The 57,671-nt window shown below is 42.2% G+C and carries 47 protein-coding genes and 1 tRNA gene (2 of these 48 running past the window's edge); 29 read left to right on the forward strand and 19 right to left on the reverse strand.

What is annotated here, in order from left to right:
• The 5 genes in view from pbfA to PY091_RS11705 are tightly spaced (at most 19 nt apart) and all read right to left on the reverse strand, a layout consistent with a single transcriptional unit that may run on beyond the window.
• Positions 1-1,195, reverse strand: partial view of a (R)-1-hydroxy-2-aminoethylphosphonate ammonia-lyase gene (pbfA, locus tag PY091_RS11685; RefSeq protein WP_275649836.1) — the 5' portion only. It extends 176 nt beyond the left edge of the window; 1,195 of the gene's 1,371 nt are visible here — the first part of the coding sequence; it begins with the start codon at positions 1,193-1,195; its stop codon lies off the left edge, out of view.
• Entirely contained in the window at positions 1,173-2,447 is a 1,275-nt protein-coding gene (locus tag PY091_RS11690; protein WP_275649837.1) for an MBL fold metallo-hydrolase, read from the reverse strand. Before PY091_RS11690 ends, pbfA begins: the two co-directional genes overlap by 23 nt.
• Before the next feature lie 2 nt (positions 2,448-2,449).
• Positions 2,450-4,120: an alkaline phosphatase family protein gene (locus tag PY091_RS11695; RefSeq protein ID WP_275649838.1), complete on the reverse strand. Its 1,671-nt coding sequence runs from the start codon at positions 4,118-4,120 to the stop codon at positions 2,450-2,452.
• 9 nt (positions 4,121-4,129) lie between these two features.
• The gene (locus PY091_RS11700; protein WP_275649839.1) at positions 4,130-5,584 is read right to left on the reverse strand and encodes a SusD/RagB family nutrient-binding outer membrane lipoprotein; all 1,455 of its coding nucleotides are present in this window, start codon (positions 5,582-5,584) and stop codon (positions 4,130-4,132) included.
• Between the two features lie 19 nt (positions 5,585-5,603).
• Positions 5,604-8,891, reverse strand: a complete 3,288-nt coding sequence (locus PY091_RS11705) for a SusC/RagA family TonB-linked outer membrane protein (protein WP_275649840.1) — start codon at positions 8,889-8,891, stop codon at positions 5,604-5,606.
• 282 nt (positions 8,892-9,173) lie between these two features.
• Between PY091_RS11705 and PY091_RS11710 the strand changes: the two genes are divergently transcribed.
• Entirely contained in the window at positions 9,174-9,740 is a 567-nt protein-coding gene (locus PY091_RS11710; protein WP_275649841.1) for a helix-turn-helix domain-containing protein, read from the forward strand.
• Here PY091_RS11710 and PY091_RS11715 read toward each other — a convergent pair whose 3' ends face one another.
• From PY091_RS11715 to PY091_RS11725, 3 genes are read right to left on the reverse strand one after another with little or no spacing between them, the layout of a single operon-like run.
• Positions 9,741-10,415, reverse strand: a complete 675-nt coding sequence (locus PY091_RS11715; protein ID WP_275649842.1) for a phosphonatase-like hydrolase — start codon at positions 10,413-10,415, stop codon at positions 9,741-9,743.
• Positions 10,412-11,584, reverse strand: coding sequence for a TIGR03364 family FAD-dependent oxidoreductase (locus PY091_RS11720; protein ID WP_275649843.1), 1,173 nt, complete (start codon positions 11,582-11,584; stop codon positions 10,412-10,414). The genes PY091_RS11715 and PY091_RS11720 overlap by 4 nt, the downstream gene beginning before the upstream one ends.
• Positions 11,574-12,782, reverse strand: coding sequence for a DUF5690 family protein (locus PY091_RS11725; protein ID WP_275649915.1), 1,209 nt, complete (start codon positions 12,780-12,782; stop codon positions 11,574-11,576). The genes PY091_RS11720 and PY091_RS11725 overlap by 11 nt, the downstream gene beginning before the upstream one ends.
• Positions 12,783-13,236: 454 nt before the next feature.
• Between PY091_RS11725 and PY091_RS11730 the strand changes: the two genes are divergently transcribed.
• Positions 13,237-14,886: a solute:sodium symporter family transporter gene (locus tag PY091_RS11730; protein ID WP_275649844.1), complete on the forward strand. Its 1,650-nt coding sequence runs from the start codon at positions 13,237-13,239 to the stop codon at positions 14,884-14,886.
• A gap of 53 nt (positions 14,887-14,939) precedes the next feature.
• On the opposite strand, the gene PY091_RS11735 is transcribed toward PY091_RS11730, so the two are convergent.
• Both PY091_RS11735 and PY091_RS11740 read right to left on the reverse strand, forming a co-directional pair.
• Complete coding sequence (locus PY091_RS11735; protein WP_275649845.1) at positions 14,940-15,632, reverse strand: LytR/AlgR family response regulator transcription factor; 693 nt, start codon at positions 15,630-15,632, stop codon at positions 14,940-14,942.
• Between the two features lie 3 nt (positions 15,633-15,635).
• Complete coding sequence (locus tag PY091_RS11740; RefSeq protein WP_275649846.1) at positions 15,636-16,634, reverse strand: sensor histidine kinase; 999 nt, start codon at positions 16,632-16,634, stop codon at positions 15,636-15,638.
• Between the two features lie 256 nt (positions 16,635-16,890).
• On the opposite strand from PY091_RS11740, the gene PY091_RS11745 reads away from it, so the two are divergent.
• Both PY091_RS11745 and PY091_RS11750 read left to right on the forward strand, forming a co-directional pair.
• A complete protein-coding gene (locus PY091_RS11745) occupies positions 16,891-17,451 on the forward strand; it encodes a YceI family protein (RefSeq protein ID WP_275649847.1) in 561 nt (186 codons plus the stop codon).
• Between the two features lie 35 nt (positions 17,452-17,486).
• On the forward strand, positions 17,487-17,996 hold the full coding sequence (locus PY091_RS11750) for a PepSY domain-containing protein (RefSeq protein ID WP_275649848.1): 510 nt from the start codon (positions 17,487-17,489) through the stop codon (positions 17,994-17,996).
• 57 nt (positions 17,997-18,053) lie between these two features.
• On the opposite strand, the gene PY091_RS11755 is transcribed toward PY091_RS11750, so the two are convergent.
• Both PY091_RS11755 and rseP read right to left on the reverse strand, forming a co-directional pair.
• Positions 18,054-18,127: transfer RNA gene (locus tag PY091_RS11755), tRNA-Asn, on the reverse strand.
• Positions 18,128-18,196: 69 nt separating this feature from the next.
• Positions 18,197-19,549 carry an RIP metalloprotease RseP gene (gene rseP, locus PY091_RS11760; protein WP_275649849.1) on the reverse strand — a complete coding sequence of 451 codons (1,353 nt, stop codon included), beginning with the start codon at positions 19,547-19,549 and terminating at the stop codon, positions 18,197-18,199.
• Between the two features lie 152 nt (positions 19,550-19,701).
• Between rseP and PY091_RS11765 the strand changes: the two genes are divergently transcribed.
• The 7 genes from PY091_RS11765 to PY091_RS11795 all read left to right on the forward strand — a co-directional run bounded on the left by PY091_RS11765 (position 19,702) and on the right by PY091_RS11795 (position 26,180).
• Positions 19,702-20,376: an SCO family protein gene (locus PY091_RS11765; RefSeq protein ID WP_275649850.1), complete on the forward strand. Its 675-nt coding sequence runs from the start codon at positions 19,702-19,704 to the stop codon at positions 20,374-20,376.
• A gap of 89 nt (positions 20,377-20,465) precedes the next feature.
• Positions 20,466-20,708 (forward strand): FeoA family protein, encoded by a 243-nt coding sequence (locus PY091_RS11770; RefSeq protein ID WP_275649851.1) that lies wholly within the window; start codon positions 20,466-20,468, stop codon positions 20,706-20,708.
• Positions 20,705-22,921 (forward strand): ferrous iron transport protein B, encoded by a 2,217-nt coding sequence (feoB, locus tag PY091_RS11775; RefSeq protein ID WP_275649852.1) that lies wholly within the window; start codon positions 20,705-20,707, stop codon positions 22,919-22,921. Before PY091_RS11770 ends, feoB begins: the two co-directional genes overlap by 4 nt.
• Positions 22,922-23,282: 361 nt before the next feature.
• Positions 23,283-23,807 (forward strand): RNA polymerase sigma factor, encoded by a 525-nt coding sequence (locus PY091_RS11780; RefSeq protein ID WP_275649853.1) that lies wholly within the window; start codon positions 23,283-23,285, stop codon positions 23,805-23,807.
• A gap of 2 nt (positions 23,808-23,809) precedes the next feature.
• Complete coding sequence (locus tag PY091_RS11785) at positions 23,810-24,595, forward strand: HEAT repeat domain-containing protein (protein WP_275649854.1); 786 nt, start codon at positions 23,810-23,812, stop codon at positions 24,593-24,595.
• 19 nt (positions 24,596-24,614) lie between these two features.
• The gene (locus PY091_RS11790) at positions 24,615-25,367 is read left to right on the forward strand and encodes a DUF4097 family beta strand repeat-containing protein (protein ID WP_275649855.1); all 753 of its coding nucleotides are present in this window, start codon (positions 24,615-24,617) and stop codon (positions 25,365-25,367) included.
• Between the two features lie 102 nt (positions 25,368-25,469).
• A complete protein-coding gene (locus PY091_RS11795) occupies positions 25,470-26,180 on the forward strand; it encodes a DUF4097 family beta strand repeat-containing protein (protein WP_275649856.1) in 711 nt (236 codons plus the stop codon).
• Here the strand turns inward: PY091_RS11795 and PY091_RS11800 are convergent.
• Genes PY091_RS11800 through PY091_RS11810 form a run of 3 tightly spaced genes read right to left on the reverse strand, consistent with a single transcriptional unit; the run spans position 26,177 to position 27,434 of the window.
• Complete coding sequence (locus PY091_RS11800) at positions 26,177-26,569, reverse strand: DUF423 domain-containing protein (RefSeq protein WP_275649857.1); 393 nt, start codon at positions 26,567-26,569, stop codon at positions 26,177-26,179. The two genes, PY091_RS11795 and PY091_RS11800, sit on opposite strands and share 4 nt — an antisense overlap.
• A gap of 14 nt (positions 26,570-26,583) precedes the next feature.
• Positions 26,584-26,994, reverse strand: a complete 411-nt coding sequence (locus tag PY091_RS11805) for a DUF2141 domain-containing protein (RefSeq protein WP_275649858.1) — start codon at positions 26,992-26,994, stop codon at positions 26,584-26,586.
• Positions 26,991-27,434: a hypothetical protein gene (locus tag PY091_RS11810; protein WP_275649859.1), complete on the reverse strand. Its 444-nt coding sequence runs from the start codon at positions 27,432-27,434 to the stop codon at positions 26,991-26,993. Before PY091_RS11810 ends, PY091_RS11805 begins: the two co-directional genes overlap by 4 nt.
• A 125-nt stretch (positions 27,435-27,559) precedes the next feature.
• On the opposite strand from PY091_RS11810, the gene PY091_RS11815 reads away from it, so the two are divergent.
• From PY091_RS11815 to PY091_RS11850, 8 genes are all read left to right on the forward strand, one after another.
• Positions 27,560-28,279 (forward strand): DUF6090 family protein, encoded by a 720-nt coding sequence (locus PY091_RS11815; protein WP_275649860.1) that lies wholly within the window; start codon positions 27,560-27,562, stop codon positions 28,277-28,279.
• Positions 28,280-28,328: 49 nt separating this feature from the next.
• Positions 28,329-29,084: an SDR family NAD(P)-dependent oxidoreductase gene (locus tag PY091_RS11820; RefSeq protein WP_275649861.1), complete on the forward strand. Its 756-nt coding sequence runs from the start codon at positions 28,329-28,331 to the stop codon at positions 29,082-29,084.
• A gap of 6 nt (positions 29,085-29,090) precedes the next feature.
• The gene (locus PY091_RS11825) at positions 29,091-29,567 is read left to right on the forward strand and encodes a hypothetical protein (protein WP_275649862.1); all 477 of its coding nucleotides are present in this window, start codon (positions 29,091-29,093) and stop codon (positions 29,565-29,567) included.
• Positions 29,568-29,702: 135 nt separating this feature from the next.
• The gene (locus tag PY091_RS11830) at positions 29,703-32,819 is read left to right on the forward strand and encodes a VPS10 domain-containing protein (protein ID WP_275649863.1); all 3,117 of its coding nucleotides are present in this window, start codon (positions 29,703-29,705) and stop codon (positions 32,817-32,819) included.
• A 72-nt stretch (positions 32,820-32,891) separates the two neighbouring features.
• Positions 32,892-34,634: a glycoside hydrolase family 13 protein gene (locus PY091_RS11835; protein ID WP_275649864.1), complete on the forward strand. Its 1,743-nt coding sequence runs from the start codon at positions 32,892-32,894 to the stop codon at positions 34,632-34,634.
• Positions 34,635-34,718: 84 nt separating this feature from the next.
• Positions 34,719-35,120 (forward strand): hypothetical protein, encoded by a 402-nt coding sequence (locus PY091_RS11840; RefSeq protein WP_275649865.1) that lies wholly within the window; start codon positions 34,719-34,721, stop codon positions 35,118-35,120.
• A gap of 76 nt (positions 35,121-35,196) precedes the next feature.
• Complete coding sequence (locus tag PY091_RS11845) at positions 35,197-39,546, forward strand: CusA/CzcA family heavy metal efflux RND transporter (protein WP_275649866.1); 4,350 nt, start codon at positions 35,197-35,199, stop codon at positions 39,544-39,546.
• A gap of 2 nt (positions 39,547-39,548) precedes the next feature.
• Positions 39,549-40,673 (forward strand): efflux RND transporter periplasmic adaptor subunit, encoded by a 1,125-nt coding sequence (locus PY091_RS11850; RefSeq protein WP_275649867.1) that lies wholly within the window; start codon positions 39,549-39,551, stop codon positions 40,671-40,673.
• Between the two features lie 6 nt (positions 40,674-40,679).
• Here the strand turns inward: PY091_RS11850 and PY091_RS11855 are convergent, their stop codons facing one another.
• Together PY091_RS11855 and PY091_RS11860 are read right to left on the reverse strand one after the other, a co-directional pair.
• Entirely contained in the window at positions 40,680-41,501 is an 822-nt protein-coding gene (locus tag PY091_RS11855) for a ZIP family metal transporter (RefSeq protein WP_275649868.1), read from the reverse strand.
• Positions 41,501-42,157 carry a metal-dependent transcriptional regulator gene (locus PY091_RS11860; protein WP_275649869.1) on the reverse strand — a complete coding sequence of 219 codons (657 nt, stop codon included), beginning with the start codon at positions 42,155-42,157 and terminating at the stop codon, positions 41,501-41,503. The genes PY091_RS11855 and PY091_RS11860 overlap by 1 nt, the downstream gene beginning before the upstream one ends.
• Before the next feature lie 78 nt (positions 42,158-42,235).
• On the opposite strand from PY091_RS11860, the gene PY091_RS11865 reads away from it, so the two are divergent.
• From PY091_RS11865 to PY091_RS11875, 3 genes are read left to right on the forward strand one after another with little or no spacing between them, the layout of a single operon-like run.
• Complete coding sequence (locus PY091_RS11865; protein ID WP_275649870.1) at positions 42,236-44,506, forward strand: TonB-dependent receptor; 2,271 nt, start codon at positions 42,236-42,238, stop codon at positions 44,504-44,506.
• A 52-nt stretch (positions 44,507-44,558) separates the two neighbouring features.
• Positions 44,559-45,044 (forward strand): hypothetical protein, encoded by a 486-nt coding sequence (locus tag PY091_RS11870; RefSeq protein WP_275649871.1) that lies wholly within the window; start codon positions 44,559-44,561, stop codon positions 45,042-45,044.
• A gap of 42 nt (positions 45,045-45,086) precedes the next feature.
• Entirely contained in the window at positions 45,087-46,229 is a 1,143-nt protein-coding gene (locus tag PY091_RS11875; RefSeq protein WP_275649872.1) for a lycopene cyclase family protein, read from the forward strand.
• Here the strand turns inward: PY091_RS11875 and PY091_RS11880 are convergent.
• Complete coding sequence (locus PY091_RS11880; protein WP_275649873.1) at positions 46,226-47,209, reverse strand: polyprenyl synthetase family protein; 984 nt, start codon at positions 47,207-47,209, stop codon at positions 46,226-46,228. The two genes, PY091_RS11875 and PY091_RS11880, sit on opposite strands and share 4 nt — an antisense overlap.
• A 173-nt stretch (positions 47,210-47,382) precedes the next feature.
• Here PY091_RS11880 and PY091_RS11885 point away from each other — a divergent pair, with 173 nt between their 5' ends.
• The 6 genes from PY091_RS11885 to PY091_RS11910 all read left to right on the forward strand — a co-directional run bounded on the left by PY091_RS11885 (position 47,383) and on the right by PY091_RS11910 (position 55,230).
• A complete protein-coding gene (locus PY091_RS11885; RefSeq protein ID WP_275649874.1) occupies positions 47,383-47,931 on the forward strand; it encodes an RNA polymerase sigma factor in 549 nt (182 codons plus the stop codon).
• Entirely contained in the window at positions 47,921-48,355 is a 435-nt protein-coding gene (locus PY091_RS11890; RefSeq protein WP_275649875.1) for a hypothetical protein, read from the forward strand. The genes PY091_RS11885 and PY091_RS11890 overlap by 11 nt, the downstream gene beginning before the upstream one ends.
• 244 nt (positions 48,356-48,599) lie before the next feature.
• Positions 48,600-49,172 (forward strand): TetR/AcrR family transcriptional regulator, encoded by a 573-nt coding sequence (locus tag PY091_RS11895; protein ID WP_417957145.1) that lies wholly within the window; start codon positions 48,600-48,602, stop codon positions 49,170-49,172.
• The gene (locus tag PY091_RS11900) at positions 49,173-50,504 is read left to right on the forward strand and encodes a TolC family protein (RefSeq protein WP_275649877.1); all 1,332 of its coding nucleotides are present in this window, start codon (positions 49,173-49,175) and stop codon (positions 50,502-50,504) included.
• 23 nt (positions 50,505-50,527) lie between these two features.
• Complete coding sequence (locus tag PY091_RS11905; RefSeq protein ID WP_275649878.1) at positions 50,528-51,697, forward strand: efflux RND transporter periplasmic adaptor subunit; 1,170 nt, start codon at positions 50,528-50,530, stop codon at positions 51,695-51,697.
• Positions 51,698-51,717: 20 nt separating this feature from the next.
• The gene (locus tag PY091_RS11910; RefSeq protein ID WP_275649879.1) at positions 51,718-55,230 is read left to right on the forward strand and encodes an efflux RND transporter permease subunit; all 3,513 of its coding nucleotides are present in this window, start codon (positions 51,718-51,720) and stop codon (positions 55,228-55,230) included.
• Between the two features lie 74 nt (positions 55,231-55,304).
• Here PY091_RS11910 and PY091_RS11915 read toward each other — a convergent pair whose 3' ends face one another.
• Positions 55,305-55,655: a toxin-antitoxin system YwqK family antitoxin gene (locus PY091_RS11915; RefSeq protein ID WP_275649880.1), complete on the reverse strand. Its 351-nt coding sequence runs from the start codon at positions 55,653-55,655 to the stop codon at positions 55,305-55,307.
• 362 nt (positions 55,656-56,017) lie between these two features.
• Between PY091_RS11915 and aspS the strand changes: the two genes are divergently transcribed.
• A protein-coding gene (gene aspS, locus PY091_RS11920) for an aspartate--tRNA ligase (RefSeq protein ID WP_275649881.1) crosses the window boundary here: on the forward strand, positions 56,018-57,671 show its 5' portion. The gene runs 95 nt beyond the window's last position; 1,654 of the gene's 1,749 nt are visible here — the first part of the coding sequence; the start codon lies at positions 56,018-56,020; the stop codon falls past the right edge of the window.

Here is a 57,671-nt window from a genome sequence, read left to right on the forward strand (position 1 = left end):
CTTTTTTCTTAGTAGACCTATCGGTTACCAATTCGATTCCCCACAGAAGTCCAACACCACGCACATCACCGATCAAGGAATATTTTCGATGCATTTTTCGAAGGGCCCTCCTCATAAACTCTTCATCATCCTTTACCTTTTGCAGTATGTTCTCTTCTTCGATTACTTCCAAAAGGGTCAATCCTGCCATGGAACCCAACGGACTTTTCTCGTGGGTGTAATGACCTAGGGAAATGTCTCCGAATGTATTGTACTCCTCTCTGGTCACAATGGCAGCCTGAGGAACAATGCCACCGCCTAGTCCTTTGCCCAAACACAGAATATCTGGTTCAATATCAAACAGTTCGTACGCAAACATTTTCCCAGTACGTCCAAATGCGATGGGGATCTCATCCAAAATCAATAGAACTCCATGTTTGCTGCACAGCTCCCTTGCTCCCTTCCAGAATTTTTTTGATGGGACCTGTACATCGGTATTGCGAATGGTCTCTGCCAAAAACGCCCCGATTTGATGGTCTTTTTCCAAAACGTATTCCAAATATTCGAGTGCTTTGTCCTCATTGCCCTCAAAAATTCCTCGGTAGGTTATTGGGGGTGGTATCCTTTCAATCCCGGGCATCATAGGCCCCATATATTCTTGAAAAACAGATTCCCCTCCCACACTAATGGCATCCAGATTAGCGCCATGGAACGAATCCCAAAAAGAGACCACTTTGTGTTTTCCTGTTACGGCACGGGCTAATTTTAACGCAATTCCTATGGCTGAACTGCCATTTGGAGTGAGCAAAATTCGGTTAAGCCCCTTAGGGGTGTAGGAAGTTAATTTTTCCGCGAATTGAATGGCTGTTTCGTTCGCATATCTTCGGGTGGAAAAAGTCAAGCCCTGAAGCTGTTCGGTTAATTTGCCCACCATTTTTGGATGGGAAAATCCGATTTGGTGCACATTGTTCCCGTGAAAATCCAGGTATTTTTTCCCAGAAACACTTTCAATGTAAGAGCCTTCACAATTTTGGAGCACGTCCAAACAAGGCGTTGACATGGATTGGTGCATAAAGTATTTTGCATCCTTTTCCAGTAACACCCTTGTTTCTTCGCCTACTTCGTTCCGCAACCATTCCCGCCGTGCAGGAGTCAGGTTGATATCGCCTTCCACAACAGATTCTGAGTTGTGCTTATCGCGCTTTATATGGTCCATGTTCAGTTAATATTTCCCGTTCTTCGGATGCATCGTTCAATACATAAACTTTGTATGTGTCTCCATTGTCGTACACCCGAACAACAATATGTCCATTCTGACTTTTATATTGGTCCAACCTGCCACCGATCACGTCCTTGGTGCCTTGCAGCATAATGGTTGAAAAAATATCCCGGTCACCGGGGTATAATTGTTTTGATAATATTCTGCGGAGGACTTCTTCTCCGGGATGGTCCGCCGTCCAGTTTTGTTGGATCCAAACTCGGGGTCTTATGGTCCGGACATAAAATGGATTTTGAGAATCCCTGTTCCCATGATGATTGAGTGTTGCCACATCCACAGCTCCGACCACCGGTGCCACATGTGATTCCAATGCGTTGATGTCGGTTTGACCCAGGCCGTCGATTCCGGCAATGTCTCCTCCTGTGTAATAATTGAACTTGCCAAAATCGATTCGAATGGCATTGCTCAATGGGTTTTCCCCATGGAACTCACCTTTCTTAAAAAGAGAATGGAAAGAATCGTCAAAGCCCGTCCAAATATTTCCGTTCGAGGCAATATTTTGCACCAAAAATTCAGGGAAGTCCTTTGGATGATGACGCAATACAATTTGATTTGCACTTCCAACCTTCAAGGCTTCGTTTTTCAGTCCTACCTTTTCAGATTGATAATCGATAAACTTCCAATACTCTTTCAAAGTAGGAATCAATCCATATTTGTCATTGGAAAACCGTTCTTGTGATTGCACTTTCCCATCTTTTAAGTCCAATGGAAAGTCGAACCCACGATCGATTAATTTTTTAATGGGAATCAAAGTGCCAACTTCCATAATCCCGGTCAGTTGATACCCTCCCGGTGCTATTTTTCGCAAAGAATCAACTTCACCAAAATGATCGTCGTGGTAATGGGTAATCAGTGCATAATCCAACCTTCTCTCCTGTTTTTTGGGCAAAAATTGATCTATATAATCCACTATCCATTCCGGTGCTGTTTTGGACCTGTTCGGAACCAGCTTTGCATTTCTGCTCGATGTGGTTCGTTCATGGGTCTCTGACATGTCCCCTGCATCCACCAACATGGTTGTACCATCGGGAAATACCATAAAAGCGGCATCGCCCCTACCGGTATTGATATGGTGAATATCCAAATAGCCAAGTTGCCATGGAGGTAATTGTTCGGTTTGCCCATTGGAAATGGAGGCCATCAAAATACTGATGAGCAGTAGACCAATTTTATTGAGGTTGAAATGCATTCTTATTTTTCTCTATATAAATGATTTGCAGGAATGATTTGTTTTGGGGTATTCGGTCCTTTGTATTTCACATCCAAATGATAGCCGCCTCCCCCGTTAAAAAACTCCACGCGAACCAAATGTTTTCCTTGGTTCAAATCCAACGAACCACTGCGCTCCATTACGCCATGGTCACCATCATTGTCCACGATTTGGGTTCCATTTACATAGAGCTTACTACCATCATCACTATTGGTAAAAAAGGTATAACTACCTTCTTCCAATATATCCAAGTAACTTTCGAAAACCACTGCTATCTGCTCTTGAGGCATATCTTCAGCAAGTGATTGCTTGTGTGAAAACTCGGTAACAAAACCTTTATGCGATGGACTCAAATTTGAAAAATCCGGTAATTTGACAATCCCTGCGATTTCATAAACCTGAAACTTTACCGCATCCTCATTTGATTCAGGCACAATCCTAAAATTTCCTTCTGCAATGGTGCTCACCAATCGCCCTTCATTAAATATCCCAGCTTTGATGATGGTGGTCTGTTTTAAATAGAAGGTGTCCTTGTATGCTTGGCTATTTTCCAAAGAGGGTACTTTGTCTCCTATGGTGTATCGAACTTCTCCTACATTATTTGGGTTTTGAATCACAACAGCTACGGAGTCTGCTTTAAAAACTCCCCCGGACGGCTCAAAATAGCCTGCATCCGGAAGAATTTTGGGTTGGGTTATTTGCTTTTTACGCTTATAGATAAGTTTTGGGGCCTCATTTCCTATAAAAGCTCCTTTTACAGGTCGACCAATCCAAGCTTGCGGCGTTTTCAATCCCATAGCATAGGCGACAGTTGGTGCATTATCGTATTGATAAACGGTTTCTTCCATTTTATATCCTTTTTTGATACCGGCACCGTACAGAATGAATGGGATCTCCATTTCTGCCAAACTTTCCCCTCCATGACCAAAGCCCAATCCGCCATGGTCGGCAGATACTATGAACATGGTTTTCTCAAAGATTCCAGCTTGTTTGGTCGCATCTAAGATTGCTGCAATAAGGGAGTCTGCCTTTTCTACCGATTTGTAATAATCTGGGCTGCCGTGGCCCAAAGCATGACCTGCATGATCCACATGGTCCAGGTGCACAAAAGTGAACTTTGGGGTATGTGCTTTGATGTAGTCCACCGCAGCTTGGGTGGTTTTGTCCTCATGGTCCCCATCAATATCAAAATCAACGTCCGATTTCTCGAACAAACGACCGAAACCATCCCAATCGTAAATGGCACCTACATGGGACTCGGGTTGTTGATCTTTGAACAAGGTAAATATGGTTGGAAAAGTTCCATTTTCTGTTTGAACAACGGGTGGCAATTGATGGTTGAATTTTTCCCAACCATTCGAAGTCACACCATGTTGTTCGGTATCGGCCCCCATGATCATACTGGCCCAGTTTGGACTGGAACTGGATGGGAGCACTGATCTTGCATGCATGGTCGCCGCTCCATTCTGGATCATTGAATCCATTGTTGGGGTGCTGGCATTTTGAATCCCATTGGGACTCATGCCATCTATCCCGATGACAACAATATGTTCAATTCCCTTTGGAGTTGCATCCGTATCAGAAGAACAAGACCACAGGAACAAAGTTCCCATGGTCATGATCATTGCTATATCAAACTTCTTAAAACACATTGGCAAACCTTAGTTTTCCCACCAAACCTTGGTAGTTATTTGGTCACCACCGATTCTGGTAGCAGCTTCGGTATAGTTTGTATTGTTCAAGGATTCCTCGTTACTTGGATACTCGAACCTACTTGGGTACACATCGTAGAAGGCGTCTGGCCCCGGTGCAATTGTAGCTGGGAACCCGGTTCTTTTATATTCGATGAAGCCTTGGTAGTCGGTATAGAACAAGTTGATGTACTTCTGGGTCATAATGGTTTCCAACGAATTGTCGAAAGCTACGGCCGCACTGCTCAAATAATCTGCTGGAAGATCTACACCCCAATATTCGAAATTTGCGGTTATCCCTTCTTCGTAAAATGATTGGGCATCACCGGATATCCATCCTCTTTGTGCAGCTTCGGCCAATATAAATTGTACTTCGGAGTACAGCATCAACCTTGCTTGGTTGGTATTCGGCTGAAAGTAGAAGTAATCGATATTGAATTTAGAAAGGAATGCATCCCCACCTTGATAGGTGTAGGCGGGTCCATCGACCACACCGTTCAACATCCCAACAATTTCTGGCGTGCCCGCTTCCACGGAGTTGGCCGTTGGGTCGGCAAAGAATTCCAATCGTGGATCGTTCAATCCTTCCAACATGGTAACAAAATGCTCCGAAATTCTGTATTCGTTGTACGACCCCACACGATAAACAGACTCTTCGGTTACAGGGTGGGCATCTGGATTAGCTGCCAAGAATGTAAGGGCTGCGTTATCATCGTTGGATTCCATAATAGGGAACTGAGCAGGACTGTTGTACATCTCGGAGATGGTGCTAGAGGCAACAGAAGGCGAAACTTCACTCAAACGCAGTGCAAGACGCATTCTTAATGAGTTGGCGAATTTTCTCCACATGTCCAAATCACCATCAAAAAGTAAATCCCCTTTGATCTGTGTTAAATTGGATCCGGCCAAAAGTGAGTTTGCCGCTGCGAGCTCGGCGAGCATGGCCGTATATATCGCTTCCTGTGTATCGTACATAGGTGTATAATTTTCTTCACTTGCTTGGTTTACTTCCGAGTAAGGTACATCTCCCCACATATCGGTAAGAATACTGTACGCCCAAGTTTGCATGATCTTGGAAACGGCCACATAACTGTTCAGTTCGTTTTCGCTGGCCAGATTTTCCAATTCCTTTGCATCCCTGATGGTGTAGTAATAATTGTTCCAAGCTCCACTTTGGTCACCCCAATCGAACAGGTCGAAAGAGGTAAATACGATACGCGCACCATATTGTCCCATTAGGTTTCCTTCACTCCAAGAACCCCCTACTGCTTCACGAATGGATCTTCTTTGAAGATTGGTCAAAAGCAATTCTGGGTTTTGGTTAATGTTCAATGCAACATCTGGATTATCGTTGCTCACGTCAAACTTGTCACAGGACCCAAGGGTCATTGCAAGTACTGTCGCTATTAAAAATATCTTTTTCATGTTGTTATTGTTAACCTGATTAAAATTCTACGTTGATTGCAAATCCTAAACTACGAGTAGTCGGTACGGTGGCATTTTCAACCCCTGGCACATAGCTTCCTCCTCCGAAAGACAATAGTTCTGGGTCACCGTGATTGAAGTCTTTTGCCCACATCCAAAGGTTGGTTCCGATAAGGGAGAAGCTCAATTTTTTGATATCATCACCTTTGAACAATTTGGTTGGAAAATCGTAAGTCAACCTTGCTTCTCTCAACTTAACAAAAGTGGCATCGTAAATACCTTCGGTATCGTTGTCCCTTCTATATCTGTTGTTGTGGTAAGCGTTGGCTGCAACGATTACATTGTTGGGCACATATTCCCCATCTTGTAACATCACTCCATCACCGATGATACCATCTGTTTGCGCAACTCCATTTCCATCTGTATAAGAAAGTCCGGAATCTGTAATACCTGGGTGCGGACCTCCATATTCTGGAGAGCGTCCCCAAAGGGTTTCCACTACGTTACCGGAAGTGGCGGCGATCAAACGTGTTCTGGATAGCAATTCACCACCTTGTCTCCAATCCAATAGAAAGTTAAAGGAAAGGTTCTTGTATGAAATAGTGTTGTTCCAACCCAACGTAAAGTCAGGGTTAAAGTTTCCTACTTTTCTTAGTGTGTTGTCTTGTTGTACCAAACCATTATTGAAGATCACTTCACCATAATAAGGACTATTTACGTCTTCAACTTTTACCAATCCGGTTCCGTACATATCTCCAAGAGATCCTCCTTCTTCGGCAACCAATGAAATACCGTTACCTCCGTATTGGTATCTTTCCACATCATCCGCCAATTCCAGAACCTTATTTCTGTTCAACCCGAAGTTGAAAGAAGTATTCCAGTTGAAGCTTTGATTGGAAATCGGGTTTGCACTCAACATAATTTCCAATCCTTGGTTACGGATCTTACCGGCATTGATTGTTCTTGCTGTTTTACCTGAGGTAATAGGCAGGTCAATATCCAAAATCTGGTTTTTGGAAACTGTGTTATAGTAAGTGGCATCCAACGAAAGCTTGTTGTTGAAGAACCTTAAGTCGGTACCGAACTCGTAAGAAGTTTGAATCTCCGGCTTCAAATCGAAGTTTGGCAACGTATTGGTAGGCCCTGCAGTTGGATTATCCCCTACCGGGGTTCCCAATGCATAGTATTCCGATAGTCTGTAGGCATCGGTATCGCTACCCACTTGAGCCCAACCTCCCCTAAGTTTCGCAAAGCTCAGTACATCTTGGTTTCCAAAATCAAAAAGATCGGATAAAACCACACTCAACGAAGCTGAAGGGTAGAAATATGAGTTGTTCTGCTCTGGCAGTGTTGAAGACCAGTCGTTACGAGCGGTAAGGTCCAGGTAGATACTATTGTCCCATCCCAATTGCGCAAAAGCATACAAAGAGTTGATTTGCTTTTCCGGGCGGCTGGAACGTTGTACCAATGCTCCATCAACATTGGAGAAAGAATAGATTCCAGGAATCAAAAGCTTATTGGCCATCAATGAATTGTAATGGTTCTTCTGTACCATTCTGTTTCCACCAAAGTTTGCATTGACATGAAGTTTGCTGGTCACATCCTTGTCGTAGGTCAACAAGAAATCCAAGTTGGTTTCCTGGAAGTTGATCTTATCTTCCCTGAACTGTCCATTTGGAAAACGCTGTGTGGAATAAGCCCTTTTGATCGTTCTGTATTCCGAGAAGAAATCGCGACCACCTCTTACCATAAACTTGAAGTCATCACTGATATCATAGGTAGCGGAAAGGTTACCAATGATTCTGTCCTTTGCCAAACCGTTTGTATTCTCATACATGGTAAAGTAAGGGTTATCGTGATAGTTATAATTGTAATTGTACTGCTGGAAGCCTTCCAAACCATCTTGCCAGTAGTTTCTCAAACTATTTACATTCACTTGCTGACCCCACCAGATGAACAAGTACATTACCGATTCCGTTCCATATCCGTTTACGTGACGGTTGTCCGAATCCGAACGTATATAGTTGATTTTGGAAGAAACTTTTAGTCTATCGGAGATCTGATAATCACCGGAAGCAGAGATTGTATTCCTTTTAATATCGGTGTTTGGAACAATACCCTTGTTATCCAAGTTGGTATAGCTAACCCGATAATTACCGCTATCGTTAGATCCGAAAAAAGAAACTGTATTGATAAGCGTCCTACCGGTCTCCATAAATTCTTCGGCAGGATTTCCGCCGTATACAAATGGGGTAGGCGTTATTGTTCCCCTTCTGGCCAGATCAACACCTGAAGAACCGAGGACATAGTCCAGACCATGAACGTCACCTCCCCGAAGTCCGTTGGATGTAGGAGAATCGTGCTGTGCACGCAAGGTACCGTCCAAAAGCGGACCCCAAGATTCGTCCACACCATCGTATGTACCGCTTCCGTAACCATCCACAAATTGGAAATCAAAGTTTTTACCTTGACCGTACACTCCTTGATATTCAGGAGCTTTTAAAACACTTTCAAAGGTTGTCTTGGAGCTAAAGCTAACTCCACCTTTACGCCCTCTACCAGATTTGGTAGTGATAATAACCGCTCCGTTCGCAGCTCTGGAACCATATAGCGCAGTTGCGTTCGCTCCTTTAAGTACAGAAATGGATTCCACATCATCCGGGTTGATCTCGGCTGCACCGTTACCATAATCCAAGTTCATGTTGGAGGCACCTCCAAGGGTGTTGGTCCTTGTATCCGTTGTATTGTTGATCGGAATACCATCCACTATAAATAGTGGTTGGTTATCTCCCTGCATAGAGGAGTAACCCCTGATCACTACCGATGACGATTGTCCGGGACCGGTACCGTTTGTAACTACCTGTACACCGGCAGTTCTACCAGATAAGGTACTTACTGTATTGGTACTTGTGGATTGAGAGATTTCCTCTCCAGCAACCTTTTGTACCGAATACCCCAAGGATTCTTCGTCCCTGGTAATGTTCAAAGCGGTAACAACAACTTCGTCCAGCAATTGTGAATCTGGTTGCATCACCACTGTTGCGGTAGATTTACCCGCAGTTTGAAGATCTTGTGAAATATATCCTATATAGGATACCACCAAGATTTCGTCGCCCTGTGGAAGTTCGATCTCGAAATTTCCATCAAAGTCTGTGGCCACCCCATTGGAGCTGCCTTTTACAACTACCGAAGCACCGGGCAATGGCACGTTGTTCTCGTCTAATACCTTTCCTGAAAAGGTGACTTGCGAATAGCTAATTATACTTACTGTAAATGCAAGTAAAAATGCTACAATCGATTTTTTCATTTGTTGAGTATTTGTAAAATTCGGTTAATTATTTATCAACAAATATCCAACACAAGAGTTAAGACAGGCCTTTAAACAGATTAAAAAAATGATACGGAAAGGTTAAAAGAAACACCTGAATGTTATGTAAACATTATTTACAAATATTCAATTTATTTGAAATCATCCAAAAGCCTCTACATACAACATATCCTAGTAAAACAGTGGAATAACCGCATTTTTTTCTTAATCTTGATAGACGGTAAATATTATAAATACTAAACTTTAGAAGTTACTCAAATAATGGAAGATTATCTGATCGGCATAGGAAAACGAATCAAGCAAATTCGCAAGAACAATAAAAAGACCATTAACGATGTTGCTGTCAGCGCAGGGGTAACTGCGGGACTTATTTCCCGGATAGAAAATGGCAGGACCATACCATCGCTTCCTGTGTTCTTAAAAATTGTGGCTGCCTTGGAGACGGAGATGACGGACTTCTTTGACGGTATCCCAAAAGCCAATCGTCAAAATTTTTTGGTGACCCGTATGGACGAGCAGTCGATAATAGAAAAGGAGGACGAGGCTGTTGGGTTTACCTATAATTATATTTTTGGCAAACAACTGAACTCTGTAGGTTTTGAGAGCGTACTTTTAGAAGTACAGCCCAACTCGGAAAGGGAAAAAGTGGTGACCGATGCATTTGAGTTCAAATTTATTTTGACGGGAGAATGTTATTATGAAATCGGTGACCAAGAGGTGCTGCTAAAAGAAGGGGATTCCATTTTCTTTGATGGCAGAATCCCCCATGTACCGATAAATAGAGGAAAGGTTCCCTCTAAGATGTTGGTGGTCTATTTCTTTATATGATCAAGGATACAATACTTGGTCCAAATCTGCCAAGGAATCCAAAATCAAAGTAGGCTCCGCGGTTGCCAATTGTTCACGTGTCTGTGCCCCGGTCAATACACCAACGGTAATTCCGCAATTGGCATTTTTGCCCTCCTCAATATCGATTATAGAATCGCCGGCCTTTAACACCTTTTCTGATTCATTAATACCAAACATTTCCATGGCCTTGTCTATCATTTCCGAAGAGGGTCTTCCCTTGACCACATCATCTGCAGTGATCAACGCATCAATCTGTTCTCCCGGTACCCAGCCCAGTTTGTTTAAAAGCGACTTTGCTGTTTTTTGATCGTAACCGGTATTCAACACGACCTTAACCCCTTTGGATCTCAATGTTTCAAAAAGTTCCTCTACTCCTTTATAAGTGGTCACATCCAAGTTGGCATACGCTTCTTCCAACATTCCCTTAAAATCTTCAAAAACCAAATGGGGATCAACGTCCCTCATTTGGGTCTCTTCCAAAATATCGGCAATCGCCTTAAACTTTTCTTTCCCGGCCCCAAACTCCAATACGGTATCCAATGAAACATTTACACCATGTTTCTCCAAAGCTGCCCTAACGGTCTTATATACGACATTGTCTTCGTTCACTGTAGTACCTGCCATATCAAAAACGGCTAGTTGTATTTTTTTCATAGATTGATTTTCTGAGTATTAAAAATAGTAGCGACATTCATTTTGGCAAAGCCGGCACTTCCGGTCATGCCTTTCCCCCCTATTCCGGTTACAATATGGATGTTTTCGTCAATGGTTTTTTGAAAAATATCGCTGTTTTTGCTTTGGGAGTACATCCCATACCATCTTTTTTGAATTTGATAGGTTGGTAGATCAAATATCCTTTTGGCTTCGGCGATCATAAAATTATCAATATCCATATCCAGTTCATACCCTAAATCTTCAATTCTGTTGGCGTCTGCATATTGATGTGAATCCCCCAAAATTATGGAACCGTCCAAAGCCTGTTTGAACAATATATGGACTCCCCATTTTTTTTGAAGACTATCCTTGGACTCCCTTGCCTTTATCTGTGCAAACGAAGGACATTCGTGGAATGCTTCGTATCGGCGAATGGACCAACCCGTAAGTATGGAACCATTGAGTTGATAGTTGCCCTGAGGTTTGGTCTGCATCATTTGTAATTTGGAAACCTCCAAATCGCTTGAGGCAAACGTTTCAGGATAGAGGTTTTTAAAATCCGCCCCGTTGCAGATAATTACTTTTTTACCAAATACCTTTTCGTTTTTGGTATTACAAACCGAAACCCATTCTCCCTCCTGCTCACAGGCAATAACCGGAAAATCAAATATGATCTCGAGTCCCTTTTGTGCCACCAAAAATTCTTGGAGCCTATGTATCATGGTCCTAGGTTCAACAGTAACTTCCTGTGGAAAAAAAAGTCCAGCGACCGCATAATCTTTGCTAAGTCCTGGATAATGCTCCAGACATTCTTGCTTGGTGAGCATTCTACTTCCATAATCGTTGCCACTATTTATTGCCCGTAATTCTACCAACAACTGTTCCTCCTCTTCATTAGATGCAATATAAACGGTTCCGTTTTGTCTAATACTCACATCAAAACGAGATTGTATCTCTTTGTATATCTCCAAGCTCTCTCGCCCGAATTTTTGCCATTTGGTATTCATGCCAGAAGGCACTACTTGTCCAAAATTTTGTGTTGTGGCCCCTTTGGCATAGGCATCTTTTTCCACCAAACACACTTTTAGTCCCATTTCCAGTGCATGGTAAGCATGAAAGGTCCCTAAAACGCCACCACCTACTATGACAGCATCATATTTATTGTCCATAATCCAATTGATTGTTAAGTTGTTCTGTCTTGCGACGTGAGGCAAAATGTATAAAGAGCAATATGGTACAGCATATCCCTATAAATGCAACGGCATAGGTGCCGTAAACAAAAAAGTTGAGCCAAGATAGATCTGCCTGCCCAAAATTCTTGTACAACAATACAAGTACACTGCCAACATATCCAAAAGCATCCGCTATATAAATCAAAAATCCCGAGTTGCCCTTTACCTTAAATGTGGCTATGAACCGATCAAAAAAGAGACAGTTGAAGGGGACATAGCATATATAAAGTCCAAAGCCTGTACAAACCATCCAAACAAAAGGATCTAGAACCCTGGTCTGGAACATTAATGTACTAACAGCCAATACCACAGTACCCAATATCAGTAACACATGATACGTCAGCAATGCCTTAAAATTATCCTTTATGTAAAAAATAGCACCTATGATCAATAGGACCACCACTGCTATAATGATTTCTGAAGTTGAAAAAACGGAGACATCGCCCTGATACCCTATACTGTCCCAGAGTTCCCTTGCGAAATTGTCACGGAAATCCCGGAAAGCCGTTAAAAATGTATAGAACAATACAATCAGGATCAACGGGAAGAAGAATTTCTTCACTAGATCCGACCTGTCCTGAGATGTCATTGGAATCCGCTCTGTTCGGTTTTCAATGTCTTCTTGTGTTGGTGGCGGCACTCTTTGCAAAAGATAGGAACAAATCAAAAGTGGGATAAAAAAAAGTGCTCCCGTGACCGAGGGCATCCAAAACTCACTGACTCCCCAAGAATTCATTACAAAAAGTCCCACGGATTTAACCACTCCGCTGGAAACAATAAAACTGGCGGAAAGTACGACCCCAAGTATGTCGGTAAATCTTCTACCTTCAATATAGGAGAATACAATACCCCAGATCATTCCCAATGGAAACCCGTTCAAGAACATAAAGGGAATATTGTAGGGCGCCGGCACCCAGGCAAAGAGCATCAATGATATTTCGGCAATAACGATCAGCGAAATCAGATAAAGTAGCCTTCGGTTTGGCCTTAGTTCAGATATCACCTTAATCCCCACAAACTTGGAGAGTGCATAGCCCATCACTTGAGCAATTACCAATAGAATCTTGTAATCGATGCCAAAAAAGGACAAGCCATCAAAAGTGGCCACCGAAAACGGTTTTCTAAAGGCGTACATACAAAAGTAAGTACCAAAAGCAGCCAACGAAGCGTGCAGGACGAATAGTAAACCTGGTCGCCTCCGGACCGTTATCTTATCACTCAATGTTTACAAATAATAAAATTATGTTTCAAATTACTCAAATTTATAATTAAGTAAGCATACGTTTTAGTTTAAATAATTGTTAGTAATGCTTTATGATTTTTTCACTACAACCTTCATCAAATTTTTATAATTCACATATTCCCATTAAAATTGTTGTGTTTACGAAGTCACTCTCTAGGATAAATGAGATTTCGAAAAATTCAGGTTATCTTAGCGTGGATAGAATTGAACGTTACCGTTTAAAAGCTGAAAGCCGCAAGAACACATGATTATCGAAGAAAGGCAGGGACAGCGGGAAACGAGCCATTCGCACAACCAACTGAACAAATCGTTTTTGGCCTAGAGCCAAGGCATCAAATTTTATTATATGGCACTTATTTCGTTTTTAGGATTCACCCTTCTAGTTGGGATAATTTCCTGGTGGTCCGTTAGAAAAACCGACGAAACATCATCCGATGGCTATTTTTTGGGAGGCAGGAGCCTTACAGCAGGAGTGATCGCTGGATCATTATTGTTGACGAATCTATCCACGGAACAAATTGTAGGACTTAACGGTAGTGCCTACAAAGACGGACTTTCCGTAATGGCATGGGAAACATTGGCAGCTTTGGCCATTGTGGTCACGGCTTTATTCCTATTGCCTCGTTATTTAAAGGGTGGACTGACCACAGTACCCCAATTTTTGGCAAAACGGTTCGATGTAACCACAAAGACCATAACCTCCGGACTGTTCCTTACAGGTTATGTTGTGGTACTGCTCCCTGTAATCCTTTATTCAGGTTCTGTTGCCATTAGTGGTATGTTCGATGTCCCCACATTACTGGGAGTATCGGATTCCACTGCCTTGGTCGTTTGTATTTGGGGAATCGGTATCATTGGTTCCATATATGCCGTATTCGGGGGCTTGAAGGCGGTAGCTGTTTCCGACAGTATCAATGCTGTTGGTCTGATCATCGGAGGAATCATGATTCCTGTTTTTGGTTTGATGGCCATTGGCGATGGAAGTGTACTTGGAGGATTGGAAACTTTGATGGCGGCGAACCCGGAACGATTTGATTCTACGGGGAATCCTGGTCAAGAGGTACCTTTTTCCACCATCTTCACCGGTATGATGCTGGTACAGCTCTTTTATTGGGGAACCAACCAGCAAATTATTCAAAGAGGGCTTGGTGCTAAAAACTTGGCAGAAGGTCAAAAGGGATTGCTATTGGCTGCCTTTTTAAAGATTTTGGGGCCCATTATCCTGGTATTGCCGGGCATGATCGCCTATTATTATTTTGAAGGAGGATTAGCCAGCAGTGACCTTGCCTATCCCGAATTGGTAAGGGCAGTCCTTCCAAAACCATTGATGGGATTCTTTGCTGCGGTTTTATTCGGAGCAATTTTAAGCTCATTTAACAGTGTCCTCAATAGTTCGGTCACTTTGTTCGGTATTGATATCTACAAGCAGCATATCAACAAGAATGCCTCCGAAATGACCGTTGTAAAGTACGGTAAGGTATTCGGTGTCTGTTTGGCGCTTGCGGCGATGTTCATTGCCCCACTCATTGCCAATGCGGGAAGCTTGTTCAACTATTTGCAGGAAATTAACGGTATTTACAGTATACCCATTTTTACCATTATTGTAGTGGGCTATCTGACCAAAAGAGTTCCAGCTATCGCAGCAAAAATCGGTATTCTTTCAGGGTCTATACTTTACATTATAAGCCAATTTATGGTTGGTCCCAAAATGGTGGCAAACGCTCTTGCCGAAGCCAAGGCCAATGGTATCACAGATCCGGCCGAGCTGAATCTGATAGAGGCCGGGGCCTATCCCCATTACCTCCACGTAATGGCCATTTTGTTCGTGTCCAACATAGCCATTATGTTGATCATAGGTAAATTCTTTCCAAGAAAGGAGCCCTTCCAATTGGAGTATACCAAGCAAGTGTCCATTGAACCTTGGAAGCATGTTAAATTGGCCAGTATATTCATCTGCTCCGTTGTAATTGCGATTTACATTTACTTTGCAAAATAATCGGAAAGCAGAAAACGATAAAATAAAAAAGGCCCGGAATTTACCGGGCCTTTTTATTGTAAAATACTTTTAAGGAAATTGTCTTTATAGGCCCGCCCCATGGGCACTTTTGCACCATTGGACAGCAGGACAAGGTTACCGGAAATCCTATCGATCTTTTTGGTATTGATGACATGGGATTTATGGATTTGATAAAACTGGCTTCCTCCCAAAACCTCCACCCAATGTCTTAAGGGTTCGTTGGACAATATTTTTTTCTCTTTTAAATGGATCTCGGTATAATCGGAATCCGAAGTGATCGTGAATATATCCTTTACCAAAACCTTGATATGTTCATGGCTGGATTTGACATAAATCTCCGTGAGCGGAGTACCATCGTCCTTGAACAGTTTGTATTCATATTTCGCATTAACCTTGTTCACTGCCTGTAAAAATCGCTGGAACGAAAAAGGTTTCAATAAGTAATCCACTACATTAAGGTCGTAACCTTCCAAAGCATACTCGGAAAATGCCGTGGTCAAGATAACATGTGGCGGGTCCGGCATACTTTTAAGAAAGTCCAGACCATTGATCTTTGGTAGATGGATATCCAAAAACATCAGATCCACGGTTTCCCTGTTCAGGAAATCCATGGCCTTGATACCATCGGAAAACACATCCACCAATTCCAAGGTAGGGACATCCTGGATAAATTTTCTCAAGATCCTTTGTGCCGGTGGTTGGTCCTCAACAATAATACACCTCATAGCCTAAACCTTTTCCAGTTCCAGACTCAAGTAGACGTTATAACTGTTGTCCGCCTCCTCAATTTTTAGAGCATGCTTTTTGGGGTATAGCAGTTCCAAACGTTTTTTAACGTTTTGCAATCCTATTCCCTTGGCAACACTGTCCAAACTGAATCCTGGTTCATAATTGTTTTTACATCTGAATTCCAACATGGAATCCTTAAGCTTTACCGAGATATTGATTTCTATATCGGAAGATTGACCTGATTGGCTATGCTTAAATGCATTTTCGATAAACACGATCAAAATCAATGGTGCTATTCTATATTCACCTTCTATCTTATCGACATCAAACTGTACTTCGCCCCTATCCTCTATCTGGAGTTTGTAAAGCCGTATAAAGTTACCTAATTGTTCCAACTCTTTTTTAAGGGGAACAAATTGTTCTTTGGATTCATACAGCATATAGCGCAGCACACCACTCATTTCCAGAATAATTTCCGGGGTCTTTGGCGATTCCTGCAATGCATAGGAATAAAGATTGTTCAAGTTGTTGAACAAGAAATGTGGATTGATCTGACTTCTTAAGAATTGAAGCTCACTTTCTTGAATGGTGGACTGTAACTCGTCTATCTCAGCTTGCTTCTTTAAGGCATCCCAACCAAATTTACAGCCCGATAGAATAAACATTACCGGAAGTACGCCCAAAAGCGATATATATACACCCGGGAAAGTATCCCCACGCTTTGTTCCGGGAAACAACAAGGGTTCCATGATCACTTCTTCGACTGTGATCACAACGGCAACCACTAGAGCGGAACCCAAGAAAAATTGCCAATATTTCTTTTTGTACAAAAATTTGGGCATCAGATAATAAGTAACCGACACCGTTGCTGCACTATAAAACAAAAGGAAAATAGCCCTATGCACGACTATTGATCCCGTGTTCCTATCAAAAGAGAAGAACAGAAGGACAAGGACATGCAGTACTATTTGAAAAAGAAGTTCTTTTTTAGAAATCAATGTGCTGTGATTAGGTTTTTCAAAATTAGAGATTATCCTCCGCTAAAAGAAAAGCAGTTATACCAACAACCAAATTTACCCTGTGAACGACATCAAAGCCGACCAATCCTTATAATTGATTGGTTGATTGGAGGTTAACTTAAGTCGTTTACGGAATTTTTTCATAATTTAAATCTTAATTCATCATATTTAATAGCATAGGGCCAAAATGGGCCTAACGACGAATTATGACAGTAACACTTAAAATCTCACGATCATGAAAAAAGCATTTTTTACATTGGCATTTATGTCCAGCTTAATGTTGGCCGCCCAATCTACCTGGAAATCGGATGGAGCACACTCTAAAGTTGGTTTTGGCATCACCCACTTAATGATTTCCGAAGTAGAGGGACATTTCAGTGAATTTGACATCACGGCCACGGCCACGGATACTTTTGAGGATGCAGAATTCACCGTTGATATTAAAACGACCAGTATCGATACCGACAACGGTCGCCGGGACGATCATTTGAGAAGCGCCGACTTTTTTGACGCTGAACAGTATCCCGCTATCACCTTTAAAAGTACGGGGTACGAAAAAACAGGTGACAACACCTTTAAGGTTACCGGAGACCTAACCATGCACGGAACTACCAAGCCTGTTACCCTGGAAGGCAAAGTAAATGGGGTAATAACCGATCAAAGAAGCCAAAAACTAAAAGCGGGTCTAAAACTTACCGGTACCGTGAACCGTTTGGAATTTGGTGTTGGTGGTGATACGCCTACTTTGGGTGATGAGGTGGAGCTGACCATCAACCTTGAAATGGCCCAACAATAGTAGTTTATAGATTTATCTGAAAGAAATATTTGACCATGGGAAGAAAATCAGAAAATACCTTTAGGGAATTCCACAGATACCTTGGATTCTTTTTGGCCGGAATTATGGCCGTTTACGCCATTAGCGGCATTGTACTCACTTTCAGGACCACTGATTTTATGAAAAGTGAGTATCAAGTCAACACTACCCTCCAAACCAACTTAGGAGAAGAGGCTCTGGGAGCAGCTCTTAGAAGACGTGGTTTTACCGTGGACAAAACCGAAGGTGACCTCATGTATTTTTCCGGTGGAAGCTACAATATAAAGACTGGGGAGGCCTCCTACACCGAAAAACGATTGCCAGCCATATTGGAAAGTATGAACAAGCTACACAAAATGCACACTGGTAATCCGTTGTTCTGGCTTGGGATATTTTTTGGAATAGGTTTGCTATTCTTTGCGGTCTCCGCATTTTTTATGATCAAGCCCAATGCACCAATCTACAAAAAGGGTCTTTATTTTGCCGCTGCCGGATTTTTATTGACCATCGTTCTTCTATTGGTTTAAAAAGAAAAAACATAGCATAAAAAAAGCCACCGAAATCGGTGGCTTTTGCTTTGGTAGCTCCCCCTCTTGGGCTCGAACCAAGGACCCTCTGATTAACAGTCAGATGCTCTAACCAACTGAGCTAAGGAGGAATATTTTACCTTAAGCGGGTGCAAATATAAAGGATTCTTTTTTACACCACAAACAAAAAAATTGCTTTTCTATTTAAAAAGCCATTTGTACAAATCGTTACCGTTGGCAAACAGCAATAAAGCAATCAAAATAAAGAAGCCTATCATTTGGGCATACTCCAAAAATTTGTCGCTTGGTTTACGGCCTGTGACCATCTCATACAACAAGAACATCACATGTCCCCCATCCAGTGCTGGAATGGGCAAAATGTTCATAAATGCCAAAATAATGGATATAAATGCCGTTGTCTGCCAAAAAGCAGGCCAGTTCCATGTATCGGGGAACATACCGCCAATTGCGGCAAATCCACCAACCTCTTTATAGGCTCCAGTATCCGGATTAAATATTTTTTTCATCCCCTTGATGTAATCCGTAAGTACTTTTACCCCCTTGTTCCATCCGGCCGGAATTGATTCCCAAAAAGAATAGGTCAAGGTCCTTATTTCCAAATACCCTTCTTCCTTATATTGTTCGGGAGACATGCCAATTACAACTCCCAATACACCTTTATCTGTAACTGAAACCGTAAGGTCTACAGGTTTTCCATTTCGCATAACCGTTACAGGAATCTTATTTCCTTTGTTCGCTTCTAAGATTGGTGCAACCTCATCTTTATACACAACTTCCTTACCGTCCATTCTTACCAGAGCATCGCCCTTTTGAAGACCGCTATTGATATTGGGCGAATCTTTGGGGATTTGGCTAATTACAAATGGCCAACGGTAAGAAATTAGAGCCCTGGATTTCTCCTTGTTATTGGATAGGGTTTCTATGACATTTACAGGAACCTGTTTTTCAACGATTTTACCATTCCTTTCAACAGTGAACTGGTTTCCCAACAATAACCCAGGCATTATTTGAGACAAAGCCTCTACTTCTTCCCCGTCAATAGTCAAAAACTTATCACCCGTTTGGATTCCCAATTCGTTGCCCAAAGTTGTATCGGTCACCCAAATTCCATCCTTTAGGCTTTCATTGGCAATATATTCCTCACCATAGGTAAAGACCAGCCCAATAAAAATGACCACGGCCAAAATAAAGTTCACGGTTACACCTCCCAGCATAATGATCAAACGTTGCCAAGCAGGCTTACTGCGGAATTCCCATGGTTTTGGCTCCTCCTTCATCTGCTCCTTGTCCATGCTCTCATCGATCATTCCGGAGATCTTCACATATCCTCCCAGGGGCAACCACCCAATTCCGTATACCGTTTCACCAATTTTCTTTTTGAAAAGGGAAAACTTGATATCGAAAAAGAGGTAAAACTTCTCTACCCTTGTCTTAAAAAGCTTGGCGGGAATAAAGTGTCCCAGCTCGTGCAGCACGATCAAGAGCGATAGGCTCAAAAAGAATTGTATGGTCTTTATAACTATAGGGGTCATCCTTCGTCTTTTGTTAAAACGAACAAAAGTAACCTTTTAGGGATTGATAAAAAAACCTCCCTTTTTGATCCCCCGATCATTTAAGAAAGATTTAGCAACAAAAGACTGCTTTCTCCTTGAAGAATAACCAATTGGGCCGTAATTTTGTATCCATGGGATCATTTTTCGCTAAATACAAGCTTTTTGGAATTGTAATGTTGGGGCTGTCCGCGGTCATCGTGTACCTTTTTTATGATGCACTGCAACCCGAAAAAATGCTTCCGATATACCAACCCTCCATGGTTGACAAATCTTTGGTGGACAGTACGTTGCACTATACCAAAAAGTACCACAAGGTTGCCGATTTTTCATTGCTGAACCAAAATGGGGACACCATAACCCAAGCTGATTACGAAGACAAGATTTATGTGGCGGATTTCTTTTTCACCACCTGTTTGACCATTTGTCCGATAATGACCAAGAACATGGGCGAAATTCAGGAAGCCGTAAAGGACGACCCGAACATTATGTTACTATCCCACTCGGTAACCCCTCAAATAGATTCCGTAGCTCAATTAAAAAGATACGCATTGGAGAAAGGTGTAATCGACAGCAAATGGAATTTGGTGACCGGTGATAAAAAGCAAATCTATGAGTTGGCCAGAAAGTCATATCTCGCCGTAAAGAACGATGGCGATGGAGGACCTTTTGATATGATCCATACCGAAAATTTTATTCTGGTGGACAAGGAAAAAAGGATTCGCGGATTTTATGATGGGACCAATCGTGAAGACATCGATAGACTTTTGGCGGACATTAAAATACTTGAAGCGAGCTACGAAGAATAAACCTGACCATCTTTAGTCATGAATTCCCCTTATAGTTTCCCTTTTTTACTTATTTTTGCTCTTACTTAAATTTATTCTAAATAAATACAGTGGCTACCGTTGCAGATTTACGATATGGACAAGTAGGGATCATCAAGGATTTCACAGAGCATATCCTTCCCATTAAATTATTGGAATTAGGATGCCTTCCCGGAAACAGTGTGGAACTCCTACAGATCGCCCCTTTTAACGACCCGATATACATCAACCTCAGTGGGAGCCATTTGGCCATAAGAAGGTCCTTGGCAGCACTCATAGAGCTGGAAATTATTGAAGAAACGCAGGCCCAATGAGCAAAAACATCAATGTAGCCTTAATCGGAAACCCCAACACGGGAAAAACCTCAGTTTTTAATCAACTTACAGGACTCAAACAAAAGGTCGGTAACTACCCTGGCATCACTGTCGAAAAAAAAGAGGGTATCTGCAAACTCCCCAGAGGCGTAAAAGCGCATATTTTAGACCTACCCGGAACTTATAGCTTAAACACGACATCTTTGGACGAAAGTCTTGTTGTTGAGCTGCTGCTAAATAAAAACGATAAGGACTATCCCGATGTTGCCGTAGTAATCAGCGATGTGGAAAACCTAAAGAGGAACCTCCTACTGTTTACACAGATAAAAGACCTTAGGATTCCCACGATCTTGGTCGTGAACATGGCAGATAGAATGGACCGCAAGGGCATTTCTCTCGATGTGGAGGCCATGGAGAAAAAACTGGACACCAAAATTGCATTGGTGAGTACGCGCAAGAATACGGGCATTGAACGCATAAAAGAACTCATTGCTGACTACAAAAATATTTCATCCAAGCCCATCTTGGATCCTAACAGAATTTCCCCAGAATATTTTGAGCGCCTTAAAAAAACATTCCCTCAGGAAGATCTTTACAAACTATGGCTGGTAATCACGCAAGACGTGAACTTTATGCCAATCGAGAAAAAGCGTATTCAGGATGCCAGCGATTTTTCCACCAAATCCAAAGATGAACTAAAGAAATTACAGCATAAAGAAACTGTTCTCCGCTACCAGCTCATCAACAATATTTTAAAGGAGACCTACAAAGTGGATTTTTTGGCCGCCAAAGGTTTGCGTGCCTCACTTGACAAGATATTGACCCACAAAGTTTTTGGTTACCTCATCTTCTTTGTGATTTTGCTCACCATTTTCCAAGCAATTTTCGATTGGAGCGGTTACCCCATGGATTTTATCGATGAACAGTTTGCAATGGCCAGCGAGTGGGTCAAAAACACACTTCCACCAGGTGTATTTACCGATTTGTTGGCAGAAGGAATCATTGCCGGTATAGGAGGTATCGTCATCTTCATCCCACAAATCGCCTTCTTGTTCCTCTTTATTTCCTTATTGGAAGAATCGGGGTATATGAGCCGTGTGGTCTTTTTAATGGACCGTGTAATGCGACCTTTCGGGTTGAGCGGAAAGAGTGTGGTCCCATTGATTTCAGGAAATGCCTGTGCTATTCCGGCCATTATGGCGACAAGAACCATAGAAAATTGGAAAGAAAGGCTCATCACCATTTTAGTGACCCCTTTCACCACCTGTTCGGCTAGATTGCCGGTTTATTTGATTTTGATTGCTCTAGTAATCCCAGAAGGCAATTTCCTTGGATTGAGCTATCAAGCATTGACCCTGATGCTACTGTACCTCATCGGATTCGGAATGGCGCTATTATCAGCCATGGTATTGAACAAGATCCTTAAAATAAAGAGTAGGTCAGTATTTATGATAGAGATGCCCACCTATCGTTTGCCCCTACTGAAAAATGTGGGATACACCGTAATCGAAAAAACGAAAAGCTTTGTGCTAGGTGCCGGTAAAATCATTTTGGCCATTTCCATCGTATTGTGGTTTTTGGGTTCCAATGGGTATTCCGAAGATTTTCAAGATGCTGACCGAATCGTAACGGAGCGCATCGAAAATGAAGGATTGAGCACCTACAGTAAAAACTATATCCAAAACAATATAGCCACTTATCGCGAAGAAGCCCAAGCAGAGAGCATGGCTCCAGCTGCAATTTCCGATTCCATACAAGTGTTGACAGCAGAGCTTTCCGAAAGAGCTGTTGCACAGGAAATAGCCAGTTACAAATTGGAACACTCCTACATTGGACAAGCGGGAAAAGCGTTTGAACCCCTGGTAAAACCCTTGGGTTACGATTGGAAAATCGGAATTGCCGTTCTGACCTCCTTTGCCGCACGGGAAGTCTTTGTAGGTACCTTGGCCACGATTTACAGTGTGGGCAGTGATGAAGAGGAAACTATAAAGAACCGTATGGCCGCTGAATTGGATGAAAACGGTCAACCCTTGTTCAATTTGGCTTCCGGGATTTCATTGATGCTGTTTTATGCTTTCGCCATGCAATGTATGAGTACGCTTGCCATCGTAAAACGCGAGACCAACTCATGGAAATGGCCTATGATCCAATTGGGCTTTATGAGTATTTTTGCTTATATTATTGCATTGATAGCCTACCAAATCCTAATTTAATTCCAACATGATTCAACAAGTATTGGCATACGGAACCGTATTGATTGCAGTAGGCTACTTAGTGTGGAAGTTCCTGCTTCCCAAATCCCTTTTCAGCAAAGGAAAAGGTAATTCCCACTCCTGCGGAAGCGATAACTGTGGTTGCAACTAACATTCTTTGATTTTAATTGTCACCTCGAGCGTAGTCGAGAGGTCGGTAAATAAAAGTCATGGTCTCGACTGCGCTCGAGGTGACATGTTGCATCCTATTTTTCAAGAACTTACCTCTTCGCCAAACAAATTTTCAAATTATTCACCCCCTTTCTGTAACCTTTCTTAATTTCCTGACTATATAAGTTAAACGCCAACTAAAAAGTAGCATTTGGAAACGCTTTCAGATGAAATGATCATGCAAAAAGTATCCGAGGGGAACTTGGATTTGCTCAAGGAGCTTTTTGACCGACACCATAGACATGTGCACAATTTTCTGTACAAAATGTCGGGCGATCGCATGTTGGCCGAAGATCTTACACAAGATGTTTTTTACAAACTGATCAAGTATCGGAACTCATACAATAATGGGTCTTTCTTGTCTTGGATGTTCACTATTGCTCGGAACACCCTTAAAACACATTATACAAGAAACCATAAGTCCCATGACGATATTGAGGTTTTGGCTTATCGGGCAGTGGAAGAAGAAAATGATGTGAGCGAGAACAATGCCCACCTGCAGTATGCCCTTAGCCAACTTGACCCGTATGATAGAGAACTTGTCATTTTGAACCGTTACAAGGAAATCAAGTATGACGACCTTGCGGAAATTATGGGAAGCACTCCAGGTGCTGTAAAAACCAGAGTGTGCAGGATTTTAAAAAAATTAAAGAATATCTATTTAGAAAGTATTTAGCCATGGAAAAGCAACACGTTTTTGACCAAATACCAGACTATCTGGATGGCAATCTGAACAAATCGGAAGGGTCGGCATTCGAAAGCCACATTCGACAATGTGCCGATTGCAAAAAGGAACTGGAAGAAATGAAGTCCTTTTTCAATGTTTTGGACGAAGATGTTCCTGTTCCTTCAGACCGACTAAAGGCCAAATTTGAAGCCGCTCTTGAACAAGAAAAAATGAACCAAGGGAAGGTGGTTACATTGGAATCGAAACCATCGTCCAACTGGACAGGCAATGTATTGAAAATCGCTGCCAGTATTGCATTATTGGTTGCTTCGTTCCAAATGGGAAGCCTTTTTCAACAAAGAAAAGTGGATGCCGACATTGCACAACTCCAAAATGAGACTATCCAGATGAAACAAACTGCCATGCTTTCCTTAATGGAAAACCAATCCGCCAGTAAACGCATTCAAGGGGTCAATTACATCGAAGAATTTGAGCGACCTGATGAAGCTATCATCCAAGCACTGTCCAACCGGTTGCTCTACGATGAAAACGACAATGTACGGATGACCGCCTTTGAGGCATTGGTGAAGTTCACTTCTTCCGAAACAGTGAAAAACACCTTTATCGAAGCCTTGGAACAAGAGAGAAACCCAAGTATTCAGGTAGCCATTATTCAAGCCTTGGTCCAGATCCAAGAGAAGAAAGCGGCAGAACCCATGAAAAAATTATTGGAAAAAGAAGACACACAACCCTTTATTAAAGAACAAATAAAAGCAGTATTGCCAAGTATTACATAAACATCAAAAAGCGAAAATCATGAGAAAATTCACCTTAATTATTATGGCCTTTTTTGTGGCTGCCATTGCCAAAGCACAAAACGATTATACCAAATCATTGGATGGAATCCAATGGGTGAAAATCGAATCCAAATCGGATATTGTGGTAAAAACCCACAGCTCTAACCAATTATTAATAAAGTCGGGCCCGGAAATAAAAACACCCGAACGCGCCAAGGGGTTAAAATTGGTCGGGGATGGTGGAACGGACAACACCAATGTAGGCTTTTCAGTGGTGCAGGACGGAAGCACCTTAATTGTACACAACCTAAGAAAAGACAAGAAAGGAGAAATATATCTGCCAGCTTCCAAGAATATTTCCGTTAAAAGCACCTGGAACGGAGATATAGAAATTGACGGTTTTTCTGGTGAGATAGAGGCAGATGCCCAACTCAACGGAAGTGTTAAAATCTTAAACGTAAATGGACCCGTAACAGCTAACTCCCTTAATGGTGAATTGGAAATAACCTTTGGGAAAGTAACTCAGAGCTCCCCTATTTCTCTTTACTCTACCAATGGAGCAGTGGATGTTAGTTTACCATCGAACACACCTGCCAACCTAGCCTTGAGTACTTTGAATGGTAATGTGTACACAGATTTTGAAATTAAGGCCGAAGAGAAAGATGGCATGAAATCGGTTTTGGGACGAAACATCGATGCTTCCATCAACGGGGGCGGGGTAAAAATCTCCATGAAATCCACAAATGGAAACATGTACCTGAGAAAAAACTAAACTGAAGTGTCACAGCGAGCGCAGTCGAGATGTTTTCATCTTTCGACTGCGCTCAAGATGACAAAACATCAATTACTTATTAAAATCAAAAAACGAACAGTCATGAAAAAATTGATCATCACCGCAGTTGTGGGAATGGCCACGCTATCCCTTAGTGCACAGAAAATCGTTGAAAAAAACTTTAATTACTCTGGGCAATCCATTGATTTGGATGTAAAGTTTGCCAACCACATCGAAGTAAAAACATGGGATAAATCAACCATCTATTTTAAGGCGGATATCACCATTGAAGATGGAAAATACTTGGATAAATTTAAACTGGATATTGATGAAAACAACAACTCTTTGAGTATTACTTCGGATGTTGAAGATGTTTTTGAAGCCTTCAAAGCGGAATGGGACAAAACCCATACAGATAGAAAAGGATATTATTTTTCCGGTGACACTTATGAGTTCAACTATGTGCTTTATGTTCCCAAAGGAGCAACCTTTAAAGTGAGCAGCATAAACGGGGACCTTGGTTCGGATATTATAGAAGGTGATTTTACCGCTGAATTGATCAATGGAGACATTGATATTGCCAAATACAATGGTAATATGGATTTACAAACCATCAATGGAGAGATTGATTTGGTGATGAAAAACACAAGTTTAGTGGCCGAAACTATACACGGCAATATTTATGCAGATGAGAATTTGAAACTTACCGTAGCCGACCGCTATGTTGGTCAAAAAGTGACGGGTAGTTTTGATGGTGCTGCCCATAAGTTAAAACTGAACACCATAAACGGAAACATGTACCTAAGGCTTTAAATTAAATTGGATATAAAGGAATAGAGCAACAAGGCCCAACCCACCACTAAAAGTAATCCTCCCATCGGGGTCACTGGGCCCAAAAAACGGGGTTTGTTTCCTTTTGCAGCCCCCAAACACAAGGCGTAAATACTGAACGAAAACAGTAAAGTGCCAAAAATAAAGCAGTTGACTATTGCTGAATCCAAAGGTTTGTCAAAACTTAGATTAAAGCCCAATACCAATAGCACAATTGCGTGATACATTTGATATTTGACCCCTGTCTCAAAACTTTGCAACAGCTCGGGGGTCAATTTCTTTTTTAGGGCATGGGCACCAAATGCTCCAAAAATCACTGCCAAAAGTCCGTAAAGCGCACCCATAAACTGGGCCATAAATATTGTTTCCATTTTATCCGGGTTTACTAAAGATCTATATGGATTTCGTGATCCGAATTCATTGTAAAGGCACATTCCTTGAATTTGGGCGGACCAAAAGTCTTCATTTTTCCCTTGGAAAAGGCCACTTTTTCTTTTGGAATTCCCAACCAATTGGTGTCCAACTTTCCATTATCGTTCTCATCATGAAAAACCGCCAATGCATATTCACCTTCGGGAAGGTCTGAAATGTTCAATTCCACACTCCCTTTATGTGCGGCTACACTATCCGATTTAAGTACATGGTCGAAGGATAAAAAGGCTTCATCCGAATCATAAACGGCCACATTTACCTTTCCTTTGGCGGATTCCACATTGTTGACCCGTATTGACAGAGTGTTCTGCGAAAAGCCGATAAGTGGAAATATCACGAAGAAGATAAAGAGAATTTGCTTCATTGAACACCTTTTGCAGTTTCGTTGTTATTTAATAATTCGGTCTGCAAAAATGCAAATAATTCCGTGGTTTCAATACTATCTTTAAGATTCACATACATTTTTAGTGAATCGTGATGTACCACTTTTATCTTTTGCTGATAAAGATCGTCCACAAATACGTACACTTTGGTATTGGTAACGGAATCGTTGAAAACTCCCTTTTCCTTTTCCATCCACGAAAATCCACTGGAACGCTCCATTTCGGGCAGTTTTTGCACAAATAGGACACTATCCAATTCCGTTAAGGGTATTTTTTGATAATAAATCCCCGAAAATATTTTGAAGTTACCTTTCTCAATCTTGTGCCAGTTCTTGTAGTGTTCCACAAAAGTAAGAACACAAAGTATAATGGTCAGGACAATCAAAACGTTCCATAACCAATGTCTTTTTTTAGTTCCCATAGTATTTCTCGAAAAATCTTGTGCCCGAACAAATAATTCGTAACAAAGAAAGTAATTAATAGAACAACATTGGAATCTGTACAATATTGTATCCTAACTTGTTATCTTTAAACAAACCACTAGCGATGCCAACCTTGTTCAGAAAAATCAGAAAAGTGCTGCTTTCCCAAAACAGATTTACAAAATACCTTTTATATGCCATTGGTGAAATAGTTTTGGTAGTGATTGGGATTTTGCTTGCCTTACAGATAAACACATGGAACCAAGAGACAAGCAATAGAAAAGAAGAGCGGTTTTATCTGAAAAAATTACAAGTGAATCTAGTCCAAGACACGGTCCATTTGAGTGCTAGAACCCGACAATTGAATTACACCTTGGACAGCCTTAATAGTTTAGAAGCCCAATTATTAGATCAAAACTTAAAGGAATTCAAGAGTGAGAATATGTTCGCCGGACTCATCACCCTCTTTAGGATTCAACCCCAAACCTCCACTTTTGATAATTTGATTTCTACGGGAAAACTGGAATTGATCTCAAATCAATCCATAATAGATTCCCTGTTCAATTATTACAACGACATAAACAATTACACCAACCAACAGTTGGCGGCAGATGAGACCTATACGCGACAAACCATCGGTCCCAGATTAATGGGAATTAAAGGAGGGATGTTCAATGGTTTAAAAAGTAGTTTAAGCAAAGAAGATGAAATTTTTATTTTGAATGCGATTGAATTAAGAAAATTGTTGATCAACGGCATATACCAAAGTTACCTGACATCACTACATAGAAATAAAAACATTTATAAGATGATTGCATCGGAAATTGAGCCTAATATAGAATAGGTTTTCAGAATTGTGATTTAAGGTTGACCTTTGTAAAAAACCAACTATAATGGATTTCACCAACAAATATGTACTAATAACAGGTGCCTCCCGTGGCATCGGAAAAGCAACTGCTATGGCTTTTGCCAAAAAAGGGGCCAAAGTGGGCGTCAACTATCGAAGCAATGATGAAGTGGCACAACATACTTTAGCAGAATTACCCGGCGAAGGTCATCAACTTTTTAAAAGAGATATCTCACAAAAGTCAGAGACCGAAGCCTTGATCAACGATTTTGTTAAAGCGTTTGGTCGTCTTGATGTGTTGGTGAACAATGCCGGTATTTCCATTTTTCATGAAATAGACAAGGTCGATTTTGACCATTGGACCAACGCTTGGGAAAAAACCTTTGAAACCAATCTGTTTGCAGTCGCCAATCTATGCTATTGGGGAGCCAAGGCCATGATGAAAACTGGAGGAGGACATATTGTAAGTGTATCTTCTCGAGGTGCATTTCGAGGAGAACCTACCAAACCGGCCTATGGTGCCAGCAAAGCCGCATTGAATTCCATGAGTCAATCCTTGGCCAAAAAATTGGCGCTGCACAATATTTACGTCGGAGTGGTCGCCCCTGGGTTCACCGAAACCGAAATGGCCAAAGAAACCCTTACTCCTGCCGAACGGGAAAATCTGTTGCGAGAATCCCCCTTTAAACGTATGGCCCAACCCGAAGAAGTGGCTCATGCAATATTGTTCCTGGCATCTGCGGAGGCAGCCTATTCTTCAGGAACGATCATCGATGTAAACGGCGCATCCTATTTAAGATAATTATTTATGAAGGCCTCAACCGTAGCACAACTTAAAAAAGAACTCCAATTCAAATCGCAAGAAGAAATCATGGAACTTTGCCTTCGTTTGGCCCGATTCAAAAAAGAAAACAAGGAATTACTCACCTATTTGTTGTTTGAATCCGACAGCGAGGAGGGCTACATCGAAACCGTAAAGGAAGAAGTCGATGACATGTTCGCCGACATCAATATCAACAGTTACTTCTACATTAAAAAAAGCGTTCGAAAAATACTTAGGACCATCAAAAAATACATACGCTATTCGGGCAACAAGGCCACCGAAGTGGAACTATTGCTCTATTTCTGTGAAAAATTGAAATCGTTTAGACCTTCCATTAACAGAAACACTACACTAAAGAATTTGTATAACCGACAACTGGAATACATCAAAAAGAAAATCCCTTTGCTCCATGAAGACTTGCAACATGATTATGGGATGATTCTTGATGAACTCTATTATTGATTGCCCAATAAAACGCACATATTTCACAAGTACATCTTAAAATATTCAAGGATTCGGTTGATTTGGCTAAATTTTCTCATCCATATTGAGTAAATTGTGACTTTATTCTAACTACTCATAACCAACCTTGACATCATGAGAATGCCAACAACCCCTTTAAAGACATGGACGCTACTTTCCATGTTCTTTTCAACCTTATTTATTTACGCACAAAATGCAACCCCTATTACCGTAGACACCAGCTTTTATAGTGGTTTCGAATGGAGAAATATTGGCCCGAACCGTGGCGGTCGGACCTTGGGCTCTGCAGGAAGTCCATCCCGACCCAATGAATATTACTTTGGGGCCACAGGTGGTGGCCTATGGAAGACCATAGACGGAGGAAACACTTGGGAGTGTGTTACCGATGGCCAAGTCACCAGTTCATCCGTAGGAGCAGTGGCCGTGGCAGAAACCAACCCGGATGTAGTTTACATCGGTATGGGAGAAACACAGCTACGAGGAAGCATCACACAAGGTGATGGTGTTTATAAAACAACGGATGGCGGTAAAACCTGGACCCATTTAGGGCTTGAAGAAACCCAAGCCATTTCTAGAGTTCGTATAGACCCAACCAATGAAAATATTGTTTATGTGGCCGCTTTGGGACACCCTTATGGCGAAAACGAGGAGCGCGGTGTTTTTAAATCCGTTGACGGAGGAAAAACATGGAAAAAAGTACTTTATGTAAGTGACAAAGCAGGAGCCGCCGACTTGATCATAGATCGTAACAATCCTAATGTACTTTATGCCAGTACTTGGCAAGTGTACCGTAAAGCTTGGAAAATGTGGGGCGGTGGTCCGGACAGTAAACTTTGGAAATCCACCGATGGCGGTGAAACCTGGACCGACCTCACCGAAAACCCGGGAATGCCAGAAGGTCCCATTGGTAAGATAGGAGTTACTGTCTCCCCTGCAGACTCCAACCGTGTTTGGGCCATTGTAGAAGCCAACGAAGGCGGAGTTTTCCGTTCCGATGATGGTGGAAAAACATGGGAAATGACCAACAACGAACGTAAACTAAGACAACGTGCCTTTTACTATTCCAGAATTTATGCCGACCCAAAAGACAAGGATGTGGTATATGGCCTAAACGTAGGATTCTTTAAGTCTACCGATGGAGGAAAGACTTTTGATGTCACCATCAACACACCACATAGCGACAACCACGATCTATGGATAGACCCCAATAACCCTGATAGAATGATAAGCTCCAATGACGGAGGTGGAGTGGTTAGCATCAATGGGGGGAAAACATGGACCGACCAAGATTACCCAACGGCACAATTCTATCACGTGATGGCCACCAGCGATGTTCCCTATCATGTGGCAGGCGCACAACAAGACAATTCCACATTGGCCATGCCCAGTGAAGGATGGGAATTTATGCAAGCCCGGGGCCCCAGTTCCGAATGGTACTACGCCGTTGGTGGCGGGGAGAGTGGTTGGATCACACAAAGTCCTACCAATCCCGATATTTTTTACGCCGGAAGCCAAGGCGCGCTATTAACAAGGTACGACCGAAGCAACGGACAGACCAGAGACATTCAGGTGTATCCTCGCTTTTTCTCTGGTGAACCGGCCAGTGCCCTTCCAGAACGTTGGCAATGGACTTTCCCCATTATGTTCGCGCCAAAAGACCCGAATGTAATGTACACTTGCTCCCAGCACGTATGGAAAACCACCAACGATGGACAGACATGGGAAAGGATAAGTCCTGACCTAACTTACGCAGATCCGGAAACCTTAGGTAAAACCGGTGGTGTGATCACCATGGACATGAACGGTCCGGAAATCTATGCCACTGTTTTCGCACTGGCTCCGTCCAATCACGATATCAACACCATTTGGGCCGGTTCCGATGATGGAAAAATCCACATCACAAGAGACGGAGGGGAAAATTGGGAGGATATTACTCCTGAAGATTTACCAAAATATTCAAGAGTAAGCATCATAGAAGAATCAATCCATAACCCTGGAACTTTATATGTAGCTGCCAACAGGTACCAAGTAGACGACAGGGCGCCATACGTTTTTAAAACGCACGATTATGGAAAAACATGGACCAAGATCATTACCGGAATAGAAGATGGACACTTCGCCAGAGCGATTCGTGAAGATCACAAAAGAGAAGGCCTATTGTTTTTGGCCACCGAACACGGAGTTTATTTTTCCATTAATGATGGTGCCGAATGGCAATCCCTTCAATTGAACTTACCCGATACCCCGATCAGGGATTTGGTGATCAAGGATAACGATGTTGTTCTGGGTTCCCATGGTAGAGGGTTTTGGATCTTGGACGACATTCAACCTTTTAGGGAGTATTCAGAAGATTTAAAAAGTCAGAAAAACGTATTATTCAAGCCCACCAATGCTATTAGGGGTATTTACAACGCCAATTTCCAGTATTACCTGGAAGAAGAAGTGGATACGGTAACTTTCTCCATTTTTGACGCCGACAACAACCTCATTGAGTCTTTTGGTGGCAACAAACCAAAATACGAAGAAACCGGAGGCTCATCTTGGTGGAGCAGATTCAGCAGTACAAAACCCACCACGGCAAAAGGCATCAACACCTTTACTTGGAATTTGAGATACCCCGATCCTACCACATTCGACGGTATTATAATTTGGGGAGCTTCGGCCACAACTGGACCAAAAGCACCTCTAGGGGATTACACCATACAAATGAAAGTGGGTCCTGAAGTCATCAAGAGTTATCCATTTAAAATTGAAATGGACCCCAACTTGAAAGGAATTACAGCTGAAGACCTTCAAAAACAGTTTGAATTGGCTTCAAAAATCACGGAAAAGGCTACCATTGCCAACGAAGCTGTCATCCAAATAAGAAGCATACGTAAACAAATTGATAGTTTGGGCAAAGGTGTTTCCAGCAGAAAGTTTACCAAACTTTCCGAAGACTTTATGGAAACCTTGACCGAAATCGAGAATGATCTCTATCAGACCAAAAACCAATCAGGACAGGATCCTTTGAACTTCCCCATCAAATTGAACAATAGATTCAATGCCCTGCAAAGAAGCATTGAAAACGGGGATGCCAGACCAACGGATGCCGCCTATGTGGTGTTTGATGAGCTTACGGCCGAATTGGACGGTCATATGGCCAAACTGAACAGTGCATTGGAAAAAGAGCTTCCCAAAGTAAATGCTATTTTGGAGGATAGTGGAGTTTCAAACATTAGTCTGGATTAAAAAGTAATCAGCTCAGAGCAATAGAGAGCAAATCGTTACCTTTAAAGGAAATCTGTACATAAATTAACCGTTATGAGCCGTTCCTTGATAAAAGTGATGATTTGCTCTTTTTGTTTAATTGCTCTTTCATGTAAGGAGGAATCAAAAGAGAAAAGCAATCCGCCCGTTGAAAATGCCAAGTGGTGGAAAGAAGCCATTGTATATCAAATCTATCCACGAAGCTTTAAGGATTCGGATGGTGATGGGGTCGGTGACCTAAAAGGCATCATTCAAAAATTGGATTACATCAAAAGTTTGGGCGTTACAGCTGTTTGGCTGAATCCCATCTACACTTCCCCTAATGCCGACAACGGTTATGATGTGAGCAACTATCGCGACATCATGGAGGAGTTCGGCACTATGGCGGATTTTGATAGTTTACTCTCCGGAATGCACCAAAGGGACATCAAATTGGTGATGGATATTGTGGTGAACCACAGTAGTGATGAGCACGAGTGGTTTAAACAGTCTAGAAGTTCACGTGACAATCCCTATCGTGATTATTACCATTGGTGGCCTGCCGAAAAAGGTGAACCTCCATATCGCTACAGTTTGTTCGATGCCAAAGGGGATGCTTGGCAATACGATTCAATAACCGACGCTTACTATTTACATTACTTCGCCAAACAACAGCCGGACCTCAACTGGTCCAATCCCAAAGTGCGGCAAGAAGTTTACGATATAATGAAATTTTGGGCCGACAAGGGTGTGGACGGATTCCGTTTGGATGCTTTTCAGTTTGCAGCGAAGGATACCACCTACCCCAAGTTTCCAGATGGGTTCGAAAAGGATTTCATTCAATATTACGCCATGCAAGATGGGTTGCATGACTATTTGAAGGAAATGAACGAAGAAGTGTTCAGTAAGTATGATGTAATGAGCGTTGCCGAAGGCGCTGGACGAAATTTTAAAGATGCCCATAAACTAGTAGACCAAGACCGCAACGAATTGAATATGGCCTATGCCTTTGAAGGTGTGGACGTTCCCAAATATGAGGGATACGACCTCAAGACCATGAAAGATGTGTTCACCAAGTGGGACCAAGAATTTGCCGACGATGGTTGGCTTTCCATATTCCTCTCCAACCACGACCAAGCACGAATGGTGAGCCGATGGGGGAACGACAGCAAAGCCTTTAGAAGTCCCTCCACCAAACTGTTGAATACGTTTATACTCAGCATGCGTGGCACTCCTTATTGTTATTACGGAGATGAACTGGGCATGACCAACATCGATTTTGATTCCATTTCACAGTACCAAGATATTGCAGCTATTAACGGATACCAAAAAGCACTTTCCGAAGGAGAGGATATGGCACTTTTTATGGAGAAGCTCAATTTTGGATCGAGAGACAACGGTAGGACCCCAATGCAGTGGGACAATTCAGAACACGCAGGCTTTACCAATGCAACACCATGGCTTCCTGTGAATGACAATCATGTAGATATTAATGTGGAAGAGGAAAACTCCGATACAAATTCCGTACTGAACCACTTTAGGAAAATGACAGAGCTAAGAAAGAAAAATCCGGTCTTGGTTTATGGGTCATATGAACTTGTGGCACCAGAACATCCAACTATTTATGCCTACACCAGAAATTTGGATGACACAAAGGTATTGGTGTTGTTAAACTTTTCTAAAGAAAACTCCGAAATCCAGTTGGACGAACAATGGAGCAACCATTCTATTCTGATCAATAATTATTCTGACCTTGATTTTATTGACAATTCAATAAAATTGAAGCCATATCAAGCTGTGATTTTAAACATTGACTAATGTTGCCGATGAAATGAGAATAATTCTAAATTAACCACAACTATTTACCCTACAATACTTTATTCGTAATTTTACGAAGTCAGGATGAATAAAATAGTTATCATAGGGATATCCCTGCTCATTTTGCTTCAAGGGGCCAGTATCCATTTTAAGGATTTGGTCGAACTTGGACAGTTTGTTGAGCATTACCAGTTCCACAATGAGGAATATGGTGATAACTTTATGGTTTTTGTTTCCAAACACTACGGGGAACTGAAAGCTTCGCACAGCGAAAAACACCAAGAGGAACAAAAAGAACACGAAAAGCTCCCTTTTCAACACCAACAGGCTCCATGCGCGCAGCCCTTGGTCTTTGTTCTGGGTTCAGATAGTTTCATTAACTCCTATTCTGAGATTCCTGTAGTGGTCAAAGGGAATTTCCATTATCTGATCTCTTACTCCCATATTTGGGGAGACGACCCTTTTCAACCACCCAAACACGCATAATTCATAGTACTTCAGCCTTGCTGAACACTTCTATCAAGCTTTATTCCATTTAATAATGCTAACATTTCTATGAATCATGTTTTCAAAAATTATAAACTTTAGTATAAAGAACAAGTTCATTGTTCTTCTATTTACAACGTTTATAGCCTTAATCGGTTTATACTCGTTATCACAAATACCTATCGGGGCAGTTCCCGATGTAACCAACAACCAAGTGCAGGTGTTAACAACCTCGAACCGACTATCCACACAGGATATGGAAAAGTTCGTCACCTACCCTGTGGAACTCGAAATGGCCAACCTTCCCGGCGTTAAGGAAATCCGCTCGGTGTCCAAGTTTGGGCTATCGGTGGTCACCATTGTTTTCGAGGACGATATGGGAACCTACCTGCCCCGGCAACTTATCGCTGAAAAAATAAAATCTGCATCCAGTCGTATACCTGAAGGGTTTGGCAGCCCCGAAATGGGCCCCATTACTACGGGCTTGGGTGAAATCTATCAATATATATTGGATGTAGAGCCTGAATATAAAGACCAATATTCCTCCACAGAGCTTCGTACCATCCAAGATTGGATCGTAAAACGTCAGCTCTCGGGTATTCCCGGCGTGGTGGAAGTAAATACGTGGGGAGGACATCTTAAACAATATGAAGTTGCCATCGAGACCCAAAAACTCAATGCTCTGAACATTACCGCCAGGGAAGTGTTCACCGCATTGGAAATGAACAATAGTGTATCCGGTGGTGGTTATATCGAAAAAGTAAACCAAGCCTATTTTATCCGTGGAGAAGGTTTGGTCAGCAATCTTAAAGACATTGAAAATATAGTGGTAACCAACAGAAATGGTATTCCCATCTATATTAAGGATGTGGCCAAGGTTGGTTTCGGAAGCGCTCCCCGATTTGGTGCCATTACAGGAAATGGAGAAGGCGAAAAAGTGCTTGGCCAGATCATGATGCTCAAGGATGCCGATTCCAAAAGGGTAATCGAGGCCGTTAAGGAACGAGTGGCCTCCATTTCCAAATCGCTTCCGGAAGGGGTGTATATCAACCCATTTCTGGACCGTAGCGAACTTATCGGAAGAACAACCTTTACCGTCACAGAAAACTTGGTCCTAGGTTGTTTGATCGTGATTTTCGTGGTGGTACTGCTTTTGGGCAATTGGCGTTCAGGCCTTGTTGTAGCATCGGTAATCCCACTCTGTTTGCTTTTTGCGCTAACTTTAATGAACATTTTCGGGGTAGATGCCAACTTGTTGAGCCTTGGAGCCATCGACTTTGGAATTATTATAGATGGAGCGGTGATCATCGTGGAATACATTGCATTCCAAATAACCCGAAAAAAAGCGGAATTGGCCAATTTGGGAAAAGCTGAAACACAATCCGTCAAGGATAGTATCACCTTACAAGGTGCAACCAAAATGATGAACTCCGCCGTTTTTGGCCAGCTCATTATTCTCATTGTTTTTATCCCCATCCTATCGCTTAGCGGTGTGGAAGGCAAAATGTTCAAACCCATGGCACTGACTTTCAGTTTTGCCTTGTTGGGAGCTGTTCTTTTATGTTTCACTTATGTTCCTGTAGCTTCGGCGCTCTTCTTAAAGCCATCGAAAGAATCTGAAAAAAGCATATCGACCCGATTGGTCAACTGGATCAACAAACAATATGAGCCTGTTATCGAGTGGGCCATGAAAAGCAAAAAGCTGGTGCTTTCCATTGCGGCTGCTTTGTTGATTGGAGCTGTCTTATTGTTCTCTTCCATGGGGGGTGAATTTGTACCTACCTTGGATGAAGGGGATTTTGTGATTCAGCCCGTGTTGAAGACCGGAACATCTTTGGCCAAGACCGTGGAAACGACCACAAAGATTGAACAAATATTGTTGGACGAGTTCCCAGAAGTAAAACAGGTTGTGAGCCGTATCGGTGCAGCTGAAGTACCCACGGACCCCATGTCCATGGAGGAAAGCGACGTGATTATTGCATTAAAACCGAAAGATGAATGGGTCTCCGCTGAAAGCAAGGACGAGTTAGCCGATAAGTTCAAAGAAGCCTTGTCTGTGATTCCCGGAATGGAGGTAGAATTTACCCAACCCATTGAAATGCGTTTCAATGAACTGATTACCGGAGTAAGAGCAGATATCGCCATCAAAATCTTTGGTGAGAACCTGGAAACATTGAACCGAAAGGCAAACGAGATCAAAGACCTTATCCAAGATGTAGAAGGAGCATCCGATATTATCGTTGAGAAAGTTGAAGGGCTTCCACAGATGAACGTTTCCTTTGACCGTGCCAAAATTGCCCGGCACGGGCTAAACATAGCCGACCTTAACGAAATGATTTCTATGGGTTTTGCGGGCAAGGTTGTTGGAAGTGTTTTTGAGGGTGAGCGTCAATTTGATATGGCAGTTCGGTTGGATTCAGAGAACCGTCAGGATATTTCGAACTTGAGAAACCTTTATGTAGATATTCCCAATGGAGGCAAAATCCCGATGAGCGAATTGGCGGAAATCACGTATCAAAAAGGAGCAGCCAAAATTTCACGTGATGATACGAAAAGACGCATCGTTGTCGGAATCAATGTAAGGAACCGAGACCTTCAGTCCGTTGTGGACGACGTCCAACTCCTTATAGATGAACATATCACTTTGCCCCCAGGGTATATCATTACCTACGGCGGGCAGTTCGAAAATCTCCAGAATGCAAAAGCAAGATTAATGATAGCAGTGCCCATTGCATTGTTGCTCATCTTTATCATGCTATACTTTGCTTTTGGATCGGTGAAGGAAGCTTTGCTTATTTTCTCCGCTATTCCACTTTCAGCAGTGGGTGGTGTACTCCTGCTCTGGTTACGCGATATGCCGTTTAGTATCTCTGCGGGAGTTGGGTTCATCGCCCTGTTCGGTATAGCAGTTTTGAACGGAATCGTATTGATAGAGCACTTCAAAGAACTCAAAGGAAAAGACTTTGATTCCATGGAAGACCTTATCAAACAGGGAACCAAGGACAGGCTGCGTGCCGTATTGTTGACGGCTTCAGCTGCAGCCCTAGGATTTTTGCCCATGGCTGTGTCCACCAATGCAGGTGCCGAAGTGCAACGACCCCTTGCTACCGTGGTAATCGGTGGGTTGGTAACGGCCACCATGCTTACTTTGGTTGTATTGCCCGTTTTATATGCTTATTCACATAACATTAAATTCCGTGGTATGAGAAAAAGAAGAAAAGAACGAAGAATGAGAAAACGGAACGCATTGACAATTATAATCCTTTTGGTTTCTCTTTCCGGTTTTTCACAAACCAAACTGAACCTAGAGGATTTGATGGCCCTTTCATTGGAAAACAACAAGGGCATCCAAGCTGGTTCCTTAATGGTAGATCAAGCCGAAACCCTCAAGGGTACCGCCTTTGAGTTTGACAAAACGGATATTTACTATCAATACGACGAGAACAACCTGGCATTGAACGGAGAACCCCTCAAGGTTTTTGGGGCGCAACAACAGTTCGAGTTCCCTACAGTATACGGCGCCAAGAACAAGCTTCAAAAATCGAATTATGAGCTTCAAAAATCATCGTTTGAGATACAGAAGAAGCAATTGTACCAATCATTGAGCAATGCGTACTATCAATACCAGACCTTGAACCAAAAAGCAAAGCTGTATAGCACGCTCGATAGTATTTATAGCAAATTCGCCCATGCAGCAAACAGGCGTTTTGAGCTAGGTGAGACCAATTATCTGGAAAAGGTGACCGCAACGGCCAAGCAACGCCAGATTGCAAATACCTACTCGAAGATAAAACAGCAAATGTTGACCACTTACGGTCAGATCGTGAGCTTGGTGCAAAGCCAGGACACATTGGAAATCGTTGACGAAAAACCGGAAAAGTTGACGGTATTGAATTCCCAAGGGATGTTGCAAACCGAAGCCTCCTTTTTGGACAACCGTCAAGCGCTGAGCAATGCCCAAAAGAGCTTGGAACAAAATAGATTGTTGCCCGACCTCAACCTGGAATATTTTCAAGGGACCAATAGTGGGCTTGGAACATCGTTGTACGGGATTCAATTGGGTGTTCGCATCCCGATTTTCTTCTTTGGACACAGCAGTAAAGTAAAGTCTTCCAAAATCCAGACCAAGATCACTGAGATGGAGAACACCGAGATCACCGTTGCCATGAACCAGCGCTATAAAACATTGTTGGGACAACTGGAGCAACAGGCCAAGGAACTCTCTTACTACGAGGACGAAGGCGGTCTACTTTCCGACCAAATCTTGAAAGCGGCCTCCGGGAACTTTCAAAACGGAGAAATCGACTTTTTCCAATACATACAAAGTTTGGAAAACGCCTACGACATCCAACTCAATTATTTGGATGTACTCAATCAATACAATCAAACCGTAATCGCCATTAATTACTTGACAATAACATTATAACAATGAAACATATATTTCAAATAGCCGCTGTATTCCTTCTTTTGATGGGCTGCGGCGATAAGAACAGCGAAGCATCAGCTACCGAAGAACAAGCAGAAGAATCGGGAATCGTGGTAACACAAGATCAATTTGACACCAATGACCTGATGATAAGTGCCATGGAAAAAAGAACCTTTCCAAAAATGGTGGAGACATCCGGAATGATTGACGTTCCACCAGAAAACCGAGCTAGCGTGACTGCGTTTATGGGTGGTTTTGTAAAACAGACATCTCTACTTATTGGTGATCAGGTAAAAAAAGGCCAATTATTGGTGGTCTTGGAAAACCAAGAATTTGTGCAAATGCAGCAGGATTACCTTGAGGTATTCAATCAGTTGGATTACCTAAAGGCTGAGTTTGAAAGGAACCAAACCCTTTTTGATGAGAAAATTGCCTCCCAAAAGAACTTTCTTCAAGCGAAGAGCAATTACGAAACGGCCAAGGCACGTTATCAGGGTTTGAGGGAACAATTGCAAATGCTGAATATTTCGCCAAGTAAAGTGGAACAAGGAAACATCTCATCGCAAGCTGCGATTTATGCCCCGATTGCTGGAAGCATCACAAAAATGAACGTGGCCAAGGGAAGTTATGTATCCCCTGCTACCGAAATATTGGAAATCATCGACAACGACCATGTCCATTTGGAACTTACCGTATTCGAAAAAGATATTTTGAAAGTGAAAAAGGGCCAAAAAATTCAATTTAGGATTCCAGAAGCATCCGAAGAAGTCTTTAATGCTGAGGTTCATTTGGTAGGAACATCCATTGACGATGCCAAAAGAACCATCAAGGTTCACGGACACTTGGAGCATGAAGAGGGTAACTTTTTACCAGGAATGTTCGTAGATGCCATGATCATGACGGATACTACAAAAACATGGTCGTTGCCCGAAGAAGCCGTAATCGAATCGGAAGGCAACTTTTATGTACTTAAATTGATCGAACAAAAAGACGGTGGCTATACTTTTGAAAGAGTAGCCGTAAAACAAGGTGGCACCTTTGACGGGTATACCGAAATCATATCAACCGGCCTTAACGAAACCGATCAGTTTTTGACCAAGGGTGTCTTTGATTTGATCGGGGGATAGATCATTTTATCCCAGACCCACATCCAAGGTCATCATAATTATAAATCCACCGATAAAGCCCATTGTGGCGATATCGGTGTATTTATCTTGTTGCGTTTCGGGAATTACTTCTTCCACCACAACAAAGATCATAGCACCAGCAGCAAAGGAAAGGGCATAAGGTAATATGGGTTCGAAAGTCAGCACTGCCCAAGCTCCCAGAACTCCTGCAATGGGCTCTACCAACGCAGATGCCTGACCATATAAAAAGCTTTTCCGTCTACTTAAACCCTGTCTTCTCAAAGGCATGGCCACTGCAAACCCCTCTGGAAAATTCTGAAGTCCGATTCCCAAAGCCAATGCCACGGCACCTCCAATAGTGGCTCCTTCAAATCCAGCTGCAACACCTCCGAAAAGGACCCCTACAGCCAACCCTTCGGGAATGTTATGTAAGGTAATCGCTAAGGTCAATAAAGTGGTTCTATGCCATGGGGTCTTTACCCCTTCCGCTTCGCTCAACTTAAAATTGATATGCAAATGGGGCAAAATCTTATCCAATCCAAAAATAAATGCCGCACCCAACAAAAACCCGACAGCCGCGGGTATCACTTTAACGAACCCCTCTCCTTCGCTCATCTCAATTCCGGGGGCCAGCAGACTCCAGAAACTGGCCGCGACCATTACTCCACCGGTAAACCCCAACATTCCATCCAACAGGGCTCGGTTCATCCCTTTAAAAAAGAATACCAATGCCGCACCAGCAGCCGTTAATCCCCATGTAAAAAGCGTTGCGTACAATGCGGCCAATACGGGGTCTATTTCTTGAAAATATTGAATTACTTGTTCCATCAGTCGTTCTTTTTTACATATAAGTTAGCTGCAATTTGATGTGATATTCGCATTTCTTTTCCTTCCATTTGGATACGGAGGGAATTGTCAAAATCTTCTTTGTCCAATACTTTGATGGTGTTCCCCAAAGCGATTTTATTCTTATCCAAGAATTTTAGAAAAGGTACAGAGGAATCTTTGACTCCTACACAAACTCCTTGGGAATTGATGGGAATTTCACTGAGCAACTTTTCATCACGCTCCTGAAACTTTCCGTCTTTGGTAGGGATAGGGTCCCCATGCGGATCGTATTTGGGAAAATCAAGAAGCTCATCGAGCTTATCGATCAGTTTTTCACTTTTAATGTGCTCCAACTGTTCGGCCACTTCGTGTACTTCATCCCAGGTAAAATCCAGCTTTTTAACCAAAAAAACTTCCCACAAACGGTGTTTTCTAATAATGGATAAAGCCGTTTTTACTCCTACCTCTGTCAACGAAACGCCTTGATAGCGCACATAATCCACCAATCCTTTTTCCGATAATTTCTTGGCCATGTCCGTTACCGAAGATGGTTTTGTTTCCATCTGCTCGGCAATGGCATTAGTGGTAATGGACTTGGAGTCACCACCTCCCAAATGAAAAATTGTCTTCAAATAATTCTCCTCTGATCGGGTCATCAAAAATATTTTTCCAAAAATACATTTTTATTTGACAAAATCTATTTTTAGCTTTGTCTAAATTTAATTTTATATTAATTGAAATCAAGTTGCAAACATCTAGCCCTCTTATGGATAGCCTTGATCGGCCATTATAGTTTTGCCCAATCGGCATCTCTGAACGGTAAGGTGACCGACAATGGAGAACCTTTACCCTTGGCAAACGTGATTTTGAAAGGAACCGATATGGGAACCGCTACGGACATTGACGGCATGTTTGAGATGACCGACATTCAACCTGGAGATTATGTGGTATTGGTGACCTCATTGGGGTATCAACCGTATCAAAGCAAAATCAGTCTTGGAGCAGGAGCGAATAAAACCATCAACATACAACTGGAACCTTCTGCACAAAGTTTGGACGAAACCGTGGTTACCGGCACCCTAAAACCAGTAAGCCGATTGGAAAGCCCCGTTCCCGTAGAGGTGTACTCCCCTACTTTTTTAAAAAAGAATCCTACGGCCAGTGTTTTTGATGCGCTGCAGAATGTAAACGGAGTCCGTCCACAAATTAATTGCAACGTCTGTAATACGGGTGATATCCATATCAATGGACTGGAAGGTCCCTACACCCTGGTTCTTATCGACGGGATGCCCATTGTTAGTGGTTTGGGTACAGTGTACGGCCTAACCGGTATCCCAAATTCCCTGATCGAGCAGATTGAAATTGTAAAAGGTCCGGCTTCTTCGCTTTATGGTAGTGAAGCAGTAGGCGGTTTGATCAACATCATCACTAAAAATGCGATTAGTGCTCCAGAGTTTTTTGCCGATGGCTTTGCCACGGGTTGGGGCGAGTACAATTTGGATGTGGGCAGTAAAATATCGGTCAGCGATAAAACAAACCTGCTTTTGGGTCTTAATTACTTCAATTATGATATCCCTGTGGACAAGAACGGCGATGATTTTACCGACTTGACACTTCAGGACCGCATCTCTATATTTCAAAAATGGGATTTTGAACGGAAGGATAACCGTTTGTTCTCCTTGGCGGGGCGCTTTTTTTACGAGGACCGATGGGGTGGTGAAATGCAATGGACCCCGGAATACCGTGGCGGGGATGAAATCTATGGAGAAAGTATATACACGCGAAGATGGGAGTTGCTCGGAAAGTATCAGCTGCCGTTTGAAGAAAAGTTTCTCCTCTCTTTCTCCTATAATGATCATAACCAGAACTCCGTATATGGCGATACGGAATATTTGGCCGACCAACGCATTGGTTTTGCCCAATTGACCTGGGACAAGACTGCCGGGAATCACGATTTACTTTTCGGAAGTGCGGTCAGATATAATTATTACAACGACAATACGCCTGCAACCACAGAGGCGGACAATATTTGGATTCCAAGCGTATTTGCGCAGGACGAATACACCTTTGCCCCCAAACATTCCTTTTTAGCCGGGCTACGATACGATTATGACCAACGGCACGGCAATATTCTAACCCCACGCGCAGCTTATAAATGGAAGATCTCCGACAACGACATTTTCCGGGTGAACGCAGGAACAGGATTTCGCGTAGTCAATTTATTTACTGAAGATCACGCAGCGCTTACAGGGTCCCGAGATGTTGTGATTGCAGAAGAGTTGAAGCCAGAACGGTCTGTCAATGTCAACATCAATTATTTGAAGAAAATTTATAGCGACAATGGCACCTTTATCGGGTTGGATGCTTCTGCATTTTACACTAGATTCTCGAATGTGATACTGCCCGACTATGAGACCAATCCCAATCAAATCATTTATGACAACCTTGATGGAAAATCGGTTTCTCAAGGGGTAAGTGCCAATTTGGACATTGCTTTCCCGAGCAGTTTCAAGATTATGGTCGGGGCCACTTGGCAGGATGTGAGCAGCACCGAAAATGGAGTGACCCAACAACAAATCCTTACCGAAAGCATTACCGCTACGTGGAATTTATCGTACACTTTTCATGCTCTAAAGCTTACGGCAGATTATACAGGGAATTTATATGGCTCGATGCGTTTACCCTTGTTGGGCGATTTAGATCCTCGAAGTGAATATTCTCCAACATGGAGCATCCAGAATATCCAGTTTACCTACAAAGGATTGAACAATTTTGAAGTATACGGAGGCGTAAAGAACTTGTTGGATTGGACACCGAACCGTGGCAACCCTTTTATTATTGCAAGGGCAAACGATCCTTTTGATAGGGATGTGATGTTTGATAGTAATGGTAATGCCGTAGCCACACCCAACAACCCCTACGCGCTCACTTTTGACCCCAGTTATGTGTACGGACCCAACCAAGGGATTCGTGGGTTCTTTGGGTTGCGGTATACAGTTTTTTAGGGTGAGGAAAGATTGGTTATCTTAGATGTGAAACACCTCAAATTTCATCTGAATGGATAATGTAATTACCTACTTAAAACCGGTTTCAATATTTAAAAGGATATTTGGAACCGTAATTTTTATATTCTCATTTTATACTGTGATATATCAAAATATTCTTTTTGGTTTTTTCATGCTTTCTTTTGCGGTCTATCTGATTTCCTCAGAAGGAACACAAATTAATCTTGATAATCGAACCTACAGGAGCATATGGTCAATTTTCGCAATACATTTTGGCAAGTGGAAACCAATTCCAGATTTCGAGTACATTTCTGTTTTTAAAGGTAAACAGAAACAACGTGTCAACTCATTGGGTGCTTCAACTACTTTCACAGATGTAGTGTTTCTTATCAATCTATTTTATAACAGAAATAAGCACATCACATTTTATCGAACTTTTGACAAGGAAAACGCCTTTAAGGTAGCTCAACACTTTAAATTAGCGTTGGGATTGGATATTCTTGATGCTACTGAAAGAGAGCAAAAATGGGTAGATTAATAATTCAAAACAATTCTATTTCCTTATCCTATCTTTAATACTATGCCCAAGCACGATTACATTATTTTAGGAGCTGGCGCGGCTGGACTATTGTTGGCCGATGCTTTGGGCAAGGATGAATTCTTTGCCTCCAAAACAATTTTGGTACTGGACAAAGATGATAAATCCAAAAACGATCGTACCTGGTGTTTTTGGGAGCGTGGTAAAGGACAATTTGATGACCTCATCTACAAAACTTGGGATACCATTTATGTGGGCGGACAGCGACTTCAAAAATCAACTTCCATTGCTCCCTATACCTACAAAATGCTACGTGGCATTGACTTTTACAACCACTTTGTACCAAAGGTAAAAGCCTACCCCAACATTACTTTCGCTCAAGAGGAAGTGCTACATGTTAAAGAGCAGCAAAATGAGGTCTTAGTGACCACGTCAGCTCAAAAATTCACCGGACAAACGGTATTTTCCAGCCTCTTTAACCCTTCCATCCCTTTAAAACAGAGCAGATACCCTGTTTTGCAACAGCACTTTGTTGGATGGCAAATAAAAACCGAACAGTCGGTATTTAAATTAGGAGAGGCCACTTTTATGGACTTCTCCATACCACAAAAAGGCAATACACGCTTTATGTATGTGCTTCCCTTTTCGGAAAACGAAGCCTTGGTAGAGTACACCTTGTTCTCAGAGCACCTCTTGAAAAAAAGTGAGTATGAGGAGGCCATCAAAACGTACATTTCCGAGAACTACGGTAATACAAAATACTCCGTCGAAGAAATAGAATTTGGTAGCATTCCAATGACTTGCTATCCGTTTCATCAACATAACACCAATCGAGTTTTCCATATCGGAATTGCAGGCGGATGGGCCAAACCAAGTACAGGCTATACCTTCTACAACACAACTCGGCAAGTACCCAAACTGGTAGAATATTTAAAAACCGGGGAACCATTGACCGAATTCCACCAAAAAAGCAGATTCTTGTTTTACGATATGCTGTTACTCGATATTCTGTACGAGAACAATCACTTAGGACACGAAATTTTCGAGTCCATGTTCAAAAAAAGAAAGGCTTCACTGATCTTAAAATTCCTCGAAAACAAGACCAATTTGTGGGAAGAGCTCAAGATTGTAACCGCTCCGAAACCTATGCCTTTTATCAGAGCTTTGTTAAAGCGAATCTTCTAAACGGTGCGTTCCATTAAACTTTCTCCAAATTCCTTCAGCAACACTTTGCTTTTCTCTGGAAGTTTTGTTTCCGCCAAGGCATCAAACGCCTCTTGGGTAAAACTTTTAATGGCTTTTTTGGTTTCATCCACCGCACCGCTTTCCTTAAAAATAGTTTTTACGGCAGCTACTTTTGCTGTGGAGTCTTCAGGTTTTATGGTATAGAGATGCTGTAAACCTTCTTGATCATCTTGGGAGGCTTTTTCCAAGGATTTTAAATACAGATAGGTCTTTTTGTTTTCCATGATATCGCCCCCGACCTGCTTACCAAAGGTTTTGGGGTCACCAAAAGCATCCAAATAATCGTCTTGCAATTGGAAGGCTATGCCCAGGTTGCGACCGAATTCATAAATGGCATCTGCATCTTTTGGAGAGGCACCGGCCACAACAGCTCCCATTTTCATGGCGGCAGCCACCAGAACAGAGGTCTTGTATTCGATCATTTTTAAATATTCGGGAATCGTCACATCGTCGCGGGTCTCAAAATCCACATCATATTGTTGACCTTCACATACCTCAAGCGCTGTTTTACTGAACAATTTAGTAAGTTCAACATAAGTTTCGGCTGGATAGCTTTCAAAAAACTGATAGGATAAAATCAACATGGCATCGCCTGACAGGATTCCAGTATTCACATCCCACTTTTCGTGTACCGTGGTTTTTCCCCTTCGTAAAGGGGCATCGTCCATAATATCGTCGTGGACCAACGAAAAGTTATGGAACATTTCCACGGCCAATGCGGCATCCATAGCAGACTCCACCTTCCCCCCAAAAGCCTCGGCCGTCATCAAAGTAAGAATTGGCCGCATACGCTTACCGCCTAATCCTAAAATATATTTAACCGGCGCGTACAAACTCTTGGGCTCCCCTAACTGGGTTCTTGCCACGAGATACGTAACAAACTGTTCCCTATACTGACTAATGATATCGATATGTGACATGGAGCCAAAAATACATTCAAATATTGAATTTGGGATTACAGCTCCGATTTAAAACTTGGATACAACTTATCCAAACCTTTAAAAATCAACTGTGGTAAAAAAAATTTCAGAAAAACTGCAATAGAATTCTTTTTTATCGTCTCTATAAGTGAAAAGCAACCTGATCCAACCGAATGGCAGCCAAAACCGATAATCGCAATAATCTGACGGACTTCTTTAACGAGGAGTATGGCTCGCTGCGTTCCTATGTGCAGTCCAAGATCAGGGATACATCGGAAAGGGATGCCGAAGATATTGTGCAGGATGTTGCACTGCGGATGTTTTCGCGATCGGATGATGCCCTGCCCATAACCAATGTGGGCGGGTTTGTTTACAATGCCATTAGGAACAGGATCATAGACATTATGAGGGGCAAAAAAGAGCGAAAACTTCCCAGTGAAGATATTGACCAACAATGGCGCGAGTTTGCTGAGTTCTTTTATGGTGATGCGGACAACCGTTATTCCCCAGAAATGGAGCAAGCCCTAAAAAATGCGGTCGAAAACCTAAAACCTGTCTATCGGGACATTATTGTCGCTATAGATTTTGAAGGATACAATTACAAACAAATAACAGAAAGAACCGGGATTCCACAAGGCACCTTAATGTCCAGAAGACACCGGGCCATGTCGGAATTATCAAAAACATTGGAGAATATTAAAGAATTGAGTTATGGAACATAAAAGAGAATTTGAGAAAGTTGTAGAGAAAAAGGTGGAGAGCACTGTAAAAAAAGTAGTCAAGGTTATTGCCATGGTGATACTGGGTGTACTGATATTTCTATTGGCAAATTACCTGTTGATGCGACTTTGGAACTGGCTGATGCCCGATTTATTCGGTGTGGGAACAGTTACCTACTGGCAGGCACTGGGCGTCTTTGTTTTGGCCAAACTTTTGTTCGGCTTTGGTGGAGGCGGAGGAAAAAGTAAAGGTGGCACAAGTCACAAAAAGAAAATTAAATCGTCCAATACATGTATGCCATGGAGAAGGGATTTTGATGAGTGGAAACACTATGATCAATTTTGGAAAGAGGAAGGCGAAGAAGCATTTAAAGCATATGTTGAAAAAATCAAAAACGACAATCATGATACATCAGAAGAAAACTAGAAAGAAATATCTACTCCAGTTCAGTCCATTTTTTTGGCGATTGGGAAGTCCAGGCATGGATACCAACCAAAAAGATTCTCAGCTTAGGCCAGTATTTGTGGATAGCAAAAAATCCAATTGAATGAAATTGTCATTCCCTCGTTAAAAAATTGTAAAACCATGGAAACTTTTTTTGTTTTTAAAGTTTCCATAATTACATTTGCCCCTGATTATGAGGGAAAATATTATTCAAAAAGCAACTGAAATGTTCTTAAACCTAGGTTTTAAGAGCGTTACCATGGACGACCTGGCCCATGAGATGGGCATATCCAAAAAAACGATATACTCCTATTTTAAAAATAAACATGAGCTGGTAGAACAGACCACCATGTCCATGTCCGAGTATATCACCTGTGGAATCAATGATATTATTTCATTCGAGAAAAATCCGATCGAAGAATTGTACGAGATCAAAAAGTTTGTGATGCTTCACATGAAAGATGAAAAATCATCACCACTTTACCAATTGCAGAAGTACTACCCGAAAATATTCAAATCGTTGATGCAAATTCAGTTCGAATGCACAAACAAGTGCGTTGCCGAAAACGTACAAAGAGGAATTAATCTGGGTATTTACAGGGCGAACCTCAATGTGGAATTCGTATCCAGAATCTATTTTTCTGGAGTCATGGCCATAAAAAACAACAAATTGTTTCCCACGGATATTTTTAGTCAACCTCAATTGTTGGACAATTATTTGGAATATCACCTAAGGGGCATCGTTACTCCGGAAGGAAGAAAAACACTCAACTCAATCATCAATTCAAATCAAGAATAAATGCGAAATACGTTAATCAGTCTACTACTTATACTCCCTTGGTTGGCATCTGCCCAAGACACCATACCCAGTCTTAGTTTGGACGAGGCCATTTCCTATGCTCTCGAACACAATTACAGTGCTATCAATGCCAGTAGGGACATTTTGGATGCCCAGAAACAGAAATGGGAGACCATCGCAACCGGACTTCCTCAAATTAGTGGGGCGGTCAGTTATCAAAACCAATTAAAGCAGCCCGTATCGCAGATTCCTGCAGAGTTTTTTGGCGGGGAGCCAGGCACTTACCAAGAGGTGGTTTTTGGGCAGGCCCAGTCCATGTCGGCAACCGCTACATTGAGGCAACAGATTTTTGACGGATCCTATATCGTAGGTGTCCAGGCTACGAAAACCTTTTTGGAATACAGCCAGAACAACAAGGAAAAAACAGCGCTTGATGTTCGAAAATCTGTCGTAGAGGCATACGGCAACGTACTTTTGGCCCAAGAAAGTGTGTTGATATCCGAAAGGAACAAGGCTACGCTCGAAGAAAACCTCTACGAGACCAAACGCATTTACGAAAATGGTCTTGGGGATGAAGAAAGTGTGGACCAATTGCAGATAACCTTATCCACAGTGGACAATCAGCTCAAGAATGCCCGTAGGATGGAGGAAATCACCCTTCAGATGTTGAATCTTGTCTTAGGGCTACCCATTGAAAGCCCAACGGTACTCACCGAAAACTTGGATGATCTAACTCAACGTCAGATTGATCTTGGTTTAATTGATTCCGAATTTAACATAGAGAACAATGTGGATTACAAAATGGCCGCCAACCTCAACGAACAACGTTTCCTTGAGCTGAAATTGGCCAAAAGTCGTGCCTTACCTACGTTAAATGCTTTTGTCAATTATGGCGGTAATTCCTTTAGCAACAACTTTACCTTTTTGGACAGTGGTCAACAATGGTTCGGTTCATCCATTTTAGGTGTGGACCTAAACATACCCATATTTAGTTCATTGGGCCGAAGCGCAAGTACACAAAGAGCAAAAATTGCCCTTGAAAAGGCAAAAACACAATTTACCGAAGCTCAGGCCCAAATAAGGCTTCAATTGGAAAGTGCCAAAAGCGACTATATCCTTGCCATAGAGCAATATGGCACTTCCAAGGACAATCTGGAACTGGCAGAACGTATCGAAAAGAAAAATCAAATCAAATATTCCGAAGGGCTTGCCACGAGCTTTGAGCTAAGACAAGCACAGACTCAATTGTATTCGAGCCAGCAAGAATATTTACAGTCCATGGTCGATGTGATCAACAAAAAGACCGAACTGGAAAACATCATAAATCAATAACAGAAAAAGAAAACCATTCCATCATGAAAAAAGCTATATATATAACTCTATCTGCGGTAATACTGGCATCTTGTGGTGACAGCGGCAAGTCATTGGACAAAGTATTGGCCAGCAAGGATATTGAGGCCATTCGTGCCAAACATTCAGAAATTTCAAGCGAAAAAAAGGCCTTGGAAACACAATTGAAGTCCTTGGATTCCGCCATAGCCCTATTGGATGACACCGCCAAGCTACCTTTGGTCACCACCATAGAGGTACACCCACAAAAGTTTGACCATTACCTAGAACTCCAAGGTGATGTGATGACCAAACAAAATGTGCTTATTTATCCTGAAATGTCAGGAACATTGAACAAGGTTTATGTAAAAGAAGGCCAAAAAGTGACCAAAGGTCAAGTATTGGCCACTATTGATGACGGAGGACTTTCCAGCCAATTGGCGCAAATGAAAACCCAGGCTGAATTGAGCAAAACCACTTTTGAACGTCAAAAAAGACTTTGGGAGCAGAACATTGGTTCCGAAATTCAATATCTCCAAGCAAAAACCAACTACGAAGCCCAACAAAGTGCGGTGAAGCAGATGGAAAGCCAAGTAGGTAAATCGAGCATCCGAGCACCATTCACAGGAATTATCGACGATGTGATCAAGGATGAAGGTACCGTTGTGAGTCCAGGACCAGGTTCCGAAGTGTTCCGAATAGTGAACCTTTCCAACATGTATATTGAAGTTGAAGTACCTGAAAGTCATTTGACCAACGTGACCCCTGGCAAAAATGTAAAGGTTTACTTCCCGGTATTGGGCGATAGTGTAGCCACCACGATCAGACAGACCGGTAATTTCATTAATCCAAGCAACCGTTCTTTTACGGCTGAGATTCCCGTACCAAGTCAGGATGGAAAAATTAAGCCAAACCTTACTGCTCGTGTCATGATCAATGATTACACCAGTGAAAATGCCATTTTAATTCCACAAAGCATCCTATCGGAAAACGCCGATGGTGAGCAATATGTGTTTTTAGTGGAGGCAGACTCCATTAAAAATGACCCAGTTGCCAAAAAAGTAGTGGTAAAAACCGGAAAGACCCAAGGCGATTTTGTAGAGGTCCTCTCTGGAATCAATGAAGGGGACGCCATTATAGATGAAGGGGCCAGAAGTGTAAAAGAAGGACAAAAGGTCAACATAAAAAACAGCTAGACAGCCAACAGATTTCAATTATGAGCAAACAAAAGAAAAGCGTAGACAAGGAATTTCGGCTGTCCTCATGGGCCATTGACAACCAGACCACAATGTATGTGTTGATCTTGGTAATCCTTATCCTTGGTGGCATGGCCTATTTTAGCATGCCCAGAGAAAGTTTTCCTGAGGTAAAGGAAACCAAAATATACATTAGTTCCATTTATCCCGGTAATACAGCAGAGGATATAGAAAAACTCATTACCGATCCTTTGGAGGACGAACTCAAGACAGTGAGCAATTTGGTGGAGATTACCTCAACTTCCCAAGAGGATTATTCCATGATCATTGTCGAATTCGATGAAAACATATCCGTTGAGGCAGCACTCCAAAAGGTAAAGGACGAAGTAGATTCGAAAACTGCAGGCGAAGACTGGCCCACATTTAACGGTGCCAAAGTGGAACCCAATGTTTTCGACCTCAGTCTGTCCGAAGAAATGCCCATACTCAACATCAATATTTCCGGGGATTATCCCATTGAGAAATTAAAAGAGTACGGCGAATACCTTGAAGATGAAATTGAGGGTCTTCAAGAAATTAAACAGGTTGATATTCGTGGTGCCCAGGAAAAAGAAGTGGAGGTTGCCGTGGATATTTACAAAATGATGGCTGCCAAAGTCAGTTTTAATGATGTCATCAACAGTATCAGCAACGAAAACTTGACTACATCTGCCGGAAACCTTGTGGCCAGTGGTCAACGCAGGACAATCCGAATTGTGGGAGAGATAGACGAACCCGACGAGTTGGAAAATTTTGTGGTAAAGTCCGAAAATGGCAACCCTATTTATCTTAAGGATATCGCAAAGGTTTCGTTTAAAGAGGAAGACAAAACCACTTATGCTCGTGAATTCGGGGAACCTGTAGTCATGTTGGATGTTAAGAAACGATCTGGAAAAAACATGGTAGCGGCCGTAGATCAGATCAAAGTAATCGTGGACGATGCCATTGCGAACGAATTCCCCCAAGACCTAAAGGTTACCATAGCCAACGATCAGTCCTCTAAGACCATTGGTCAAGTGGATGATCTGGTGAACAACATCATCTTCGGTATCATTCTCGTTGTAACCGTACTGATGTTTTTCTTAGGGTTTAAAAACGCCTTGTTCGTTGGTTTTGCCATCCCCATGTCGATGTTTATGTCGTTGATGATCTTGGACGCCATAGGCTATACCATGAACACCATGATTCTATTTGGGTTGATCATGGGACTGGGAATGCTGGTGGACAACGGTATTGTTGTAGTGGAAAACATTTATCGATTGATGGATGAGGAGAAGATGCCGAGGATCGAAGCTGCAAAAAAAGGTATCGGTGAGATTGCTTTCCCCATCATTATTTCAACACTAACCACCGTAGCGGCATTTGTGCCACTTGGCCTTTGGCCGGGTATCATGGGGCAGTTCATGAAATACTTCCCTATAACCCTCTCGGTGGTTTTGGGATCATCGTTGTTTGTAGCCATCTTTTTCAACTCTGTACTAGTGTCAAGGTATATGACTACAGAAGACAAGGAAATGCCATTAAAGCAGATTGTCCGAATAACATCCATTATTTCTGTAATAGGCATCCTTATCATCATTTTTGGAGGCGAGTACAGGGCTTTGGGATCCCTAATGGTCCTTACGGCTATCTTGCTTTGGATCTATCGCCTTTTCCTTAGAAACTGGGCAGGGATCTTTCAAAATAGAATCTTGCCGAAATGGGAAAGCCTGTATGAAAAAACCCTACGCTTTTCTTTGGCAGGTAGAAGACCTATATATATAGCCATTACCACTTTTGTATTGTTGTTGATTGCTTTCATTGGATTTGGAGCATCGGTTCAAAGCCAAAGAACCAAGGTAGAGTTCTTCCCGGACAACAAACCTAACCAGATCATTGTGTACATCGAATATCCGGAAGGTACGGATATCGAGAAGACCAATAAGATCACCAAGGATATTGAGCAGCGCGTGTACGACATCATTAACTCGGATGCCTATATGAACGGTGATTATAACTTTATGACAGAAAGTGCCGTTTCTCAAGTGGGTGAAGGTGCTGGTAACCCCCAAACCGATGGTGGTTCCAGTGCCGAGATGCCGAACAGGGGTAAAATTACCGCTACACTGCGCGAGTTTAAATATCGTGAAGGTGCGGACAGTCAGGAGCTATTGAAGAAAGTTCAGGAAGCATTGAAAGATGTATATCCCGGCGTAGCGATTTCCGTGGAAAAGGATGCAGTCGGACCTCCAGTGGGTTACCCCATAAACATAGAATTGGAAGGTGAGGACTATACCGAGTTGATCAATACGGCCGAAAGGATGCGAAACTTTATCAACTCAAGAAATATTCCTGGTATCGACGAGCTAAAAATTGATGTGAACAAATCAAAGCCGTCGATGTTGGTTCAGGTAGACCGTAAAAAAGCCGGTGAACTTGGAGTTGCCACAGGACAAATCGGTCAACAGCTCCGTAGTTCAATTTTCGGTTCCAAAGCAGGTATCTACAAAGAGGGCGGCGAGGATTATGACATCTATGTAAGGTTCAGTGAAGATGATCGCTATAATACCAGTGCATTGTTCAACCAGCGTATTACGTTTAGGGACCCATCGAGCGGACAGATTAAGGAAGTACCTATTTCCGCGGTTACAAAACAAACCAACAGTACCGGGTTTAGTGCCATTAAACACCGTGATGTTAAGCGGGTAGTTACCGTTTATTCCGCACTGGCCTCTGGATATACCGATGCAGGTGCAATTGTTGGAAAGATTCAAGAGGAAATGAACGACTTCGAGAATTTGCCCGATAACATTAAAATTGATTACACCGGACAGATCGAGGAACAGAACAAGCAAATGGTGTTTTTGATGGGAGCTTTCTTCACGGGTCTCGGACTCATTTTCTTTATTTTGATCTTTCAATTCAATTCGATCAGCAAACCTGGCATTATCATGCTGGCCATTTTCTTGAGTTTGATCGGGGTTTTTGGCGGTCTTGTGGCCACAGGTAGTGCTTTCGTGATCATGATGACCATGATGGGCATCATATCATTGGCAGGAATTGTAGTGAACAATGGTGTGGTTTTATTGGATTACACCCAATTGTTGATCGACAGGAAAAAGGTGAATCTGGACTTGGAAGATGATGACCTTTTGGAACAGGAAGATTTGTTGGAAGTCGTTGTAAAAGGTGGAAAATCGAGATTGCGTCCCGTATTGCTAACCGCCATCACAACAATTTTAGGACTTATTCCATTGGCCACAGGGTTCAATATCAACTTCTTTACATTGATGAGCGAATTCAATCCGGACATTTACTTTGGAGGTGACAACGTAATATTTTGGGGTCCATTGGCCTGGACCGTCATCTATGGCTTGATCGTCGCCACATTCTTAACCTTGGTAGTTGTTCCGATATTGTTCACTCTGGTTTATAAACTTAAGCTGAGAATTAGAAAAAGAAAGTTAGAACGTCAGGAACGAAAACAGGAACAGATTGAAACTGTCACCTCATAGGAAGCCTAAAAAATTACCTAACAAAAAAGCCCCGACCAAATGGTCGGGGCTTTTTCTTAAACACTGATTTTAACTTATTGGTTTACCGTAACGGCATCGCCTTGGCTCCAATTTTTTACTTGTGCTACACGATTGTCCGTATAGTCCACTTCGCTCAATTCGTCATTTTGCCAAAAAAACCATTTTCCGGTCTTTTCACCATTGTCATATTGACCTGTGGCTATTTTTTTACCTTCGACATTGAACATAACCCAATCGCCATGTAACTTTCCGTTCAACATATAACCGGTTTGGGCAATTTCGCCATTGTCGTGAAAATAAGTGGCTTTCACCATTTTTCCCATTTTTTCAAAGGTCGGCTTCGTATCTTGAGCAGATACACTAACCGCAAACATCACCGCCAAAAATAATACTGCTTTTTTCATGTTTTATGGGATTTAAATATTGTTAGTACCTAATGATAACGTTACAAAGTTACTTAAATTTTACGTTAATCACACATTTAGATAACCTTTAGTTTACATTAATTTAACTTTAAAACTGTATTTATTTGTATTTCAGCTACTTGAATTTTTCAACACTGGTGAATTTTAACACTTTGAACGATGAATTCAACCTCTTTTCCTTCACAAAATAACCAAAATGTATCCTTTATGTTAATTTAATGTTACCTAATTATAACAATATTGATCAATTCCTGAATGAAGCATTGAAAACACAGAAAAAGCACAGATCCAGTAAAAAATACCCACATTCCTATTAAATTTGCGCTCTCATAACAAACGTCATGTATAGAAGCAATACTTGCGGTGCACTAAGGGCATCGGATATAGGTTCAGAAGTTATTTTAAGTGGTTGGGTGCATAAAGTCCGCGATAAAGGTTTTGTTGCCTGGGTGGATTTGCGCGACCGTTATGGAATTACTCAATTGGTTTTTGACCAGGAACGCACGTCCAAGGAACTTTTGGAGCAAGCAAGAGAGTTGGGTCGGGAGACTGTAATTCAGGCCAAGGGCGAGGTGATTGAACGCGCTTCGAAAAACCCGAACATTCCTACCGGAGAAATTGAAGTACTTGTTACCGAGCTCACCATTCTGAACAATTCTTTGCTCCCTCCCTTCACCATTGAGGACGATACCGATGGTGGAGAGGACATCCGAATGAAGTACCGATACTTGGACATTCGTAGAAACCCAGTAAAGAACAAACTTATATTTAGGCACAAGGTCTCCATGGAAGTGAGGAAATATCTTTCCGACCAAGGCTTTATAGATATCGAGACCCCATATTTGATTAAATCCACTCCAGAAGGAGCAAGGGATTTTTTGGTACCGAGCCGTATGAACGAAGGACAGTTCTACGCATTGCCACAATCCCCCCAAACTTTCAAACAACTATTGATGGTCGGAGGAATGGACAAATATTTTCAGATTGTGAAATGTTTTAGGGACGAAGACCTACGTGCCGATCGCCAACCTGAGTTCACTCAAATAGATTGCGAGATGGCCTTTGTGGAACAAGAGGATATTTTGAACACTTTTGAAGGTTTGACCAAGCATCTATTAAAAGAGATCAAAGGTGTGGAAGTGGATGCTTTTCCTCGAATGACATATGATGATGCCATGCGACTCTACGGGAACGACAAACCGGACATACGTTTTGGAATGCAGTTCGGTGAACTGAACGAAGTTGCACAACATAAAGATTTTAATGTATTCAATTCTTCGGAGTTGGTCGTTGGAATTGCAGTTCCAGGCGCAGCGGATTATACCAGAAAGGAAATTGACAAGCTCATTGATTGGGTAAAACGCCCTCAAGTAGGTGCCAAAGGCATGGTATATGTAAAATGTAATGAAGATGGCAGCTTTAAATCTTCAGTGGACAAGTTCTACGACCAAGAAGATTTGGCAAAATGGGCCGAAGTCACAGGTGCACGAGCAGGTGACCTTATTTGTGTACTTTCGGGCAATATCAATGAAACCCGTGCACAGTTGAGCGCATTGCGCATGGAATTGGCAACCCGTTTGGGGCTTAGAAAGTCGGACGAATTCGCTCCGTTATGGGTAATCGACTTTCCATTGTTGGAACTGGACGAAGAGACCGGAACCTATCATGCCATGCACCACCCTTTTACGTCTCCAAAGCCAGGTCAACTGGAATTATTGGAATCAAAGCCCGGGGAAGTAAAGGCCAATGCCTACGATTTGGTGTTGAACGGAAACGAAATAGGCGGTGGATCCATCAGGATCTATGACAAAGATACCCAAGCAACCATGTTCAAACATTTGGGCTTTACACCAGAAGAAGCCAAAGCACAATTTGGCTTTTTAATGGATGCTTTCCAATACGGCGCACCACCCCACGGCGGAATTGCCTTCGGATTGGACCGATTGGTGGCTATTTTGGGCGGGCAAGAAACCATTCGCGACTACATTGCATTCC

The organism is Flagellimonas okinawensis, from assembly GCF_029194005.1.
GTDB classification, from domain to species: domain Bacteria; phylum Bacteroidota; class Bacteroidia; order Flavobacteriales; family Flavobacteriaceae; genus Flagellimonas; species Flagellimonas okinawensis.

What these genes read in the sequence shown, in the direction of transcription:
- PY091_RS11720 (WP_275649843.1), bottom strand. Translation starts at nt 11,584, where the DNA reads ATGGACAATAAATATGATGCTGTCATAGTAGGTGGTGGCGTTTTAGGG.
- PY091_RS11800 (WP_275649857.1), bottom strand. Translation starts at nt 26,569, where the DNA reads ATGGAAACAATATTTATGGCCCAGTTTATGGGTGCGCTTTACGGACTT.
- PY091_RS11895 (WP_417957145.1), top strand. Translation starts at nt 48,600, where the DNA reads ATGTTCTTAAACCTAGGTTTTAAGAGCGTTACCATGGACGACCTGGCC.
- PY091_RS11750 (WP_275649848.1), top strand. Translation starts at nt 17,487, where the DNA reads ATGGGAAGAAAATCAGAAAATACCTTTAGGGAATTCCACAGATACCTT.
- PY091_RS11735 (WP_275649845.1), bottom strand. Translation starts at nt 15,632, where the DNA reads ATGAGGTGTATTATTGTTGAGGACCAACCACCGGCACAAAGGATCTTG.
- PY091_RS11700 (WP_275649839.1), bottom strand. Translation starts at nt 5,584, where the DNA reads ATGAAAAAGATATTTTTAATAGCGACAGTACTTGCAATGACCCTTGGG.
- PY091_RS11890 (WP_275649875.1), top strand. Translation starts at nt 47,921, where the DNA reads ATGGAACATAAAAGAGAATTTGAGAAAGTTGTAGAGAAAAAGGTGGAG.
- PY091_RS11910 (WP_275649879.1), top strand. Translation starts at nt 51,718, where the DNA reads ATGAGCAAACAAAAGAAAAGCGTAGACAAGGAATTTCGGCTGTCCTCA.
- feoB (WP_275649852.1), top strand. Translation starts at nt 20,705, where the DNA reads ATGAGCAAAAACATCAATGTAGCCTTAATCGGAAACCCCAACACGGGA.
- PY091_RS11885 (WP_275649874.1), top strand. Translation starts at nt 47,383, where the DNA reads ATGGCAGCCAAAACCGATAATCGCAATAATCTGACGGACTTCTTTAAC.
- PY091_RS11840 (WP_275649865.1), top strand. Translation starts at nt 34,719, where the DNA reads ATGAATAAAATAGTTATCATAGGGATATCCCTGCTCATTTTGCTTCAA.
- PY091_RS11785 (WP_275649854.1), top strand. Translation starts at nt 23,810, where the DNA reads ATGGAAAAGCAACACGTTTTTGACCAAATACCAGACTATCTGGATGGC.
- PY091_RS11745 (WP_275649847.1), top strand. Translation starts at nt 16,891, where the DNA reads ATGAAAAAAGCATTTTTTACATTGGCATTTATGTCCAGCTTAATGTTG.
- PY091_RS11810 (WP_275649859.1), bottom strand. Translation starts at nt 27,434, where the DNA reads ATGGGAACTAAAAAAAGACATTGGTTATGGAACGTTTTGATTGTCCTG.
- PY091_RS11835 (WP_275649864.1), top strand. Translation starts at nt 32,892, where the DNA reads ATGAGCCGTTCCTTGATAAAAGTGATGATTTGCTCTTTTTGTTTAATT.
- PY091_RS11845 (WP_275649866.1), top strand. Translation starts at nt 35,197, where the DNA reads ATGTTTTCAAAAATTATAAACTTTAGTATAAAGAACAAGTTCATTGTT.
- PY091_RS11880 (WP_275649873.1), bottom strand. Translation starts at nt 47,209, where the DNA reads ATGTCACATATCGATATCATTAGTCAGTATAGGGAACAGTTTGTTACG.
- PY091_RS11790 (WP_275649855.1), top strand. Translation starts at nt 24,615, where the DNA reads ATGAGAAAATTCACCTTAATTATTATGGCCTTTTTTGTGGCTGCCATT.
- PY091_RS11850 (WP_275649867.1), top strand. Translation starts at nt 39,549, where the DNA reads ATGAAACATATATTTCAAATAGCCGCTGTATTCCTTCTTTTGATGGGC.
- PY091_RS11815 (WP_275649860.1), top strand. Translation starts at nt 27,560, where the DNA reads ATGCCAACCTTGTTCAGAAAAATCAGAAAAGTGCTGCTTTCCCAAAAC.
- PY091_RS11705 (WP_275649840.1), bottom strand. Translation starts at nt 8,891, where the DNA reads ATGAAAAAATCGATTGTAGCATTTTTACTTGCATTTACAGTAAGTATA.
- PY091_RS11710 (WP_275649841.1), top strand. Translation starts at nt 9,174, where the DNA reads ATGGAAGATTATCTGATCGGCATAGGAAAACGAATCAAGCAAATTCGC.
- PY091_RS11855 (WP_275649868.1), bottom strand. Translation starts at nt 41,501, where the DNA reads ATGGAACAAGTAATTCAATATTTTCAAGAAATAGACCCCGTATTGGCC.
- PY091_RS11825 (WP_275649862.1), top strand. Translation starts at nt 29,091, where the DNA reads ATGAAGGCCTCAACCGTAGCACAACTTAAAAAAGAACTCCAATTCAAA.
- PY091_RS11715 (WP_275649842.1), bottom strand. Translation starts at nt 10,415, where the DNA reads ATGAAAAAAATACAACTAGCCGTTTTTGATATGGCAGGTACTACAGTG.
- PY091_RS11860 (WP_275649869.1), bottom strand. Translation starts at nt 42,157, where the DNA reads ATGACCCGATCAGAGGAGAATTATTTGAAGACAATTTTTCATTTGGGA.
- PY091_RS11795 (WP_275649856.1), top strand. Translation starts at nt 25,470, where the DNA reads ATGAAAAAATTGATCATCACCGCAGTTGTGGGAATGGCCACGCTATCC.
- PY091_RS11905 (WP_275649878.1), top strand. Translation starts at nt 50,528, where the DNA reads ATGAAAAAAGCTATATATATAACTCTATCTGCGGTAATACTGGCATCT.
- PY091_RS11805 (WP_275649858.1), bottom strand. Translation starts at nt 26,994, where the DNA reads ATGAAGCAAATTCTCTTTATCTTCTTCGTGATATTTCCACTTATCGGC.
- rseP (WP_275649849.1), bottom strand. Translation starts at nt 19,549, where the DNA reads ATGACCCCTATAGTTATAAAGACCATACAATTCTTTTTGAGCCTATCG.
- PY091_RS11870 (WP_275649871.1), top strand. Translation starts at nt 44,559, where the DNA reads ATGGATAATGTAATTACCTACTTAAAACCGGTTTCAATATTTAAAAGG.
- PY091_RS11695 (WP_275649838.1), bottom strand. Translation starts at nt 4,120, where the DNA reads ATGTGTTTTAAGAAGTTTGATATAGCAATGATCATGACCATGGGAACT.
- PY091_RS11830 (WP_275649863.1), top strand. Translation starts at nt 29,703, where the DNA reads ATGAGAATGCCAACAACCCCTTTAAAGACATGGACGCTACTTTCCATG.
- PY091_RS11820 (WP_275649861.1), top strand. Translation starts at nt 28,329, where the DNA reads ATGGATTTCACCAACAAATATGTACTAATAACAGGTGCCTCCCGTGGC.
- PY091_RS11730 (WP_275649844.1), top strand. Translation starts at nt 13,237, where the DNA reads ATGGCACTTATTTCGTTTTTAGGATTCACCCTTCTAGTTGGGATAATT.
- PY091_RS11690 (WP_275649837.1), bottom strand. Translation starts at nt 2,447, where the DNA reads ATGCATTTCAACCTCAATAAAATTGGTCTACTGCTCATCAGTATTTTG.
- PY091_RS11725 (WP_275649915.1), bottom strand. Translation starts at nt 12,782, where the DNA reads ATGTACGCCTTTAGAAAACCGTTTTCGGTGGCCACTTTTGATGGCTTG.
- PY091_RS11875 (WP_275649872.1), top strand. Translation starts at nt 45,087, where the DNA reads ATGCCCAAGCACGATTACATTATTTTAGGAGCTGGCGCGGCTGGACTA.
- PY091_RS11900 (WP_275649877.1), top strand. Translation starts at nt 49,173, where the DNA reads ATGCGAAATACGTTAATCAGTCTACTACTTATACTCCCTTGGTTGGCA.
- PY091_RS11765 (WP_275649850.1), top strand. Translation starts at nt 19,702, where the DNA reads ATGGGATCATTTTTCGCTAAATACAAGCTTTTTGGAATTGTAATGTTG.
- PY091_RS11915 (WP_275649880.1), bottom strand. Translation starts at nt 55,655, where the DNA reads ATGAAAAAAGCAGTATTATTTTTGGCGGTGATGTTTGCGGTTAGTGTA.